The 57,175-nt window shown below is 68.9% G+C and carries 52 protein-coding genes (2 of these 52 cut by a window edge); 20 read left to right on the top strand and 32 right to left on the bottom strand.

The features are described from left to right. The 3 genes from CP976_RS25320 to CP976_RS25310 form a co-directional block, all read left to right on the top strand. Positions 1–604, top strand: the 3' portion of a protein-coding gene (locus tag CP976_RS25320; protein WP_150482433.1) for a hypothetical protein. Its footprint begins 113 nt before the window's first position; the window shows 604 of its 717 coding nt (coding positions 114–717); the start codon falls outside the window, past its left edge; it ends in the stop codon at positions 602–604. Positions 605–1,065: 461 nt separating this feature from the next. Next, a complete protein-coding gene (locus tag CP976_RS25315) occupies positions 1,066–2,787 on the top strand; it encodes a hypothetical protein (RefSeq protein WP_229876215.1) in 1,722 nt (573 codons plus the stop codon). Then, positions 2,777–4,006 (top strand): hypothetical protein, encoded by a 1,230-nt coding sequence (locus CP976_RS25310; RefSeq protein WP_150482432.1) that lies wholly within the window; start codon positions 2,777–2,779, stop codon positions 4,004–4,006. Before CP976_RS25315 ends, CP976_RS25310 begins: the two co-directional genes overlap by 11 nt. Here CP976_RS25310 and CP976_RS25305 read toward each other — a convergent pair whose 3' ends face one another. Together CP976_RS25305 and CP976_RS25300 are read right to left on the bottom strand one after the other, a co-directional pair. Further along, entirely contained in the window at positions 4,007–5,188 is a 1,182-nt protein-coding gene (locus tag CP976_RS25305; RefSeq protein WP_150482431.1) for an LCP family protein, read from the bottom strand. Between the two features lie 30 nt (positions 5,189–5,218). After that, the gene (locus CP976_RS25300) at positions 5,219–7,144 is read right to left on the bottom strand and encodes a bifunctional polysaccharide deacetylase/glycosyltransferase family 2 protein (protein ID WP_150482430.1); all 1,926 of its coding nucleotides are present in this window, start codon (positions 7,142–7,144) and stop codon (positions 5,219–5,221) included. A gap of 462 nt (positions 7,145–7,606) precedes the next feature. Between CP976_RS25300 and CP976_RS25295 the strand changes: the two genes are divergently transcribed. Further along, entirely contained in the window at positions 7,607–8,485 is an 879-nt protein-coding gene (locus CP976_RS25295; RefSeq protein ID WP_167537415.1) for a hypothetical protein, read from the top strand. A 14-nt stretch (positions 8,486–8,499) separates the two neighbouring features. On the opposite strand, the gene CP976_RS25290 is transcribed toward CP976_RS25295, so the two are convergent. Next, a complete protein-coding gene (locus CP976_RS25290; RefSeq protein ID WP_229876213.1) occupies positions 8,500–9,048 on the bottom strand; it encodes a hypothetical protein in 549 nt (182 codons plus the stop codon). 1,590 nt (positions 9,049–10,638) lie between these two features. On the opposite strand from CP976_RS25290, the gene CP976_RS25285 reads away from it, so the two are divergent. Further along, entirely contained in the window at positions 10,639–11,199 is a 561-nt protein-coding gene (locus CP976_RS25285; RefSeq protein ID WP_229876211.1) for a hypothetical protein, read from the top strand. A gap of 829 nt (positions 11,200–12,028) precedes the next feature. On the opposite strand, the gene CP976_RS25280 is transcribed toward CP976_RS25285, so the two are convergent. The 3 genes from CP976_RS25280 to CP976_RS25270 form a co-directional block, all read right to left on the bottom strand. Next, positions 12,029–13,267, bottom strand: coding sequence for a mucin-2 (locus CP976_RS25280; protein WP_150482427.1), 1,239 nt, complete (start codon positions 13,265–13,267; stop codon positions 12,029–12,031). 101 nt (positions 13,268–13,368) lie between these two features. After that, on the bottom strand, positions 13,369–14,175 hold the full coding sequence (locus CP976_RS25275; protein ID WP_229876209.1) for a hypothetical protein: 807 nt from the start codon (positions 14,173–14,175) through the stop codon (positions 13,369–13,371). A 69-nt stretch (positions 14,176–14,244) separates the two neighbouring features. After that, a complete protein-coding gene (locus CP976_RS25270; RefSeq protein ID WP_150482425.1) occupies positions 14,245–14,826 on the bottom strand; it encodes a hypothetical protein in 582 nt (193 codons plus the stop codon). Between the two features lie 699 nt (positions 14,827–15,525). On the opposite strand from CP976_RS25270, the gene CP976_RS25265 reads away from it, so the two are divergent. Both CP976_RS25265 and CP976_RS25260 read left to right on the top strand, forming a co-directional pair. Continuing rightward, a complete protein-coding gene (locus tag CP976_RS25265; RefSeq protein ID WP_229876208.1) occupies positions 15,526–16,173 on the top strand; it encodes a hypothetical protein in 648 nt (215 codons plus the stop codon). Beyond that, positions 16,161–17,204, top strand: coding sequence for a hypothetical protein (locus tag CP976_RS25260; RefSeq protein ID WP_229876207.1), 1,044 nt, complete (start codon positions 16,161–16,163; stop codon positions 17,202–17,204). The genes CP976_RS25265 and CP976_RS25260 overlap by 13 nt, the downstream gene beginning before the upstream one ends. A gap of 464 nt (positions 17,205–17,668) precedes the next feature. Here the strand turns inward: CP976_RS25260 and CP976_RS25250 are convergent, their stop codons facing one another. The 4 genes from CP976_RS25250 to CP976_RS25240 form a co-directional block, all read right to left on the bottom strand. Beyond that, entirely contained in the window at positions 17,669–18,247 is a 579-nt protein-coding gene (locus tag CP976_RS25250; protein WP_150482423.1) for a hypothetical protein, read from the bottom strand. 44 nt (positions 18,248–18,291) lie between these two features. After that, entirely contained in the window at positions 18,292–18,771 is a 480-nt protein-coding gene (locus CP976_RS43850; RefSeq protein ID WP_229876205.1) for a hypothetical protein, read from the bottom strand. A 121-nt stretch (positions 18,772–18,892) separates the two neighbouring features. Continuing rightward, positions 18,893–19,171: a hypothetical protein gene (locus CP976_RS43845; RefSeq protein WP_229876202.1), complete on the bottom strand. Its 279-nt coding sequence runs from the start codon at positions 19,169–19,171 to the stop codon at positions 18,893–18,895. A gap of 220 nt (positions 19,172–19,391) precedes the next feature. Then, a complete protein-coding gene (locus tag CP976_RS25240; RefSeq protein WP_167537414.1) occupies positions 19,392–19,967 on the bottom strand; it encodes a hypothetical protein in 576 nt (191 codons plus the stop codon). A gap of 267 nt (positions 19,968–20,234) precedes the next feature. On the opposite strand from CP976_RS25240, the gene CP976_RS25235 reads away from it, so the two are divergent. The 4 genes from CP976_RS25235 to CP976_RS25220 all read left to right on the top strand — a co-directional run bounded on the left by CP976_RS25235 (position 20,235) and on the right by CP976_RS25220 (position 24,958). Further along, the gene (locus CP976_RS25235) at positions 20,235–21,626 is read left to right on the top strand and encodes a PE-PGRS family protein (RefSeq protein WP_150482422.1); all 1,392 of its coding nucleotides are present in this window, start codon (positions 20,235–20,237) and stop codon (positions 21,624–21,626) included. A gap of 57 nt (positions 21,627–21,683) precedes the next feature. After that, positions 21,684–22,286 (top strand): hypothetical protein, encoded by a 603-nt coding sequence (locus tag CP976_RS25230; protein WP_150482421.1) that lies wholly within the window; start codon positions 21,684–21,686, stop codon positions 22,284–22,286. Positions 22,287–22,663: 377 nt separating this feature from the next. Then, the gene (locus CP976_RS25225; protein ID WP_150482420.1) at positions 22,664–23,341 is read left to right on the top strand and encodes a hypothetical protein; all 678 of its coding nucleotides are present in this window, start codon (positions 22,664–22,666) and stop codon (positions 23,339–23,341) included. A 180-nt stretch (positions 23,342–23,521) separates the two neighbouring features. Next, positions 23,522–24,958: a PE-PGRS family protein gene (locus CP976_RS25220; protein WP_150482419.1), complete on the top strand. Its 1,437-nt coding sequence runs from the start codon at positions 23,522–23,524 to the stop codon at positions 24,956–24,958. A 97-nt stretch (positions 24,959–25,055) separates the two neighbouring features. Here CP976_RS25220 and CP976_RS25215 read toward each other — a convergent pair whose 3' ends face one another. The 3 genes from CP976_RS25215 to CP976_RS25205 are packed head-to-tail and all read right to left on the bottom strand — an operon-like array spanning position 25,056 to position 26,738. Then, complete coding sequence (locus CP976_RS25215; protein WP_150482418.1) at positions 25,056–25,580, bottom strand: hypothetical protein; 525 nt, start codon at positions 25,578–25,580, stop codon at positions 25,056–25,058. A gap of 18 nt (positions 25,581–25,598) precedes the next feature. After that, positions 25,599–26,438, bottom strand: coding sequence for a hypothetical protein (locus tag CP976_RS25210; protein ID WP_150482417.1), 840 nt, complete (start codon positions 26,436–26,438; stop codon positions 25,599–25,601). 39 nt (positions 26,439–26,477) lie between these two features. After that, positions 26,478–26,738: a hypothetical protein gene (locus CP976_RS25205; RefSeq protein WP_150482416.1), complete on the bottom strand. Its 261-nt coding sequence runs from the start codon at positions 26,736–26,738 to the stop codon at positions 26,478–26,480. Positions 26,739–26,942: 204 nt separating this feature from the next. Between CP976_RS25205 and CP976_RS25200 the strand changes: the two genes are divergently transcribed. Together CP976_RS25200 and CP976_RS25195 are read left to right on the top strand one after the other, a co-directional pair. Continuing rightward, entirely contained in the window at positions 26,943–27,203 is a 261-nt protein-coding gene (locus CP976_RS25200) for a WXG100 family type VII secretion target (RefSeq protein WP_003992186.1), read from the top strand. Positions 27,204–27,272: 69 nt separating this feature from the next. Next, positions 27,273–27,971, top strand: a complete 699-nt coding sequence (locus CP976_RS25195; protein WP_150482415.1) for a DUF3592 domain-containing protein — start codon at positions 27,273–27,275, stop codon at positions 27,969–27,971. 66 nt (positions 27,972–28,037) lie between these two features. Here CP976_RS25195 and CP976_RS25190 read toward each other — a convergent pair whose 3' ends face one another. Beyond that, positions 28,038–32,519 carry an FtsK/SpoIIIE domain-containing protein gene (locus tag CP976_RS25190; protein ID WP_150485492.1) on the bottom strand — a complete coding sequence of 1,494 codons (4,482 nt, stop codon included), beginning with the start codon at positions 32,517–32,519 and terminating at the stop codon, positions 28,038–28,040. 97 nt (positions 32,520–32,616) lie between these two features. Then, positions 32,617–34,962 carry a serine/threonine-protein kinase gene (locus CP976_RS25185; RefSeq protein WP_150482414.1) on the bottom strand — a complete coding sequence of 782 codons (2,346 nt, stop codon included), beginning with the start codon at positions 34,960–34,962 and terminating at the stop codon, positions 32,617–32,619. A 108-nt stretch (positions 34,963–35,070) separates the two neighbouring features. Here CP976_RS25185 and CP976_RS25180 point away from each other — a divergent pair, with 108 nt between their 5' ends. Next, positions 35,071–35,736, top strand: coding sequence for a hypothetical protein (locus CP976_RS25180; protein WP_150482413.1), 666 nt, complete (start codon positions 35,071–35,073; stop codon positions 35,734–35,736). On the opposite strand, the gene CP976_RS25175 is transcribed toward CP976_RS25180, so the two are convergent. After that, on the bottom strand, positions 35,651–37,402 hold the full coding sequence (locus CP976_RS25175) for a serine/threonine-protein kinase (protein ID WP_150482412.1): 1,752 nt from the start codon (positions 37,400–37,402) through the stop codon (positions 35,651–35,653). The genes CP976_RS25180 and CP976_RS25175 overlap by 86 nt on opposite strands. 91 nt (positions 37,403–37,493) lie before the next feature. Further along, positions 37,494–38,342 carry a menaquinone biosynthetic enzyme MqnA/MqnD family protein gene (locus CP976_RS25170; RefSeq protein ID WP_150482411.1) on the bottom strand — a complete coding sequence of 283 codons (849 nt, stop codon included), beginning with the start codon at positions 38,340–38,342 and terminating at the stop codon, positions 37,494–37,496. A gap of 320 nt (positions 38,343–38,662) precedes the next feature. Between CP976_RS25170 and CP976_RS25165 the strand changes: the two genes are divergently transcribed. The 3 genes from CP976_RS25165 to CP976_RS25155 all read left to right on the top strand — a co-directional run bounded on the left by CP976_RS25165 (position 38,663) and on the right by CP976_RS25155 (position 40,176). Further along, a complete protein-coding gene (locus tag CP976_RS25165; RefSeq protein WP_003992177.1) occupies positions 38,663–38,866 on the top strand; it encodes a cold-shock protein in 204 nt (67 codons plus the stop codon). A 139-nt stretch (positions 38,867–39,005) separates the two neighbouring features. Next, the gene (locus CP976_RS25160) at positions 39,006–39,257 is read left to right on the top strand and encodes a glycine zipper domain-containing protein (RefSeq protein WP_150482410.1); all 252 of its coding nucleotides are present in this window, start codon (positions 39,006–39,008) and stop codon (positions 39,255–39,257) included. 259 nt (positions 39,258–39,516) lie between these two features. Continuing rightward, on the top strand, positions 39,517–40,176 hold the full coding sequence (locus CP976_RS25155) for a class I SAM-dependent methyltransferase (protein WP_150482409.1): 660 nt from the start codon (positions 39,517–39,519) through the stop codon (positions 40,174–40,176). 22 nt (positions 40,177–40,198) lie between these two features. On the opposite strand, the gene kstD is transcribed toward CP976_RS25155, so the two are convergent. From kstD to CP976_RS25135, 4 genes are all read right to left on the bottom strand, one after another. Continuing rightward, positions 40,199–41,989 carry a 3-oxosteroid 1-dehydrogenase gene (gene kstD / locus CP976_RS25150; RefSeq protein ID WP_150485491.1) on the bottom strand — a complete coding sequence of 597 codons (1,791 nt, stop codon included), beginning with the start codon at positions 41,987–41,989 and terminating at the stop codon, positions 40,199–40,201. A gap of 109 nt (positions 41,990–42,098) precedes the next feature. Beyond that, entirely contained in the window at positions 42,099–43,190 is a 1,092-nt protein-coding gene (locus CP976_RS25145) for a sugar ABC transporter substrate-binding protein (protein WP_167537413.1), read from the bottom strand. Positions 43,191–43,328: 138 nt separating this feature from the next. Continuing rightward, positions 43,329–45,212: an AMP-dependent synthetase/ligase gene (locus CP976_RS25140; protein WP_373304913.1), complete on the bottom strand. Its 1,884-nt coding sequence runs from the start codon at positions 45,210–45,212 to the stop codon at positions 43,329–43,331. Between the two features lie 267 nt (positions 45,213–45,479). Next, a complete protein-coding gene (locus CP976_RS25135) occupies positions 45,480–46,763 on the bottom strand; it encodes an acetyl-CoA C-acetyltransferase (RefSeq protein ID WP_150482406.1) in 1,284 nt (427 codons plus the stop codon). Between the two features lie 94 nt (positions 46,764–46,857). On the opposite strand from CP976_RS25135, the gene CP976_RS25130 reads away from it, so the two are divergent. Further along, positions 46,858–48,165 (top strand): 3-oxoacyl-ACP reductase, encoded by a 1,308-nt coding sequence (locus CP976_RS25130; RefSeq protein ID WP_150482405.1) that lies wholly within the window; start codon positions 46,858–46,860, stop codon positions 48,163–48,165. Then, on the top strand, positions 48,165–49,010 hold the full coding sequence (locus CP976_RS25125; RefSeq protein ID WP_150482404.1) for a MaoC family dehydratase: 846 nt from the start codon (positions 48,165–48,167) through the stop codon (positions 49,008–49,010). Before CP976_RS25130 ends, CP976_RS25125 begins: the two co-directional genes overlap by 1 nt. Here the strand turns inward: CP976_RS25125 and CP976_RS25120 are convergent. From CP976_RS25120 to CP976_RS25080, 9 genes are all read right to left on the bottom strand, one after another. After that, on the bottom strand, positions 48,998–49,687 hold the full coding sequence (locus tag CP976_RS25120; RefSeq protein WP_150482403.1) for a TetR/AcrR family transcriptional regulator: 690 nt from the start codon (positions 49,685–49,687) through the stop codon (positions 48,998–49,000). The two genes, CP976_RS25125 and CP976_RS25120, sit on opposite strands and share 13 nt — an antisense overlap. A gap of 77 nt (positions 49,688–49,764) precedes the next feature. Beyond that, on the bottom strand, positions 49,765–51,066 hold the full coding sequence (locus CP976_RS25115) for a dicarboxylate/amino acid:cation symporter (protein WP_150482402.1): 1,302 nt from the start codon (positions 51,064–51,066) through the stop codon (positions 49,765–49,767). Positions 51,067–51,128: 62 nt separating this feature from the next. Beyond that, positions 51,129–51,206: a putative leader peptide gene (locus CP976_RS44510; RefSeq protein WP_330219385.1), complete on the bottom strand. Its 78-nt coding sequence runs from the start codon at positions 51,204–51,206 to the stop codon at positions 51,129–51,131. Between the two features lie 164 nt (positions 51,207–51,370). Next, positions 51,371–51,676 carry a DUF4229 domain-containing protein gene (locus CP976_RS25110; protein WP_150482401.1) on the bottom strand — a complete coding sequence of 102 codons (306 nt, stop codon included), beginning with the start codon at positions 51,674–51,676 and terminating at the stop codon, positions 51,371–51,373. A 103-nt stretch (positions 51,677–51,779) separates the two neighbouring features. Next, the gene (locus CP976_RS25105; protein ID WP_150482400.1) at positions 51,780–52,304 is read right to left on the bottom strand and encodes a GNAT family N-acetyltransferase; all 525 of its coding nucleotides are present in this window, start codon (positions 52,302–52,304) and stop codon (positions 51,780–51,782) included. Between the two features lie 16 nt (positions 52,305–52,320). Continuing rightward, the gene (locus tag CP976_RS25100) at positions 52,321–52,971 is read right to left on the bottom strand and encodes a UdgX family uracil-DNA binding protein (RefSeq protein WP_150482399.1); all 651 of its coding nucleotides are present in this window, start codon (positions 52,969–52,971) and stop codon (positions 52,321–52,323) included. 93 nt (positions 52,972–53,064) lie between these two features. Beyond that, positions 53,065–54,228, bottom strand: a complete 1,164-nt coding sequence (gene mqnE / locus CP976_RS25090) for an aminofutalosine synthase MqnE (RefSeq protein ID WP_150482398.1) — start codon at positions 54,226–54,228, stop codon at positions 53,065–53,067. A 38-nt stretch (positions 54,229–54,266) separates the two neighbouring features. Beyond that, on the bottom strand, positions 54,267–54,722 hold the full coding sequence (locus CP976_RS25085; protein WP_020270479.1) for an Lrp/AsnC family transcriptional regulator: 456 nt from the start codon (positions 54,720–54,722) through the stop codon (positions 54,267–54,269). Positions 54,723–54,801: 79 nt separating this feature from the next. After that, a complete protein-coding gene (locus CP976_RS25080; protein WP_150482397.1) occupies positions 54,802–55,488 on the bottom strand; it encodes a UbiX family flavin prenyltransferase in 687 nt (228 codons plus the stop codon). Positions 55,489–55,579: 91 nt separating this feature from the next. On the opposite strand from CP976_RS25080, the gene CP976_RS25075 reads away from it, so the two are divergent. Beyond that, positions 55,580–56,182 carry a rhomboid family intramembrane serine protease gene (locus CP976_RS25075; RefSeq protein ID WP_150482396.1) on the top strand — a complete coding sequence of 201 codons (603 nt, stop codon included), beginning with the start codon at positions 55,580–55,582 and terminating at the stop codon, positions 56,180–56,182. Here CP976_RS25075 and mqnP read toward each other — a convergent pair. Both mqnP and CP976_RS25065 read right to left on the bottom strand, forming a co-directional pair. After that, positions 56,172–57,074: a menaquinone biosynthesis prenyltransferase MqnP gene (mqnP, locus tag CP976_RS25070; RefSeq protein WP_086841274.1), complete on the bottom strand. Its 903-nt coding sequence runs from the start codon at positions 57,072–57,074 to the stop codon at positions 56,172–56,174. The genes CP976_RS25075 and mqnP overlap by 11 nt on opposite strands. Beyond that, positions 57,071–57,175 carry the 3' end of a menaquinone biosynthesis decarboxylase gene (locus CP976_RS25065; protein WP_150482395.1) on the bottom strand. Its footprint extends 1,347 nt past the window's final position, so the window shows 105 of its 1,452 coding nt (coding positions 1,348–1,452); the start codon falls outside the window, past its right edge — the gene reads right to left on this strand; its stop codon occupies positions 57,071–57,073. Before CP976_RS25065 ends, mqnP begins: the two co-directional genes overlap by 4 nt.

Genomic DNA, 57,175 nt, shown 5'->3' with positions numbered 1-57,175 from the left:
GGCGAAGCAGGCGACACCGGCCGAGCGGCTCGCGAAGCTCATGATCACGAAGGCCGACGTGCCGGGGCTGGACGTGAAGGCCACCTCCAGGGACAAGGGGGACGACAAGTACGTCTTCGCCAAGTCCCCGGACGACGTCACGGTCGACAAGCCGGCCTGCGCCCAGCCCGCCTACGCGACGAACCAGCTGCCCGTCGGCGAGCCGCAGGGCGACCTGACCCACTATGTCCCGCAGGGCAACGAGTTCACGTACATCACGCTCACGACGTACGCGCCCGGCAAGGCCGAGGCCGCGTTCGCCGGACTGGCCAAGGGCGTCGAGTCATGCGGCGACGGCTTCACGGCGAAGGCCAACGGCCAGGTCACGTACGACTCCCTCACCGCCGAGGAGCCGGTGGCGAAGGCCGGTGACGAGTCACTCGCCTTCCGCGCCACGATGCCCTTCCAGGGCATCACCCACACCCTGCACGCCCAGGCCGTCCGCAAGGGCGATGTCATGGCCGTCTACGTCTCCGTGGACGGCATGGCCATGGTCCAGGACAGGCCGGGCGACGCGAAACTCCCGGCGACGGTGGTGAAGGCCCAGAACGCGAAGCTGGGCTGAACCGCCGGGTACCGGATTCGCAACCGGCGGCGATCTGTAGCACTCGCGAAGCCCCGAGTAAAGTGCGCCCCGGACAGCGATCAAACCGTCGGGGGGCACACCGGTGAGAACAGGCACGGCGAGCGAGGAACACGCAGTACGGATAAGGATATTGGGGGCATCGAGCCCCCATCGGGCCCGCGTCCTCCCCCTGCTCCTCCTCGCCCTCTGCTCGCTGAACGGCTCTCTTCGCAACCGCCACGCCGGCCCGGGCGGCGGACAGCGCTCCCGTCACCCAGGCCGCGTACTTCGCCGACCGCCTCCGCCAGGACCCGGTCTACGTCACCGACCAACTCCCCCGCGAGATCCCCCGGTCCACGGCCCCCGACTTCGGGAGGCTGGCGAAGAAGACCGGCGTCCCGACCTACGTCCTGGTCCTGCCCGGCGAGAGCAGCGTCGAGGGCCGGCAGTTGCTCGGCGCGGTGCACGACAGGCTCGGGCGGGACGGGTTGTACGTACTGGTCGACGACACCCAGGTCGCGGAGGCCACGGCCTACGGGGTGCGCGCGCCGGCCGACGCCGCCTCGACCGTCGCGCAGTACGAACTTCCCTTCGATGCGGGGCCGTTGCGCAGTTTCGAACGCTTCGTCGACGTCGTCGCCCTGGGCGGGGAGAAGGCCGCGGCCCGTGCCGAGGCGGCGCGTGAGAAGTACCCGGACGACGGACCCGCCGACCTGTACATCGGCCCGTCCGACCGCCGCAACCAGTCGTTCCTCACCGGGATCCTGCTCACCGGCGTACCCCTGCTGATCCTGCTGACGGCCGGGTACGCCGGGCGCCGCCGCCGGCGTTCCGGGGCCGAGCGGCGCATCCCCCGCTGGGTCATCCCTGGTGCGGCCGTCCTCACCGCCGCCGCCATCGCCCTCACCGCCCCCGCCGTCTTCGACCAGACCAGGTCGAGCGCGGCTCCCCCGCCCACCCCCGCCGACCTGTCCGCCCGCGTCGAACGAGTGGCGGCGGGCCTCAAGCAAGATCCCGTGTACGCCGATCCGGAGAGCCCGCGGGTGCTCGACGCCCGCCAACTGGACCGGCTGCACGACCGGATCCGGGGCTTCCGGCGCTCCGCAGGAGGCGGCCCGGTGTTCGTCTCGGTGGTGCCGCAGACCCCCGAGAGCGAGTCGGCCGGTGACTCGATGCTGTTCGCCGCGGCGGTGCACGCCAAGGTGCGCGAGGACGGGCTGTACGTGGTCGCCGACCCCGGCGACGGCACGATCGACTTCTACAACCACGGCCTGCGCCGGGACACCAACCACCTGTCCTTCAACCTGCCGGATTCCGTCACGTTCGGCGACAGCAGGGCGGACGAGGCCGACGACCACCTCCTCGGCGAGCGTCTCGACCGGCTGATGGACTTCCTCGACGAGACCCCGCGCACGGACCGGCCCGGATCGGAACCCGCACCGGCCGCCGCCCCGAGGGCCGCCGACGAGGACACCCTCCCGCCCCTCTTCGCCACCGACTTCTGGCCCGGCCTGTTCGTGGGCGCCGTCCTGGCACTCCTGCTGTCCGGGGTCGTGGCCGGGGCGATGTGGATCGTGACCGCCCTGCGACGGTGGCGCTCACCCGAACCCGAGCCGGCCGGCCTCCTGCCCGTCACCTCCCCGACCGAGCCGTCGGCGTCCTACCTCCGCCGCACCGCCCACGCGGAACTCACGGCGCTGACAGGAGAGATCACCAACTCCGAGGGGCACGCCCGCGCCTGGGACTGCCTCGACGCGGCGATGCTCCTCCTGGACGGCGACCCTGACCAGGCCCCGAGGCCGGGCACGGATCCCGCGACCCTCACCGCCGTCGTCGTACTCGCCCGGGCGGGCCGGGCCGCGCTCACCGGCGACACCAACGACCTGTGCTGCGGCGTCAACCCGCTGCACGGGCCCGCCGTCAGCCGCCACCACGTACGCGTATCGGCGGAGGCGGCGGAGGGCAACCGCAGGCGCCTGCTCCCCGTCTGCGAGCCCTGCCGCGACACGGCCATCGCCCAACCGAGCGGGATCCCGGGCAGGTTGCTGAGGCTGCCGGGCTCCGCGTCCGGAGACGGCGGCCGACCGCCCTACTACGACGCGACCGACGGCCCGCTGACCGCCGTACCCGGCGGCATCGCCCGGCTCATCGGCAAGGTGAGGGAGACCGCAGGTGTCCACTGACGTCAAGCGCGTTGTCACCGTCCTCGCGGCGCTGCTGCTCGTCGCGCTCACCACCACCCCGGCCCGTGCGGGGGACGGCGACGCCCCGAGCGCCGGGCAGCGCATCGCCGAGGCCCTGCGCACCTCGCCCGTCTACGTCGACGAGGCCTACGCCGATGCCGTACCGCCCTCGCGGCAGCGGGAGTTGGCGGAACGGATCCGCCGGACGGGCCTGCCGATCAAGGTCGTTCTCACGCCGCACACGAAAGGTGACGCCTTCGACGGCGACTCCGACGTCCTGGCCGGAGTCGTCCGTGACCGGCTCCCGGACGAGCGGGAACTGATCCTCATCACGACGGACGGCGAGTTCCCGGACTCCCTGAACGGCTACGAGTGGCCCGCCGACACCCACCAGGCCGAGGACGCCGTGGACGCCGTCGGTTTCCTGGACGAGACGCGGGACGCGGGGCTGGCCGACCTGACCGCCAAGGCGGTGGAGCTGGTGGCGGAGGGGAAGGGCACAGAGCGGTACGAAGAGGCGATGAAGGACCTGGACGACGCCGCCCCCGCACGGAAGCCGGAACCCGGGAAGCCCGGCGACTCGCGGTGGTGGCTGTGGCCCCTGGCCGCCGTACCGGCTCTGGCCCTGGCGGCGCTCGCGACCCGCGCCCTGCTCCGCTCCCGCAAGGCCGTTCCGGCCGTTCCCCAGCTGGTGTTCGCCACGGCCCGCGCGGCCGACGAGAGGGAGCTGCGGCGGCGGGCGGAAGCGGAGGTGCTGGCTCTCGGCGAGGCGACCCAGGCGGCCGGTGTCTCCACGACACCCGGTCTCCAGCACGCCCTCGACGCGTACGCGGCCGCGGGCAGGGTCCTCGACGAGGCCCGGGGCGTGCCGGACCTGGCGGGCGTCCTGGCCCTGACCCAGGAGGGCCGCGACGCCCTCGCCGGCTCACCCGGCCTGCCCCTCTGCTTCTTCAACCCGCTGCACGGCCGTGCCGCCCTCCGCACCGGCTGGCGACCGCTGGGCCGGCGGGACCGGCTGGACGTGGCGGTGTGCCAGGACTGCGCGGACGCGCTGCGGGACCGCCGCGCCCCGGAGGTGCTCACGGACAGGGCCGGGGACGGCCGTACCGTCCCCTACTTCGAGCTCCCGGCCGGGCGGAGCGTGTGGTCGGCGACGGGATACGGGTCACTGATGCAGCCACTGGACGGCTTCAACTCCCGTGGGGCCAAGACTGGTTGATCAGCCGGGGGGCCGGTCCTCGCGCAGTGCCGCGAACAGGGCGCGGGCCCGCCGGTCGTCCCACTTCACCGCGCTGCCCTGGGGCGTACGCAGGTCCGGGTCGGCCACGGGCACGTTGAGCTGTCTGCCCCCGCCCGACGCGGCCTTCCGCATGGCCTCGAACAGCGACATGAGGTCGGGCAGCTCCGTGCTCTCGTCGACGATGAGCGTGTCGAGGCCTGCGCGCAGGGTCGGGAAGGTCTTGGACGGGTCGGCGAGGGTGGACGGGGTGACGGCCTTGCGGGCGAGGGCGGCGAGGAACTTCTGCTGGTTGCGGGTGCGGCCCAGGTCCCCCTGCGCCTCCTGCTTGCGCTGCCGTACGAAGGCCAGCGCCTCGGCGCCGTCGAGGGTCTGGCAGCCGGCGGGCAGGTCGGCGCCGGAGTCCTTGTCCCGTACGGGCTTGTCCAGGCACAGGTCCACGCCGCCGACCGCGTCCACCACGCCCACGAAACCGGCGAAGCCGATCTCCGCGTAGTGGTCGATGTGCACGCCGGTGTTGCGTTCCACGGTCCGCACTAGCAGATCGGGCCCGCCCAGCGAGAACGCCGCGTTCAGTTTGTTCGGCGCGGCCCGGTAGCTCCGGCCGGTGTCGGGATCGACGTACGGCGGGAGGGTCACCCAGGAGTCGCGCGGCAGGCTGAGCATCGTCGTGCCGTTCGCCCCGGTGTGCAGCAGGATCACCGAGTCGGTACGGCGTCCCTCGGTCGAGCCGGTGTTCAGCTCCTCCCGGTCCCGCGGCGACAGTCCCTCGCGGCTGTCGGAGCCCACGACCAGGTAGTTGGTGCCCTCGCCGCGCGGCACCCGGCCGGAGAGCGTGCCGAGGTCGACCTGCTGGTTGAGCCGGGTGTCGGCCCAGACGTACGTACCGGCACCGGCGAGCAGCAGGACGGACGACAGGACGGCCGCGGTCCGCACGAACCGGCGGCCTTTTCCGGCGCGGCGCCGGGGGTTCCTGCTGCCGCCGCCCCGCCGCCCGCGCTCGTGGCCGCTGCTGTCGTAGCGGCCGGGCACGGCCGGCGAGGGCATGCCGGGCAGGGGGGCCGTGCGGGTCGACGGCGGTGGTGCCAGGAGGGACGGGGGTGGGACCCTTCTCGGGTCCCGCCCCGTCCGGTGGTCTCCAGGAGGGTCGGTCCAGTCGTTCATCGTCCCCTCCATCCCGCTGGTTCACGTGGGTCAACGCATAGGCACGCTCCTATACGGAACCGGCCCGCCGATCTGTTCAGCGGCCGTCCCGGAGCGCTTCATCCGCTGCCACCGCAGCCGGCTGCCGAGCAGCAGCGCGACGAGCGACTGGATGACGACGAGATACATCAACTGCCGGTAGACGACGATTTGGAACGGCATCGACCACAGGGCCCGGACCGGCTCGCCGTCGAGTCTCAGCGCGTAGCCGGAGCAGACGATCTGCACGCCGAGGAACGCGAACCACACGGCGGCCGACTCCCACGGGTCGCGGAACAGCACGCCGTACAGGGCGTAGACGTCGATGACGGGCGCGAGCAGCGGCAGGGCGACTTGGAAGAGCGCGAGGTAGGTCAGCCCGCGCCGCCCGAACCGCCCGGCGGGCCCCATGGCGAAGAGGGCCCCGCGATGCTTCCACATCGCCTGCAGGGTGCCGTAACACCACCGGTACCGCTGACGCCACAACTGCCCGACCGTGGTGGGCACCTCGGTCCAGGCGACGGCGGACTCCTCGTACAGCACCCGCCAGCCGGCCCGCCACAGGGCCATCGTCAGGTCGGTGTCCTCGGCGAGCGTGTCCTCGCTGACCCCGCCGACACCGATCACCGCGTCCCGGCGGAACGCCCCGATGGCACCCGGCACGGTCGGCATGCACTCCAGCACCTCGAACATGCGCCGGTCGAGGTTGAACCCGAAGACGTACTCCAGGTGCTGCCAACGGGCCAGCAGACTGCGCCGGTTGCCGACCTTGGTGTTGCCGCTGACGGCCCCCACTGCGGGATGCGCGAGCGGCTGGACGATCCGCTCGATGGCATCGGGCTCGAAGACGGTGTCGGCGTCGACCATCACGACGATGTCGTACCGCGCTTGGGCGAGCCCGGTGTTGAGGGCGGCGGCCTTGCCGGAATTGGGCTGCCGTACGACCTCCACCCGCGGATCCCCCGTGTTCTCGGCGATGTCGGCGGTCCGGTCGCTCGACCCGTCGTCGATGACGACGACTTGGAGTTCCCGATGGGTGGAGTCGAGCAGCGACCGCAGGGTCGACCCGATCCCGGCCTCCTCGTTGTACGCCGGGACGAGCACGGTCACAGGCCCCGTGGTGTCCCGCATCCAGGGCGCCCCAGTCCGGAACCGCTCCAGCCGGCGCACATGGGCTTGGGCGAACAGTGCGAGCAGCAACAGCCGCAGCACACCGAGCCCACCGGCGACACCGAGGATCCAGATCATGGCGGTGGAGAAGACCTGCCCGAGGCTCGTGACCTGGATGAGCCCCTGCCCCAGCCACCGCTCGACGAGGGACGGGGACGTGTAGGGAACGAGCCCGAGCCCATCGGAGACGGTGGTGAACCGGTCGACGGCCCGGTTCTTCAGCAGCCTGCGCGCCTCCAGATAGGCGCTCTCCGTCTGGCTGAGCTGCCGCACGATCCCCTGCGCGGGCTTCCGCGACCCCTTGTCGGCGGCGACGAGCACGTACCCGTACCCGGTGGCCCGCCGCGCCGCCTGCCACTCAGGGCCGCACAGGGTGTCGGGCGTGGTGGTCCGCGGCATGCGCAGCAGATTGGTACGCACTCCGGTGGCTCCGGCCAGTGCGCTCTGGGTCAGTTCCAGCTCGGACCGGAAGCGGGGCGCGGACGACTCGCCCAGGACGGCCCCGGTGTAGGTGTTGGATCCGATCTCGTGCCCCTCGGCACGGATACGCCGGATCAGCTCCGGGTGGCGGGCGGCCTGGGCCCCGTGCACGAAGAAGGTCGCGCGTGCCTGATTGCGGCGCAGCAGATCCAGCAGCCGAGGGGTCCAAACAGGGTCGGGCCCCCCGTCGAAGGTGAGCGCGACGGTCCGGGCGGGCATCGCCCCGGACCGGATCCCGTCCCGGTTGATCCCGATCACGGGCCCGCCCTTCGCGACGGCCTCCGGCACGGGCGAGGCACAGGGCGTCCGCTCCTTCGCGGCGTCGACCTCGTGCTGGGTCCAGCCCTCGAAGAGCAGGAGGGCGAAGACGAGGGGGAGGGTGAGGGCGAGTAACAGCCAGTGGGCGCGGGGGTCTCGGGACTGTTTGTGACGGCCTCGGGCTTTGGAACTGGCGGGGGTCAGGGTCCGTCACCGCCCCCGGGTTCGGGCCGGGCACCGACTCCCGCGGGCCGTCTTCTCCACGCGCTTCCGTAGAACTCACCGGGTGAAACGGACGTCTTCGTGCTGCGGGAGTTACGCATGGGGCGCGAGTGTAGTTTCGGAGGTCCGGCTGTAGGGGCGGAACGGTGAGCTTCACAGGGTCACAGGGTCATGGGGTCTACAGGGGGCAACGGGATGATCGCACCGACGGGCGGGCGGAGCCGTGATGGTGGAACCTTCGGCAGAACATCGACCAGGCGAGCCAAGGCGTTGCGCATCACCACGGGCGTCACGGCGGGAGTCGTTTCCCTGGCCTTGGCACTCCTGCTGACGTCGTCCCCGGAAGTCTCCGAGAGGTTCCGGGCCTTCCGGGCCGAGGACCACGCCTCGGACGCCTTCATCTTCGCCTGGGCTCTGGTCGCACTCCCTGTCGCAGGCGTGCTCCACACTCCCCTGGCACTCGCACGACGTGCCCGGATCGGCGCGGGCTGGGCGCTGATCGCAAGCTCCTGGCTGTACGTCGTACTGATGGCGGCGGTGGCGTGGCAGGTACGGGACTTCTTCCCGGCTCCGGACTCCCCGGGCAAGGCAGGGGGCATGTTCGGAGGCGCGATCCTGATGGTGATCGGCACGCCGGTCTTGGTCGTCGGCTCGGGTGGCGTCTTCCGTGAGGTACGAGAGGTACGTAGCGACAAGGGCAGCTCCCTCTCCCCACAGATCCGAGACCAACTCACCGCGGTCACGGCGCTCTGCTGCACCTTCCTCGGCGCGGTCACGGGCATGGTCTCCGGCTTCAACTTCAGCTTCCCTCACGACGGCTACCCGGCGATGTTCCTGCCGGGCGGCCTCCTCTGGGGCGCGCTGGCGGGCGCCGCCCTGGGCATGCGCGCCGGCGCCCTGATCACGAACTCGCCGGACAGCCGCCGCAGGATGACCGCCGACGCGAAGTCATTCGCCCGCACGGCAGCGTCGATGCTGGCCTGCTGCCTGTGCGTGTCCCAACTGGGCTGGCTGCTGCCGGTGTGGGCGGTTGCCCTGATCGGCCTTCCGGCTCCGCTCGTGCTGTTCGTGGTGGCGGAGCGATACGAACGGCTGGGGCGGTGGGTGGAGTTCAGGCAGATCGAGGTCCCGAAGGAAGCGATGTACTGAGCGCGTGCCCCCACTCAGGCCGGGACGTACTCCCTGTCCCACCGGCTCTGCCGCACGCCACCCCAAGTACCCATCAGGACCGCGAGGCCGAAGAGGACCGCGAGCAGCCCGGTGTCCGAGCTGCGCTCCACGTCGGTGGTGGGACTGGCGACGCCTGCGGGGTCGTACCGGACACGCAGCTTGTCACCGACCTCCACCCAGTCCCGGCACCCGTCACCCTCCGAGAGCGAGGGAGAGATCTCACGACCGCCGACCCTCCGCAGGTCACAGTAGTTGGTCTTGACGTCGTCCTTGCGCACGACCACGGCGTCGGCCCACTCGCCCCGCTCCGCCAGGGCAACCAGATCACCTGCCCCGGTCCCGAAGATGCCCAGCGCCACTCCCGCGACGACGGGAACGACGAGCTGCCAGGCGACCTTCCGCTGCTTGCGCGGAACCCTCCGCAACAGCAGGACCGGCACCAGGACCGATGCAAGTGGCAGCACGATCCAGGAGAGGAGCAGGGCCACCGAGCGCAGCGGCGCCCACAACGGCACGACGGGGCTGAGCCAGGCGAGCCCCAAGGAGCCACCAGCACAAGCAAGGTTGAAGACCGACCACCGGACGACGTCGGCTCGCCACCCAACCCCCGACCCACCCCGCCCGGCTCGAACCGCGCCCTCAGCCAAGGCTTATGCCACTTGCTCGGTTCACGGCCTGGGCCTCCTTGACGGTCACGTCCTGCTCGAACGTGGACAATCCGCCGGGGAAACCCGGCTGCTGCAGCGCCCCGTCCGGGTCGGCCGAATCGGTCCACTAGGTGGTCGGCGTGCCAAGGGATGATCCCATGAGCGGCAGGCACCGAAGGAAACCGCCTATGAGACAAATACGCCCAGGCAGCATTTGTGAAGACCCCTTCACGCACCGTGCGACAGAGCATCACAGAGGCCAACTACCAGGCTGCAGCACCCGCGTCGCCGCGTCCGCCGCCGATGCTTCGAGGTACACGTCGTCCGCGCCCTCGCGTGGATGCTGAGCCTCTGCACCCACTCCCCCGAGGCCGACACCGCCTCGACACCCGGCCACCCTGCGGATCACCCCACCGCCCCCTCCCCACTTCACTGAAGTACTCACCGGCAACGTCTCCCACCTCGCACCCCCCTACGTCCTGGACTCCACTGAGAACCGCCGCCGACGCGAACGCCGCCGAGCCGCCCACCTGGCCACCTCCGGCATCGACACGCGCCCGAAGCACATTCACGGCATACGAGTCCCGGCGGCCACATGATGACCCGCCCGGCCCCCCGAAGGTGCGCCCGCTGTCAGCTCAACACGGACGAACCAGGTCTGGTTCACCAGGTCCACGCCCCCACAGGCCCTGGCTTCAACGTGTACGCCTGCCCGGACTGTGCCACCCACTGCCCGCTCCCGGCAGACCCCCTCAAATCCCGAACCTGACCATCGCCGCTCCCGCCTCACCCTGCGCGTCTACAAGATCGACGCAGAGGGCACGGTGGCCGACAACCGGGGCGAGGACGAGATCCTGGCCTACGAACACACCGACCCGGTCCCTGTCATGTCGGACTATCCTCAGCGCACTTGCCCGAGGTGCAAGACACCGCACTAGCGAATCGAGCCACCTGCGCGCCACGGCCCCGAACGTCGCGCACTGCGACATCTCGGGCCACCCGCTGTTTGGGCACGATCAGGACACAACCAGCCGCCCGAGAGCCCCATACGCTCCGAATTGCCCCTGTTCTCGAGCAGGTTCGCTCTGGTGAAACCGGGAACCTCACCGATACCGTGAGTGCTCTTGACTGAACTTCTGTCTCACGGGGAGTCACTGTGAAGCGCCGCCCAGCAGAAGGTCAGCGTTCAGGAGATCCAGTTCGTCAACAGGTGATGGCCGAATGGGAGACAGAAGGCGTGGAAGGCACACCTCACCTCGACGACATAATGCGGTTGCCTCTTCGCTGCGGTACGAGCGACTTCCGGGCAATCGGGGTACGAGCGGCAAGAAGCCCGCGAGCGGTGCTGACCGACGATGGGCGGGACCGCGGGTTCAGCGATCGGCGATCGCAAGCGCCCACTATGAGGACGCTACGGGTTCGTGCTCCCTGGGACTGCTCTCCATGCGGACATTCAGTATGCGTTGAGGAATACGTTTCCAAACAATGAAGGGTGCAGTCAAGATTATGCAATACGAAGAAAAGACACCAAAAACATGGTCCGGGATATGCATCACCGCCTATCTGGCCGGCATAGGTTACATGGCACTAGACACGATTCCCGATGAGATCGGTCTCTGGCTCGGCCTGTGCGCATTGTTCCTCTTGGTTCTACTGCCCTGCCTGGCTGTTCCGGTCTCCAAGTTCATCTACAACCGGATTCAGATAGGTACGCAGACGCTCCGAGTTGGTCGAGAGTGCATTGCACTCGCCGACATCGACCCCAATTCCATACGGGAGGCCTCCCAAGCGGTGCTTCCCACGGCAGCCCATCGGTACACCGAATCAATAAACGGGATTAACGCATCCGGACAAGGACAACACGGGAATGGACCAAGAAATCCCCGGCTTGTGGGTGGCGGTTGGGGTGTCCCCATGGGCATGGACAGTGTCGTGATCCACACTCGGAATGGCGAGCAGCTCCGCTTCGCCACACGTGATCGCGTGGCCTTCCTCACCGCACTACTCCAGGCAGTGACCGCCCATACCGAAACGCGTAGTCCGTAAGTATTGATCAGAAACTCAAAGAAGAGGGGCCGTCCACGACGAGGTGCACCGTCCGGTTGAAGTGGCCCTCGAGCCGGTCGAGGAACCGGGCACATGACGTCGGCATCGAAGGTCTCGGTGAAGACCGTGAAGTGCATACGGTCCTTGATGCTGATAGCGGACATCGCGTTGGCCGAGAACCGGTTACCGCGTGCGGTGGACGACCACGGTGCGCCCCTTCTCGTCCCAGGTACGACCCGACCTGATTGGAACGTATGCCGGGTTGGCCAGCGAAAGGCACCGAGCCAACCTCGGCCTTCTTCTGCGCGCGAATAGCAGGCTATGTCTCCTCCCTCCGGACGCGGACCGCTTCCGTGTCCTGCTCGACCACCCGCCTATCCGCGGCACGTGTCCACAGTTGCCCAGCCTGGCCCACGCGCAGGAGCGGTGATCTAGTACGGCCTGCCGGATCCTGCCGCTCGGCCTCATCGAGAACCTCTGTTCGCCGACCCGGCGCCCGCGTAGCTGGGCGCCAGCGCCTCCCGCCCGCCCGCCCGCCCGCCCGCCAGTCACTCGCCCACCACTTGTCGACGGCCTTGAGAGAGACCTGGAGGACTGTCCGCCGCAACATCCTCGCGAGGCCAGCCCGCCACCAAGGCCGCCACCGCCCGTACCCGAAAGGCCTCCTACGCAGGCGGCAATTGCCGTGCGTTCCCCGGCAGTGCACTCACCCGGGGATCAAGCCCCGCCTCCGTCACTCAACAGCTCACATTATGGGGGGCCAGTAAGCGCCGCAGCTGAAAAACGATATTTGCGGCTGCCTCCTGCCCTACAGCTCTCGAGGGAAAAATCAGTCAAAGGGATTGAGGGCACTGCCCAACTCCTTCGCCCCCTCGACGAGCTTCCCCGCCCCCTCGCCGATTTTCTTCCCTGCCCAGGCTCCTGCGTCCGCGACTTTCCCAGGGAACGCTTTGACCTTTTCCCAGTTATCGACGATGGACGCAACGCCGTAGACCGCGCCTGTGACAACTGCCGCACCAAACGTCACGGGGTTGGGCGCGACCATGGCGGCAGTGAGCGAGGCGTTGAAGGCCACACCCGACACCTTCGCAACGTATCCCGCCTTGTCTCGCTTGAACGCATCGACAGGGTTTCCCTCCTGATAGACGTCAACGGCCCCGATGCCCGTGGCCAGAACGCTGCCGCCGATGCCTGTCGCACGCCAGAATCCGGCGGTACGCAGTGCGCCCCCCGCTCCGGAGGCGAACGCCCCCAGTCGGCTCGCCCCGGCGACCCGCGAGGCCGCGCCCATGTTCTTGCCGACCTTGAGAAGGTTCGCTTCCCAGGCGTGCAGGCGCCCGCCGTGTAGTTGGGCGAGTGTGTCAGATCCGGTGAGGATCTTGAGGACGACGGGGGGCGTGCTCCGGCCGATCTGCGCACCGAGCAACCTTATTTGGGCCGGGAGGAGTTTGGATCCCTGGCCCTTGAGGATCTGGGCGAGTGTCGTCCCTGGCGCCTTCATCAAGTCGCCATGCCTGAAACGCTTGTACAGCTTCCACGTTCCCAGGGCTGCCATCGAGAAAGCGCCCGGAACGGTCGAAACGAGGGCCGTCAGGTCGATGTAGTCGCTGACGACCTCGCCTAGGTTCTCATTGCCGCTGATCTTGCCTACAGCGTCACCCGGGATACGCTGCAGCCAATCCTGGTACGTCTCGCCCGGCTTGCGTTGCAGCCAGGCGGCATCAAACTTGTCACCATTCGCGATGGCGGCGTTCGCGATGAGCATGGCGTCAGGCGGGAGTTCCCCAGCCTTGAGATCCTCCGGCCGGAATCCCGCGTACAGCGCCGCTGCCCGGGGGTCCCCGTTCTCGGCCCGCAGAATGGCCGCCCGCCGGCGTAGGTCGACTGCCGTGTCGTCGGTCCATGACCTCAGCGGTTTGATGGGACCCAGCTTGTCCCCTACCCCAAGTCGAGAAGCCCGGGTGAAGGCCTCGTCCAGCTTGTCCCGCAGATTGCCTCTGCCATCGAGTAGCTTGGCCAAGTGCTCCATGTCCTCTGGATTGGCCATGCGCTTGGAACTGTCGCTCATTCTTCCCCGTCAGGTGCTGCGCTATGTGGTTGGGCCGGTGCCGCTAAGCGAAAGACTCGAACGCCAAGGACTGCTTCAGAAACGCCGAGGCGTGCGCCGGACTAGGACATGGCCTGGGAATGCTGCGCGGAGGCGAGCTGCGCCCCGTCCGGAAGTAGATCCGTGATCATCTGCCATAGTTCTTTGGCCGAGGTACGCCGAACCCGCAGTTCACTGCTCGCGTCCACCTGACGCTCGATGATCGGCTCGGCAGGCAACTCCCGCAGCCAGTACCCCTCGATTCCGCAGTCCCACACTACGAGGGCCCGTACTGCCAGCCCGCTGCCCTTCGTTTCAGCCCCCCGCCAGGCCATGGTGATACGCCACATGCAGTTCAGCTGGGCCAGCACCTCGGCCAGCCGCGCCGGGGCGTCCACTGCTCGGGCCACAGCCTCCGGCTCTTCGAACTGCCCCGCCTCCATACGCTCGACCACACGATCGAACGTGCTCATCGTCGACGTAATCACTTCACCGGAGTCCCCCTCTTCGGTGAAGTCCCGGTGCAGATCGACCATCCGGGCCAGCGCCCACACCAGCGTTTCGGGCTCTGCGGGGACGTACTCCGACTCGGCGTCACCAGGCCAGTTCTCGTGCGTGTAAATGAAATCGTCCCCGATGACGGCTCCACTCTGGGTGACACCCTGCGGTCCGGTCATCTCGACTCGGGCGATGAGCCGGGGCTCCATGAGCGTCGCAACGAGCGGATAGAGATCAGCCGAGATCTTGTCCTCAGCGTCGAGCATCCCTGCCTCCCGCAACTCGGCCCGTACCTGCAACAGCTCGTCGGGGATCTGCTCTTCTTCCACAAGAAATCCCAGCACGCTGACATGGGAATCGGTCAGCCGAAATCGGCGCCGGGCCGCATCCATGGAAGGCATTCTGTTGTGTCCCCCTGAAGTCAGAGATAATTGAAGAATCAGAGATCGTTTGACGGGTGATCATAGAAAGCTGAACCGGTTGAGGAAACGTCCCGGCAGCGACACGAGCGCACCGCGCGTCGTGAGGTTCCGCGTGTAGACGCCTTCAAGGACGAGAGCGAGACTGATGTCGAGGGCATCCGCCTCGCCCAGGCATGTCCCAGAAAGCGTGCGTGGGTTACTCCAGCTCGAACGCCTCATGTGCACGGCGGCACCTGAGCGCACGAGTTCGTGGCTGCGCTTGCCGCCCCGCTCGGCGTAGGTGTACTCACGCCCCTTGACCAAGATCCGCAGAGCACGCCCCCTGCGGCCGGGCCACCACACGTTCCTGGAGAGCTCCGCTGGATCCCAGTCGACCCGCAGCTCCCCACTCGCCAGCAGGGGGCGACGGAGATAGCGCAGCCCGAGATATGTGGTGAGCGGCAAGTTCTGTCCGCTCGCGGCCACCTCGCAATATTCCGACGGGTAGTCGCTGTACTCCGTAGGGAAGGCCAGCTCGATACGCCCGAGCCCTTCCACGTGCCCCACCCACGAGTAGGTATCGCCATGAGGGCCCTTGCCGGATGACGCAGCACGCTGCAGCTCGAACGACACCCCGCTCATACGCTTGACGCCTTCCCCTCATCCATCAGTCCGGTCACTTCCATGCCCATCAGATCTATACGGCCACAGACAGGCGCGACATCAGGCACTTGAGAACAGCGTCTCACCCAGCCCAGCAAGCCGCACAGCGCAACTGGCTTGCCACGTCAAGGCACGCAAAGCAAAGGCAATCGAACCACATGGCAGGCTGGCCGGGGGAGCGCACAGCACACACCGTTACATGCGGGCAAACAGCAAACAGGCCAATTGCCCTATCCACCTCAAAGCATCATACGAGCTGACATCTGGGGCATCGGCGGTGCGAGAGGCCCTCCAGAAGCAGCTGCTGGCCGCCGCGTCGATGGGTTCCCTCCGAGGGGCCCAGGCTCGACGACCGACGACCGGGGCGAGATCGAGATTCTGGCCGACGACCACACCGACCCGGCCCCTGCTATGTCGGCGTTTCCTCCGTGCTCTTGCTTGAGGTGCAAGACACCGCACTAGCGAATCGAGACACCTGAGCACCATGACCCCGGACATCGCACACAGCGCCCTCCGGGGGCACCCCCTGTTTGGGCACGATCAGGACACAACCAGCCTCCCGCGATCCCCATACACCCGGATTGCCCCTGTATTCGCGGAAGTTCGCCCTGGTGGACCGGGAACCTCACCGATACCGTCGGTGGTCTTGACTGAACTTCTGTCTCACGGGGAGTCACTGTGAAGCGCCGCCCATTGCCCGTTGCTGCCGCACTGGTGGCGACGGCAGCACTGCTGTTGACGGCCTGCGGTAGCGGGGACGACAAGTCCAGCGACAAGATCGCCGGCGCCGACTCTGCAGAGTCCACATCGCCAACTCCGCCTAGCACATCCGATGGCGACGCGAAGCGTCCGAGAATGGATCTTCCCAAGGACGTCAAGGAAACGTTCGAGGGCTGGACCACCGGAAACGCCGCCAAGGACGAAATCCTGGCGGACGCAGGACTAGCGCAGTCAGCGGTGACCTATGCGGTCACGCAGGGCGATCCAGAGTCCCCCGCCCTGCGCTTCTATCAGGCGGACAGCGCCCTCGCAGGTAGCCGGGACTGGGTCAAGGGAATCGTGGACTCCGGGTTCACCTACCACGGGGCGGTCCGCTACTACGCACCCGATATCAGCGTGTTCGACAAGAAGTCCGCAGGCGTCTCGTACTGCGCAGATGAAAGTAAGGCGTTCAACAAGAATCGCAAGACCAACAAGATCGACAAGACACCCGCATCCGACGACTCCTTCGTGCTGTACAGCACACGTCTGGAGAAGAACAGCAGCGGCGTGTGGCAGACGACGAAGCTTGAGTCGGAACGGGGAAACAAGACGTGCCTGCGATAAGAGGTCAGCGTCGATGGATCGTTGCCTCGACGATTGCCGGCGTTCTCGCTCTCACACCGGCCACTGCGTTCGCATGGGGCACGCCGGGCAAGTCCAACGGCCAAAAGGCCGCCCCTAGCGGCGGTACGGACGGAACCAGCCTCGTCTCCAAAATCACCTTCAGCGGTTCGTCTGCCAGCGAGTCAGGTGGCGGCACTGGCAGCCTGCAACCAGTGGGCGATTGGTCACCGCCCGCCTGTTGGTACGAACCCCGAAGTGCTGAGGAATTCGCGAAATATGTCGAGGGACAGTACAACGAGACCGTCAACACGCCCGGTCAGCACAGCTACGCCAAGGCGTCGGTCGGCAAGTTCCGCGACACTTACAAGGACGGCAAGTACAAGAACTACAACCTCGACAAGAAAGACGAGGGCAATTGGTGGGTGGCCATCCGCGACGAGGACCGCTGGATGGAGCCAGAGGCCCAGGCGTGCGACCGGAAGCCCTTCTGGGCCGAAACAGGCGATGCCCCACCCGTCGAGAACGCGGTAACCCCGCGCGTTCTTGCTGAACTCGCCTACAACCGCATCGAGTTGCCGACCACCGAAGTATCTCTCGCGCCCGAGACCGCCACCAAGGTCAATCTCCCCACCTGGGCCTGGCTCGACAGGGCCAAGTTCAAGGAAGTCTCTGTCACGGCTCAGCTCAATGCCGGAGGCCTGAACATCCAGGCCACCACCACCGCCAAGCCGGTCTCCCTCAGGCTGGAACCCGGCACCGAGGACGCAGAGACCTACCCGGCCTCGGGCGAGTGCACCATCAACGCCGGCTCGATCGGCGAGCCCTACGCCAAGGGCAAGTCCGACCGGACCCCGCCGTGCGGCCTCAAGTACCTCCGCTCCTCCGGCGACAGTACTTTCAAGCTCCAGGCCACCATCACCTGGGAGATCGCCTGGACCGGCACCGGCGGCGCCGGCGGCGACCTTCCGAACGGCACCTTCGGCAACGACCAGGACGTCACCGTCCAAGAGATTCAGTCCGTCAATCGCTGAATTCCGCGCCTTGGCCGCTGCTGACAAGCCCTCACGCGCATGCGCGTGGGGGCAGCCGCCACAAAGGCCGCCGAGATCTCAGTGAGAGCAACGTGCACAGCCGGTTACTGAGCGGCGGCAATGACCCGGCCTCTGGAGAGCCAGAGCCTCCGAACCCGCAGCTGTGCGCGATGACCGCGCTCTCGTCGCCTCGCAAATCGCTCGGCCGCCTCAAGCAGCGATCGAGGGGCGTCAGCCCCACCGACACCACGCTTTGAAGGCCTGTAGGCCCGCCCCTCGCGCAGTTCGCGGTCGGCCTCGGCCAGTTCCAAGGGCACCTCCTTTCCTTCGATGCCGTGACCGAGGACGGCCAGGTGGCTCTCGGCAAGCCGGAACCGACCCCGCGTGCTGTCATACGAGGGCATTGGGGGTCGCTTTCGTCAGCGGAAACGCTTGGCGGTGATGGCTCAGGGAGTACATGGGGGTCACTGAAATACGTCCAGCCACTGCAGCGACCTGGCGAAAAAGGCACGGACGGCCCCTGCTCTGGTGAGATTGCGGGTGTTGACGCCGCACATCACGGCAGCCAGGGCGAGGTCGGTGGCGTCAGCCTGGCCAAGGACGGTGAAAGTGGCCTTCTTCCGTGCACCGCTGCCGTGGCGAAGGATCCGGACCTCAACACCGTTCCGGATCAGGGCCCGGTCGCGGTGCCGTGCGCTGGTCGCGAGGTAGCGATACTCCCGCCCGGTCACCTGCATTCGCAGTGCCCGACCGGCTCTGGTCTGTGCCCATCGGTTGCGCTTGAGCCGAACTCCGGCCCCGCCGACACTGAGCTCCGCTATGTAAAGCGAGGGCTTTCGTCCGTAGGCCCAGCCCATGAAGGAGGTGACGGGCACGGTGTCGCCCCTGACCTCTGTGACATGACGGTCGCCGTGCCGGCTCGACGGGTAGACCACCTCGATCCTGCCGAACTCCCCTGCTGTGCCCCAATACCCGAACTTCCAGGTCAACCGATGACCTGAACGGTCCTCCCAGTGGTCGAGCGTGTACGTGTGCTGCTGCATGGTTCCTCCTCGCGCCGCCCGGCGCGGATGTGCCACAGTCGGCATCAGTCGAACGGGGTGAGGGCGCTACCGAGCTTCTTGGCACCGTCGGAAATGACCTCGCCAGCCTTCTCGGCCTTGTCACCGACCCAGTCCGCGGCCTCCTTCGCACCCTCGACGATTTTGTCCCCGTTGTCCCATAGCAGGGTTCCGGCATAAGCAACTCCGGTGCCGACGGCGAGACCGACGGTGACCGGGGTGGGGGCGACCATAGCGAGGGTGAGCGAGGCGTTGAACGCCGTACCGGTCCAGTTGGAGAGGCACTTGGCTTTGTCCTCCTTCCACGCCTTGCCGTGATCCATGGTCGCCAGGTTGGCCACACCCCAGGCCGTAGTAGCGACAGAACCGACAATGCCTGCGCCGCGCATCCACCCGGCGGCCTTCGCCGCATTGGCGAGACCGCCGCGTTGCGCGACACGGAGCAGGTTAGCCTCGGAGGAAGTGGGCATGTAGAAGGCACCGTTGCGCATGTACCCGGCGAGCATCGCCGCCTCATCGGAGCCTCATCGGAGCCGGCGAGCACACCGGTCGGCACCCGGGTCGGCCAACTCCCGGCCCTGGGAATCCTGGACAGCTTGTCCCAGTGGCCGTTGATCAGGCGGGAAGTCAGGGTGCCCGGGGCATTGAGCACCTTGGACGTTTGAAGTACTTGGTGAGCGACCAGCTGCCCGCCAGCGCTGTGGTTGACGAGGTGAAGAACGCCGACAGGTTGGCGGCCCCGTCGATGTATGTCGCGACGGTCTTGCCTAGCGTCTCGTTGCCCGTGAGCTGGGTGACAGCGTCGCCCTGCACCCTGACGAGCCAGTCGTCGAGGGTCTCGCCGTCCTTCTTCTTGAGCCAGTCATCGTCGAGATCGCTGTCGGACGCGGTTGCATTGGCGACCAACAGGATGTCTGGTGGCAGATCCTTGTTCTTGAGCTGCTCAGGAGTGAATCCGGCGAACAGTAGTCCGGCCAGCGGATCGCCATCCTCGAGGCGGGCTGCTGGCCTGTCACGAAGCTCCTTCAGTGATCAAAGACGGCTCCTTCCCGAGAAGGAAGCAGCACAGGCACGCGAGCAGCCTACCGAGGCTACGGTTGTTGGACCTCGGAGCCGGGCCCCGGCTCTACCTCTGACGGGCTCGCATCAGTGCGTCCACCAGCGCCTCGCGGTGGTGAGTGGCGATCAGCAGCGACTCACCCTGCGCGGTCTGGACCACGATCTGATCCATGCCCATCGGCACGGCCCATCCCCCACCCATGATCCGGGGCGGCCCGGTCGCACGACTCCTCCGTCGCAACTCCGCGAGTTCCTCACGCGACCGCGAAGTCAAGGACGCGACGAACTCCGCATCCGTTGGCTGCTCACGAGCTTCCCGAAGTGAGTCGACCGTCAACGACTCCACCAGGATCCTCTCCCGCCCCACGGTCAGCCACCCGTCTCGAATATGAATTCGATTATAGATGCGTTTGGAAATCGGCACACCATTGAATACGAGCGCGAGGATCGTCGAAAAACCTAGAATGACGAACCAAACCGTGCTGTCCTCGGGAAGCAGGATGCTGGCCTGATAGGCGACCCAGATGGCAAGTACCACCGCGGTAGCGATCATCCAGCGCCTCGGCAGCTTCTCCTCGTACACCACCGCCTGACCGTACGGCGCTGTCGATGCGCCGGCTCCAGAACCGTCCGTGCCGCCCACGACCGCTCCATTCGACTTAGGAGGTCTTCGTCCGGGTCAGGTTACCCACCGCCCCTCAACAGCGAGCTGGCAGGACTCCGTTAGGCAGGTTTGCCGGTTGTGTCCGGTAGGGGTGCCTCATCAACTCGCTGACCTGGGTGAACCGGCCTCGCGCGGTCTTCTCACGGTATGACACCGGCGGACCGGCCCTGGTGGAACGGGAGGGCCACGCATAACCTCAGATGCGATCGACGGAGGCCCAGTCGGCTATCGCAAGGCGGGGAGAAAATGTCGCTTCGGTTGGCGAATCCCGAGGACCTGGAGCACTTGGCGAAACTCCTGGAAGGACGCGGTGGCGTAGAGGACCGCCTGGACGAGGCCTTCACGCGAGCCGCCCGACTCGGGGTGAGCGGGCATCTGTCGCCCCTGAAGCCGATGAGGTCGTGGACTCAGAGCGAGGCCCAGGATCTGCGTAAGCGCGCCGTCATCCTGCGTCTGGAGAACGGCGACCCGATCGCCGGGCTGCTGTGGGCGGGGTTCACGCCAAAGGACCTGGAGCAGTACAAGGGCGAAGGGATCAAGGCGGAGACGCTGCTGCTGGCCAATTCGGTGGCAGCGAGTGACGATCCGAATGCGAAGGAATTGTCGCGACAGCCGGGAGAGAAGCTCGGTGACTGGGTCGCACGGCTAGAGGCGCATGCGCTCTCGAAGGTCCCTGGTCTGGAGCCGCACGAAGAAACCCTCACCGAGATGATCAAGTTCGGCGCTGACGTGTTCAACGTTGCTGCCGCAACGCAGGTTGTGGCGGCGAGCGGCTTCTCGGGAACCAAGGTGCTGCTGGGCAATGCGGTGAAGACCGGCAAGCTGGGGCCGATGAAGGCTGCTCTCGAGGCGCGGTGGACCGCGGCCGGAAGCAACCCCATCCTGCGCTGGGCGGGCAGGATGCTCAAGGGGTACAACCCTCCGATACGGTCGTTGACCGCCCCCGGCAGCTGGCTTCCCGGGCAGCTTGGCAGCATGGCCTCCCGGAGTCAGACGTACCAAAGGGTCGCCAACGTGCCCTTCAGCTCCGGTTGGCTGGGCGACCGTTGGGGGGACGGGTGGGACAAGCTGCGAGCACGCGGCTTCATGAATTCCAAACTGCTGGGATTCACACCCAACCAGGCCATCAACTTCTTCGCCGGCTCGGACGACATGGCGCGCATGTACGGCGGGCTGACCCACTCCGGGCAGCAGGTCACCCGCGCGGGACAGGCCAGCCTCTGGACGGTCGGGAAAACCGGTGGGTTCGGCGCGGCAGCTAAGACCGCGGGGCTGTGGCGAGGGGCGGGCATCGTCGGGTCGGCGGGCGCGACGGCATTCTCCGTGGCCAACATCGCCACCATGGACCACGCGAAGGAGTGGGAGAAGAGCAAGGCCGGCTACCTGGCCAATTACGCGGAGGTTGGGTTCAATGCCTCTTTGACCGCGGCGATGATCGCACCCAATCCGGTCACGATCGGTCTCGCTGTAGGGACCGGCATCGTCTACGGGGGGCTGAAGGTCGTCGAGCACTGGGACGACATCACGGAAGGCGCCGGCAAGGCGGCAGACTGGGTGGGCGACAAGGCAAGCGACATCGGGAACGACATCGCTGACGGCGCCAAGGAGCTGGGCAGCGCGCTCAACCCGTTCGACTAGCAACAACGAGATCCAGAGCCCCGGAAGAACCCAAGCACGGAATGAGCAGTTGTCGTCATGGAAACGAGTAGTGAGTCTTTTGAATTCGAGCTGACGCCGTACAGCGTCAGCACCAAGAAGGAGCTGCCCAAGGCCGGAGTCAAGGGAGACGTGGGGCACTTCGGATCCGTCACCGTGGAGCGCTGCCCGCTCTACCGGCCGCTCGAAAAGGGAATGGACACCGCCAGCCTGAGCGGCCCCGCCTTCCCGGAGACGAACTTCCGCGGGAAGCGCAGGTCAGGAAAGCCTTCGCTGTTCAAGGCCGAGCTCACCCTTGGAGGCCGACACGCGGAGCTGCGCTTCAACGCCCGGGCCCTACGAAAGGAGGACCGGGCGCTGCGCATCGCGTACGAAGGTCGCGAGTACGTCTACTCCTCCGAGGAGTGGGGGAGTGTGAAGGTCCTGGAGAGAGAGGGCGTCCGGGTCTCGATTGAGCCCGGTCGGCACGTTCCGCCGACCACGACCTGCCGCGCGGGCACGGCCACTGGCCCGGTTGATGCCATGGATCTGGCGATCGCCATCGTGCTGGAGGAGGTGGACACTGAAGTCCTCACCCTGGGTGGCGCCGTGTTGTCGTCCCCATTCGCCCTGATGCAAAGATTCTCGGACACGGCGGAGTAACGAACTCTGCCAGTCCGCCTTTGCTAAAACTCAGCTCCACCTCCGAAAGCACCCGCCCCTTTCAAGGCGGTGACAAAGTCGCGTCGCCCTTTCTCGAGCTCTCGCTTAAGCTTCTGCAGTCGCTCCTGGTCTGGGTTGTCTACCTTTTGGCTTGGTGGGCCAAGCACGAGGCGGGCCAGAAGCAGCAGACGGTCAAGTCGGAGGGGGGACCAGCTCCGAGCTGCCCGAGGACGTCATACGGATGAAGCGGACAAGCGCGTAGCGCGCTGGAGTGCACAGCTCGACCTCGGCCTCCGGATGCCCGACCGTCCGCGACCGGACCTCACCAGCCGGGGTTATGGTCGGAACCCATCCTCAAAGTAATCCGGAGAGGCACCGTGTTCGGCAAGAGCAGGCACGTCGACGAACCTCCTATTCACGTCGTCCCCTGGACGGACGCCTGGGAGTTCGCCATCACCGACGAGGAACGGCCCGCCACAGCGCAGCGCAAGCGTGCCGTGCTCGGTGTCCGTGCCTTCCGGGTTCCGCAGGGCTCAGGTGCCCAACGCGTCAACGCACCCTGTGCCTTCTTTCCGCCGCAGTCCTCGGCTGCGGACGATCGGCGTCTCTACGAGGACGCGGAAGGCGGCAGGCTGCTCTGCTCCCTCGACGAGCCGCAGGACGTCGACGGCCGGCGCCACTACGCGGTGCGTGACGTGCGGGGGCAGGTCATCGGGACGATTCAGCGCATCGCTCCGCTGAAGCACGCCTTGAAGCCGACCTGGCGCATCGCTCAACCAGGGCACCCCGAGATCGTGACCAGCGCAGAGTGGGCGAAGGGCGGCCCTAAGGAGATGGTCCAGCGCGGCGCGGGCAAGATGCTGCTGGGCGTCGTCCAAGCCGTCGCCGACATGGGGGCCGAGGGCGGTGACCAGCCGGCCAAGTCGCGAGTCCTCGAGTGGAAAGCCGGTGACGAACTCGTCCTGACCTCCGAGGGCGACCGCAGGTTCCTGGTCCGGGCCGCGTGGCTGGACCGGCGCCTCGTGTTCGCATATGCGCTCATGCGTACCGGCTGAGCACAGCCGCAGAACGTGCCGAGTCAGGATCAAAGCTTCCCTGAAGAATGCGTTTGCATACGGTAAAGAGTTGGTGATCCAAGGGCCTCACGCCAAGCCTCGTTCATATGCTGAGCAGCGACTCCACAGCCTTGACCGGCTGGTTCCGGGACACACGCTCTGGGGAAATGAAACGTGGGCATGAGGACTGTCAATCCGGACGACCTGGATCAACTCGCGAAGCTGCTCGACGGGCGCGGTGGGGTCCAGGACGGACTGGATGAGGCATTCACCAGAGCCTCCAGGCTGGGCGTCACGAGCAAGTTGACCTCGCTCAAGCCTCTGCGCGGCTGGGCCAAGGACACGGCACCGGATTTGCGCAAGCGGGCCGTCTTCGCCCGGTTGGAAAGCGGTGACCCTCAAGCCGGACTCATGTGGGCCGGGTTCAGCCCCAAGGAGATCGAGAAGTACAAGAACGAAGGCTTCGGCCCCGACGCTCTCCTCCTGGCCAACTCCGTCGCGGCCAGCGACGATCCGAACGCCTACAACTTCAAGCGACAGCCCGACGAGTCGCTGGCGGACTGGATTCAGCGGCTGGAGGCTCACGCCATAGCCCAGATCCCCGGGCTCCAGCCGCATGAAGAGACGATCGCTTCCATGATCGGCCTGTACGGCGACTGGGGCTCCGTGACCGCCGCCACGGCCGTCGTCACCCTTCAGGGCACGTCACTGACCAAGGTGCTGCTGGGCAACTCGCTGAAGACGGGTGCCCTTCGGACCTGGAAGACGCGGCTCGGCGTGGTCCTGCGCGGCTCCGAGAGCGGGCTCATACGGTCCGCGGGCAACGGCCTGATCAAGTGGACGCCGAAGCTGCGTTCTCTGAGCGCGCCGGGCAGTTGGCTGCCCGGTCAGCTCGGCTCACTCTTCGGCCGTAGCACCACCTATCAGAGCCTCTCCCGCATCCCACTCACCAGCGGCATTCGCGGAGACCTGATCGGCCAGGGCTACAACTGGGTGCGTGCGACGCCCTTGATGAACACGCTTCGCGCCAACGGAGTCATCGACTTCCTGGTCGGCTCCGACCAGGCGGCCAGGATGTACGGCGGTTTCACGCACTCCGGCCAAGCTGTCGCCCGCGCGGGCAACGCGAGCCTGGTCAAGGTGTTCACCAAGGCCGCGAACGGCCAGCGGTTCGCCAACTCCGTGGCGGAGGCCACGAATGCCGCACGAGGCGCGGGGGCCCTGCGCACCGGCCTCGGCGCCGCGGCCAAGACCGCCGGGTTCCTCCGCGGCGCCGGCATAGTGGGCGGTGTCCTGTCGACCGGCTTCAGTGCCGCCAACGTCATTTCGCAGGGCAATCCCGTCGACGCCTTCAAGAAGAAGGGCGCCGCATACGTCGCCGACGTTGCCGAGGTCGGCTTCAACGCCTCTCTCACAGCGGCCATGGTCGCCCCCAACCCGGTCACGATCGGCCTCGCGGTGGGGACGGGCCTCATCTACGGCGGCGCGAAGGTCGTCCAGCACTGGGACGACATCAAGGAGGGCGCGGGCAAGGCGGCCGGCTGGGTCGGTGACAAGGCGAAAGACCTGGGGAAGAGCATCGCCAAGTCCAAGGCGAATCCGATGAACTGGTTCTGACTCCGCTCAAGGGCTAAGGGCTAAGCCCGCAGCCCTCGCCGCCGAAGCCGCCCGTACAGTACAAACCTTCCGTCGTGGCGAGCAGCCCTGCGGACGTTCAGACCAGGTATGGCGCAACGCCGTTGGCGTGACTGCTCAGCCGTGGTTTCAGCCAGCCCTCCGGATCGACCACCAGAGTTACGCTCTGCCCTTCCTGGAGGTCGTCGTCGCAGCCGTCGGGGTCGTCCACCTCGTAGGCGTCGGACTTGGCGGTATCAGTTGCGACGACCGTGCAGGCCCGGCCGTCCCCGTGCTTCTTCCAGTACGTGCTGACGTCGCCGATCACTGCGCCGTGCCGCACGCCACGGTGGTTGAGGACGTAGTCGCCCATGGCCGGCCCCACAAAAAGCATGAAGGCAAACCCGAAAACTGCCACGCACGCACCCGGTCCGGCACCGCACATGGCCCAGGCAACGGTCAGCACGAGCATGGCCAGGAACGCGCCCACCAACACCAGTGCGCCCTGGTGCTGAGCCAGCCACGCACACCCGGTCAGCGCCAGGGGCATAAAGATGAGGAGCCCCAACGTGCCGGGCCAACGCCGCAGTTCCTGTCGCCTCGCACGCGGATACGCCTCGGTCATGACCCCGAGACTTCGGTCTCACTCACCCGCGATCAGCAGTTCTTCCTTGTCCGGCAACAGATCCGTCAGTTTCTCCCAAACCTCGGCGGAGTCGGACTTCACCAGAACGAGCGCGCTGTCCGGGCCGACCTGGCCCGGCATGATGGGTTCTTCGGGCTGCTCGCGGATCCAGTAGCCGAGGGGACCGCAGTCCCAGACGGCCAAGGCGCGGACCATGGTGGAGCGCTGGCCCTCGTGTTCGCCGTCCCAGGCGGTGGTGATGCGCCAGGTGGCGTTCAGGGAGACGACCGAGTCCAGGAGTTGACCCAGGACCGGGTCCTTGAGCTTGGTGTCCGCCTCGATGAGTGCCTTGCGAACGAGGTCGCGGGTCGCCTCCTCGTCGGCACCAGGTTCTTCCAGTGCGACGAACGCGGCGTCCAGAGCACCCATGGTCGTCTCGATTCGCACCTCGGGAGCGCCTTCCACCGGCTTTTCCCCGCGATGCAGGTTGACCTTGCGGGCCAGTTCCCACACGAGGGTGTTCGGCTCGATGGAGACGTACTCGGACTCCTCCTCGCCCGGCCAGCCGTCGTGTGAGATCACGGCCTCCTGGCCCACGACCACACCGTGGTTGACCACGCCGTGCTCGCCTGTGATCTCCACCTGGATCATGACCATCGGGTCGGCCAGGGCGCTGAGCGGCTCTCGGAGAACCGGAGCCAGTTCCCCCTCCTCGCCGACCAGGCCGATGCGCTGGAGCTCGACCAGCGACTCCCACAGTTCCTCAGGCGGCGTCTCACCGTCCAAGAGGTGTGCGAACACAGCGATGTGGCGGTCGGCCAGCCTGAAACGGGCCCGGGAGCTGTCGTACGAGGGCACTGGTACGGGTTCCTCTCGCCGTAGCAGGGGCAGCGCCCGCTACTTCTTCTCGTCCTTCAGGTCCTTGGCGTCCTGCGTGCACTTGTGCGCTTCGTCGCGCAGCGCCTTGGCGACCGTGCCGCACGTCGTCTGCCAGCTCTTGAGCCGCCCGCGCACGTCGTCCGCCTTGGGGCCCGACCAGGTCTTCATCCCGATGGTGCTGTGCTTCTTGGCGGCATCGACAAGTGAGTCGATGTGATCGGCGAGCGACCTCAGCTGACCGGCCCGCTGGTTGAGTTCCTGAATGTCAGGATTTGCCATAGCAGCCTCCCCCGCTGTCCCAGGAGCCTCAGCATACTGGCGCGACGTGTAGGCCTTCGTCGGGCTCCCCGCCCAGGCCAACACCACTCGTTCACACGAAACTCCCATCACCCAAGGCGCTGGACTGCAACTACGTCTGGTGCGGTAGCGTCCCTTGTTGCAAACGGATAGTCCGTTTACCTACGTGACACGGGGAGGAACGCCATGGATCGCGGTGCAGATCTCACTCAGCTTCGGGAGCTGTCCAAGCTCTTCGGCAAGAAGGCCACCGACCTCCAGGGCCTCATCAAGGCTCTGGAGACGGCCACCAGCCAGAGCTCGGGTTACTGGAAGGGCCCCAAGGCCGACCGCTTCCGGAACGACTGGCACGACGTGAAGCCGACGTTCGACAAGTGGGTCGACACGCTGAACGAGGCCAGCAAGTCGGCCAACACCAGCGCCGACAACATCGAGCGCGCCACCTGAGCCGACGCGGCCACGCCGATGCCGCAGCCTGCCGGGGCATTCCTTCGAGGTCATCGAACCTCGTACGGGGTGCCCCCGGCGGCGTTTTCAGCAGGACACACGGGCTTCGACAAGAAGGCCGTGCTTTTCCATGGCCAGTTCACGATGAATAAGAAGAAGCAGCAGCAGCGCCGCCCTGCGGACAACTATCAGCTACCCCCTAAGGCAGAACGCGCACGGCAGGCCGCCGCCAGCGTGGCCGAATTCAAGCCACGCCCACAGCTTCCGGGGTTGCGTGTTGTCTGGGCTTGCATCGGCTTGGGGGCGCTGTGTGCCGGGATGGTTCTTGTCCTCTGGCTTCCGTCGCGCTCCTTGGTTGAGGATCTGCGCTCCCGTGGCGTCACCGTGGCCGCCACGGTCACTGACGTCGACACCAAGCCCAGGTACGTCAAGGTCCGTTTCATTCAGGGCTCTGAGAGAGGAACGGCGGTCGAGCTCTCCGAGATCGCCGGGATGCTTCCCGACGCACATGCCGGTGAGTCGATGCTGGTGACCTACGACCCCACGAACCCATCGCGCATTCTCGCCCACGATTGGGTAATGAATCCTCCCGCTAACCTGCCGACATACGGCACAGCGGCCCTCGCTGCCTTCTTCCTCTTGGGAGCAGTCGCCGTGACGCTCCGCCGCCGTTGGATCCTCCGAACCTGGCCTCCGGATTTCGCGGCTCCCGATCCAACGCGGCCGCAAGAGCCCGGCTCCGAATCCCTCCCTCTCTCCAAGCCGTAACCGCCAGAAAAAACTGCGGGCCCCGCCTGAAAAGGCAGGGCCCGCAGTCTCGTGATTGGCCCTCGGTCAGCCGTTCATCACGGCTTGAACCGGCACGAACGCCCCGCCAGTCACGAACAACCCACTGCCGGCTGCCCCGCCCCCACTGTTCGCAGGCAGCCGGATGCCGAACAGTTCGCCGTCCGACGTGCTTTGCGGTGTCAGCAGCATGCCGTTGCGGGACTTGCGAGCCTCGACTGCGAAGCCCCGGTACTGGCTGGACAGTGAGTCCGTCGTGCCGGCGGCGAGCAGGCCCACGCCGCCATCGGCCCCCTTGCGGATGACGCCTTCCAGGGGCTCGTCCAGCGGCGCGTCGTAGAGAAGTTCGGCGTCGTCGACCACGACGACGTACGGACGTCCGCCGAGCTGTTCCTGAAGCTCTTCCAGGTCGCCCTCCGAGCTTTCCGCGTTGAGCATGCCGAGGACTCCCTCTCGGCCCTCGAGATCCCGCAGCGGGGACCGGCGAGGTGTCACGACCACCAGAGGAGTGCCTGCTCGCAGAAGAGACTCGGCGGCGCACAGCAGTGCAGTCGAACGTCCGGACTTCGGCGGGCCCGCAATCACAAAACCGGGTCCGTTCTCCTCCAAGTCGATGCCGATGGGGTGGAGTTCGTCGCCTCCAACGGCGACCAAGGCCCACAACGGCGACGGCGGCACGAAGTCCGGGTCCAGGGCCATCGCCTCCGACGCTGTGATGCGCGCCGGCAGAGCGTCGACGCGCAGGGGGCGGCGGCCCACCGGGACACGGCCGTAACGCGTTCGCGCCTCCTCCGCGATCTCGCGGAGCGCGCGGACCTGGGCCTGGCCGGCCGGGTCCGGCGCCAGCAGTCCGATCTGCGTCTCGTCCACGCCCGTGTCCGTGATACGCAGGGCGCGCCCGGGCGGCATGTTCTTCGGGACCTCGCGGGCCTGGAGACCGGCCGTTGAATAGTCGTTCGGGTCGGCGAAGCGCATGACGAGTCGGTCGGAGAAGGCCGAGGAGACGTGACCGCTCAGACCACTGCGGTCGGCCGTCATGACGACCTTCAGGCCCGCTGCGGATCCCTCACGGAAGAGTCTCTGGGCCGCTTCCAGCAACTGGCCGTAGTTGTAATTCTCGAAGGTCGACGCGAAACCTTCCCAACTGTCCAGGAGCAGCACCATCCAGGGCAGGCGCTCCTCCGGGGAGGCTCCCGCGCGCTGTTCCGCCGCGCTCGACGCGCCCTCCATGGCCAGTAGTTGCTGACGGCGGGCAACCTCCGCCTGGAGGCGCTGGATCAGCCTTCGGACCCGGTCCGGCTCATCGCGTGTCACGACGGCACCGACGTGCGGCAGACGCACCAAGGGCAGCAGGGCATTGGAGCCGCAGTCGATGGCATAGACGTGCACATCGTGCGGGGATGTGTTCCGGGCCAGCGAGCCGGCGAGCGTGCGCAGTGCCGTCGAGCGGCCGGAGCGAGCGCCACCGAGCAGCAGGGTGTGCTCACCGTGCACCAAGTCCAAGGACACCGGCATGCGGGTCTGCTTCGCCGGCAGGTCGACCAGGCCGTACGGAATGGGAGCCACGTCGTCGCCAGGGGTGGTGGCCGGTGCGCCACCGTACGTGGACAGTTCGTCCAGCGTGACGGACTCCGCCAGCGGCGGAAGCCACGGGCTGCGCTGTTCGCCGAAGCCCATCCGTTCCGCACCGTCGCGCACCGCGTCCACAAGAACGGCCAGGTCGGTGACCATCGTGCCGTCGTCCTCGGCCTCTTCCCGCTTGGGCAGAGGCCGAGCGTAGGCGTTCCAGGGCAAGGGCACGAGCGTGGCCTTCGGCCCCGTCTGCCCCGTGGCCGGGCGACGGCCACCGATACGGGCCGACTGGACACCGACCAGGGACTGGGCGCCGGAACGGACGTACATACGACCTGGCGTCGACTTCGAGATCGCGCCCGAGTCCGGTGCGTCGATGACGTCCATCGACTCGGCGGCGTCCGTCACCCGCAGAGCGATGCGGAGGTTGGTGTTGGCCCGGATGTCGGCGCTCACCACACCCGCGGGACGCTGCGTCGCGAGAATCAGGTGCACGCCGAGGGAGCGGCCTCGGCGTGCGATGTCGACCAGTCCCGCGATGAAGTCGGGCAATTCAGCGACCAGGGACGCGAACTCGTCGATGACCAGGACGAGCCGGGGCATCGGCTCCAGTTCGGGACGGAGCTTACGGGTGTCGTTGTAGTCCTCGATGTCCTTGGCGGCGGCGTCGAAGAGGATCCGCTCCCGGCGATGCAGCTCGGCGGCGAGCGAGGCGAGGGCCCGCTCGGTCAAGTGGGCGTCGAGGTCGCTGACCATGCCGACGGTGTGCGGCAGGCGAGCGCAGTCCATGAAGGCGCTGCCGCCCTTGTAGTCGATGAGGACGTAGTTCAGGGCGTCGGGGCGATTCGCCACCGCCAGCGAGGCGATGATCGTCTGCAGGAGCTCCGACTTACCGGCACCCGTCGTACCGGCGACCAGGGCATGCGGCCCGTCGCGGCGGATGTCCAGGACGAAGACCCCGTCGGCGGCGATACCGATGGGTGCGGACGTCGTCGAACCACCCGCCTGCCAGATGCGCTCCACGTCGACGCCCGCCGGGTTGGGCATGTTCAGCAGGTTCAGCAGTCGGGCCGAGGTGGGCAGGGCGGAATCCGCGTCGTCACGACTGACATCGCGGATGGGGGCGAGGGACCGGGCCAGGAGTTCACACCACTCGTAAGGCACCTGGTCGGCGAGGACGTCACCGACAGCCTCCAGGCCGTAACCGCGCACCCGGACGTGGTGGGCCGCGTCGGGCGACCACGCCACTACGGCTTTGCACTCCTCGGGAAGCAACCGCTCGTCCTCGTCGATGCAGAGGGCGAAGATCCCGTACTGCGGGCCCTCGGTCAGCAGTTGGGGGACGCCGGGTACGCGGCGCAGCAACCGCGCCCCGTCGAGAATCAGAAGCACGTTGGCGTCCGGATACAGCTGGCCTGTCATGCTGTGCTGCTCGCGGGCCGCCTTGCGTCGGGCCAGCTCGTTCAGCAGCTCGTTGACTCGGCGGCTGATGCCCTCCGAGTCGAAGCCGACCAGAGCGACACAGTCCTGTCCCTCATCGGGGTTGGTGTGGGGCAGCCAGTGCGCCCAGTGCCACTCGGCACCGGCGGCGGGGGTCGCGGCCAGCGACACCAGTGACAGATCTCGGGGGCTGTGCAGCACGGCGGCCTGCACGCTCAGCCAGCGCGCCGTGGCAAGGGCGCGGGCGCGGTCCCCCGCGATGCCGACCACGCCGAGCCGCGCAAAGGGCAGGGTGACGGGAACATCCGGAAGGGTCGGCGGCTCCGGGGGCTCCTCGTCGTGCGACGTGCCACCGCGTGCGAAAACGAGTTCCACGTCGGAAGGCAGGCCGCCGACCCCGATACGCAGTTGCATCGCGTCCGGGTCGGTGAGGCGGCGCTCCCACAGACGGCGACGGGGGCCGGTCGCGTAGAGGAGGATCTCGGCCGGGTCGGGGTTGTCCTCGCGCCGGGCGCGCTGTTCTTCCTTGCTGAGGGTGACGAGTTCGGCCTCATAGGCCGCGAGGTCCTTCTTGTACTGCTTGAGGGACGTCTTGTGCTTCTTCTTGCCCTCGCGGTTCTCACTGATCCACTGGCCCAGCATCATGAGCGGGCTCATCAGACAGAACAGCAACATGTAGATCTGCTTGGTGAAGAAGTACATGGCCAGCCCGAACAGCATGGGCATGAAAGCCATGATGAACTGGAAACGCGCGCGGTCCCCCTTGGTGGGGGGTACCGGCACGGCCAGTCTCCGCCGAGGCCGCAGCGGCGACAGCCGAGGAGGGCGGTTGTAGGCGAGACCGCCCTCGCTCATCGGAGCCAGGTGCGCGTCCGGCTCGGCCACCCTGTCGAGCACGAGCAGCGAGTCGCCGACCCGTACGACACCGCCGAGCGGCCAAGGAGTCCCCGATGTCATCGGGTCGTCGTTCAGCCGGATGTCGGCGCCGGCCTCCGGCGTGAGCATGACGTTGCCCTGGAGATCGATCGTCAGCCGGAGGGCGATCGGCGGCAGTGAGGCATCCGGCAACGGCAGCGAACACGTGGGTGCCGATCCCGCGGTGGCCGCGCCGACACCCAGCCGGACCACCCGCCCGGAACCGGGACCGCCGGCCACCCGCAACTCGTACTGTCCGACTGGCTCGCCCTTGCGCAGCAGCGGGCCTATCGAGCCGTCGACTGAGACGCGCATGCCGTCCCGCAGGACGCCGGCCGCCGGTGCCGCCGGCTCGCACAGCACACCATCGGCCCACAGCGCCGGCGCTCCGGTCACCGCTGTCCCGTAGCCGGGCAGCGAAGCCAGTGAGGTGCCGGGCATGGCGACGACGTTTCCCGTCCCACCGCCATGCGGGGCGCCGATTTGTCCGACGGCCTGCGCCAGCACCTCCGCGACATCACCTGCCGTGGCGGTGTCGTCGGCTGTGATGACGACGTCCTCCGGCTCACCGCCTTCGCGTACGACCGTGACCAGCATCCGCATGGTGGTCATCCTCCCCGTCGGCCCCTGTGGCCACGTTCGTTAACTTCAGCTAACGGAGACTATGGCAGTCCCCGAACTCGTCCCCCAGCGCCCCGGCTCAGACTGCCGGCATCGCGTATATCTCCGGCCCGTTCGTCACCAACAGCCGGTTTCCGGCGTGGGCTATCTGCCACGGAGCGCCGGAGTCCTTGTCGTCGGTCCATGTCCAACGCACTTTGCCGCTCTTGGCGGCAAGGGCGATGACACCCCCCGACAGGGGCCCGGAGGCGCAGTACAGCGTCGTGCCGACCCTCACGAAGCTCTCCGGCCCGCCACGATCCTGGTCCTCACACAGCCAGAGCCGCTTGGCGCTCTTGACGTCGACGGCCCATATGCCGCGGTCGTAGTCGCTGACATAAAGCACTCCGTCGATGACGGCGGGGTTGTTGAAGCCGCGACGTCCCTTGGGTGAGAGCGTCCACCGTGTGCTGCCTGTCTCCGCGTCGACCGCCGTGAGCTTCTCGCCGGGAAGAAAGACGAGGCCGTTCGCGACCGTCGGCTGCCAGGCCCAGTCGTCGCCGATCTTCTGAGTCCACAGCTGGTCACCGGTTGCGGTGTCGCGCACGGTGAGGTTGTAGTTGGAGTCCGTGTAGACGAGGTACTTGCCGGCGACCGTGCCCTGGACGTCGTAGTCCTTCGTGCCCCAGTCGCGGTGCTGCAGCCACACCTTTCTGCCGGTGCTGTGACTGACCGCGGCGACCGCAGTGCGGTACTCGGTGGCGCTCGCGGCTCGGGAGTAGTCGGTCACCGTGACGTAAACGTTCTTGTCGTCGATGGCGATGGTGCCCTCGATACCGAGCTGCTTGCCGAGGCGGCTGCGCCACACCTCCCCGCCGGTCTTCACGTCACGCGCGACGAGGACTCCCTCGGCGCCGCCATCGGTCAGGAACACCTTGCCGTCACGGAACAGGAGCTGGGAGCCAGGAGCACAGACGTCAGGCTTTGACCAACGGGCCTTCCCGGTCTTCACGTCGTACGCCACCAGAGGATCGCCGCTGACCAGGAGCAGGCCGTCATGGATGAGGAGCGGTACGTCCGTGGTGGTGCTGTCCTCCGCCGCCTGCTCGTGCCACAGAGGCTGGGGGGCGACTCCGGCCGGCGGGGTGGTGAAGTTCTCCTCGACGGGCTGCGCGGAACCGCCGACGCCACTCCTGCCGGTCGCCGTGCCGGAGGGGTCACCGTCCTGGCCGAGCCACCAAGCGGCGGCCCCGCCCGCCACAGCCACGGCGGTGGCACCGCCGAGCGCGAGACCGAGGACGCGGCGGCGGGAGGGAGCGGCGGTGGCGAGGGCTGGCGTGGTCGTCCCGTGTCCCGGGGTCTGCGCGTCACCCGGCGGTGTGGCGTAGCCGGGCATCGGGGTGCCGTAGGCAGCCGCAGGGGTGCCGGCATGCCCCGAGGCCGCCGGGTACCCGTACCCCGGCGTCGGTGTGCTCGACGACGCCGCCGTCCCACCCGCCATCGCCGGTGCGGGCCCGAAGGACGCAGCGATCGGAGTCTGAGGTTGCTGCGGTGCCTCCAAGTCCAGGATTCCGGCCGCATGCGTGGCAATCGTCGATGCCACCGCCGACGGCAGCCAGTCGCTGAGGACACCCTCGACGCCCTGGGGTGCGAGTGCCGTCACGATCTCCGAGGGCTCCGGGCGATGCGCCGGGTCCTTCGCGAGACATGCGCGCACGAGCCCCAGCAGTTGCTGCGGTACGCCCTCCAGATCGGGCTCGCCATGCACGACCTGATAGAGCAACGAGGCGTGCGAGACGGCTCCGTGACCGAACGTGCCCCTGCCGGTCGCCGCAAACGCGAGCACGGCACCCAGCGAGAAGACATCACCCGCCGCACCGACATCCTTACCGAGCGCCTGCTCCGGTGACATGTAGCCGGGTGAGCCGACCACGACTCCCGTCTGTGTCATACGGTTTCCGTCCACCGCGCGCGCGATTCCGAAGTCGATGACGCGCGGGCCGTCTGCCGCCAGCAGGACGTTCGACGGCTTCAGGTCCCGGTGGATCAACCCCGCCGCGTGAACCTCTTGGAGGGCGGCGGCGAGGCCTGCGGCCAGTGCCCGCACGGTCCGCTCCGGCAACGCACCGTGCGCGGCGACCACGTCCGTCAGATCCGGACCGAGCACGTACGACGTCGCCAGCCACGGCAGCGGCGCATCTGGGTCGGCGTCCACGACAGGTGCGGTGAAGCGGCCGGAGACTGCCTTGGCTATCGCGACCTCGTGCCGGAAGCGGTCACGGAAGTCGCCATCCGCTGCCAGGTCCGGACGTACGACCTTCACGGCGACGGTACGGCCACCGGGTGAACGGGCCAGGTAGACGCGGCCCATGCCGCCGGCGCCGAGTCTTCGCAGGAGACGGTAAGTGCCCAACTCCGTCGGATCGTCCGGCTGCAGCGTCTCCATTTGTGGGCCTTCCCCGTGTCACGCGTTGTGGTGTGCTGATCGCGTCTGATGGTGTTCGCTATCGCAGACACAGTAGTGACCGCTTGAGCAAGGCGAGAGTCAGGGGCCATGAGGGGTAGTTCGGCGAAGCCGAAGCGGAAAAAGGCGGCCGGGGCCGCGCTGCGGTACGAGCACCGGCCCGGTCGGCCCGCCGCCGAGCGGCCGAAGACACCGGACTGGGGATGTGCCGTGGGTTGCGCGGTGATCCCCGGTGTCTTCGTCCTGCTGACGCCGCTGTACTTCTTCGACATGTACTGGGGCCATGACCTCTGGGGCGGCCTCGCTCCCGCGTGGCCCGGCGGGGCGTACGCCTTCGCCGCGAGTGTCGGTGTCCTGGTACCGCTGGTCTTCCTCGCCTGGGTCTGGCCCCTGACCCGCATGAACTGGAAGAAGAGCAAGCCGCGTTCGCTGGCCTGGGCGGTCGCCTCCCTGCCCGGGCTGGCGGCGGGGTACCTCGTCGCCGGGGTGATCATGACGACCACACGGCCCAAGCGGCGCCGCGACTGGGACTACGGCTGCTATCGCGAGGGCGGGCCCTGCTGGGTGCATGTGCACTACCCGTACCTGTGGGTCGTCGGTCTCGTCGCCACCCTCGCCGCGGCCGCGCTGCTGATCACCTTGTTCTTCAAGTACGGCGGCCGGTCTTCCGCTACCGCACCCTCGACATCCGAGCCTGAGGACGCCCCGAGTCCTCGCTCTCCGACCGGTACTGGAGGTCGTCGCCCACCGGCGTGAGGCGCACGGTCGTGGGGGCCGGGTTGCAGCCGCTGTGGTTGGTCTTCGCGCCGACCGACGTCGCGACGAGCTCCTTCTTCGTCACCTGCTTCAGGGTCAGTACGTCGACGCAGACGCCGCCGATCTGGTCGGTCTGGCGCAGACGGCCCAACTCCTGGCCGACGGCGACCCGTTCGACGGTGATCCGGAACGTGCCGAGGGGCAGCCTGCCGTCGAGGGCGATGCCCTGGCCCTCCCAGGTGCCGAGGTAGGCGGCGGGCACCACACCGGAAGGGGCGGTGCTCGCGGTCGCCGCGGGTGGGGAGCCGGGGCCCGCGCCGGAGTCGCTCGTGTCGTCGTCGGAGGTCCGGTCCGGCAGCAGGTCGAAGACGAACACCGAGCCGATCGTCACGGCCGCCATCGCCCCCGCGACCGCCAGCGCCACGGTGCAGCTCAGCCGCCGCACCCGCCCGCCGTCCTCCGGCGCGGACGTGGCCGCCACGGAGACGGAGACCTTGCCGGGGCGGCGGCCGGCGGGCGCGGTGGTGTTCCGCGGGTCGCCGTCCCGGGGTGGGGGTACGGCGGCGGAGGGGCCCGTGAGCGCGGGCATCACCGGCGGTGGACCGAACACGCCGGCGCTCGCGGCCCCGGCCGTCCCCGTAGCCGATGGCCCCACTGCCCGCGCCGGAGTCGATGGCCCCACTGCCTGCGCCGGACCCTCCGCCTCGACCGCGGCCACGGACGGGCTGCTGAACCCGACCGGCCCCGACAGCCCCACGCCCTCCGAACCCGTCGCCTCCAGGTTCAGCAACTGCACGGCGCTCCGGCTGACCTGCTCCACCAGCGCCCCCGGCAGCCACCCGCCCGCCACCAGCCGGGCCGCGCCGTCGGGGGCCAGTTGCCGGGCCACCTCGGCGGGGGCGGGCCGTGCGCCCGGGTCCTTCGTCAGGCAGGCCGCCGTGAGCTCGCGCAACTGCCCGTCCAGGCCACCGAGTTCCGGCTCCTCGTGGACGACCTTGTAGAGCAGGGACGCCGAGGAGTCGCCGGGGAAGGGCGGTTCGCCGGTCGCCGCGTACGCCAGGACCGCGCCGAGCGAGAAGACGTCCGCGGCGCCTGTGACGCCCTTGCCGAGGATCTGCTCGGGCGACATGTAGCCGGGCGAGCCGATCGACACGCCGGTGGACGTCAAAGACGCCGTACCGTCCGTGGCCCGGGCGATCCCGAAGTCGATCAGCAACGGCCCGTCGAGCGTGAGCAGTACGTTCGACGGCTTCACGTCCCGGTGGACCAGGCCCAGCTCGTGCACCGCCGCCAGCGCCTCCGCCAGCCCCGCCCCGAGCACCCGTACGGTGTGGGCCGGCAGCGCGCCGCCCTCGGCGACCGCGGCCGACAGCGAGGGGCCCGCCGCGTACGCCGTCGCCACCCAGGGCACCCGCGCGTCCGGGTCGGCGTCCAGGACGGGTGCCGTCCAGGCGCCGCCGACCCGTCGGGCGGCGTCGACCTCGCGGCGGAAGCGGGCCCGGAACTCCTCGTCCAGGGCGAAGTGCGGATGGACGATCTTCACGGCGACCGTACGGCCGCCGGCGCTGCGCCCCAGGTAGACCCGGCCCATGCCGCCGGAGCCCAGCCGGCCGAGCAGCCGGTAGGGCCCCACGACGGTGGGTTCGTCGACTTCGAGCGGCCGCACGGCGTCACCCCTCCCCCGTAGGCGCGCGCAGGCCTCGCCGGCCCCCGTACGCGCGCTCCCCCAGCAGAGTAGTGCGGGAGCACCGGCCCGCTCATGGCTGGAGCAGGTCCACCTTCACGTCCGCGGGGAAGCCGGTCGTCGGGCCGACGCGCCGGGCGAACTCGGCGACCGCCTCCAGCTGCGGGCCGCCGAAGCGGAAGTCGAGCGTCGTGAAGTACTGGGCGAGGGTCTTCTCGTCGAAGTCCTCCCAGCGGGCGGCCTGCTCGGCGACCTTGTCGACCTCTTCCAGGGAGAGGTTGCGGGAGGCGAGGAAGGCCTCGTGCACCTTGCGCGTGAGGACCGGCTCGCGCTCCAGGTAGTCGCGGCGTGCCGCCCAGACCGCGAAGACGAACGGCAGCCCGGTCCACTCCTTCCACAGCAGGCCCAGGTCGTGCACGTCCAGGCCGAAGCGCGGGCCGTCGAGCATGTTCGCGCGCAGCGCCGCGTCGCCGATGAGGACGGCCGCCTCGGCCTCCCGCATCATCAGGCTGAGGTCGGGCGGGCACGTGTAGTAGTCGGGCCGTACCCCGTAGCGCTCGGCGAGGAGCAGCTGGGCGAGGCGGACGGAGGTGCGGGAGGTCGAGCCGAGGGCCACGCGGGCGCCGTCCAGCCGGTCCAGCGGGACCTGCGAGACGATCACGCAGGACATGACCGGGCCGTCGCAGCCGACGGCGATGTCGGGGAAGGCGACCAGTCGGTCGGCGTGCTTGAGGAACTCGACCAGGGTGATCGGGGCGATGTCGAGCTCGCCCTGCACCAGCTTCTCGCTGAGCTTCTCCGGGGTGTCCTTTGTGAGCTCGAAGTCGAGGAGCGTGCCCGTTCTGGCGAGCCCCCAGTACAGGGGCAGGCAGTTCAGGAACTGGATGTGGCCGACGCGCGGCCGGGTGCGAGGATTGTCCACATCGTGAGGCTAGCCCTCTTGGCGTACGGGCCCGCGCCCGGCCCCGCGGTGGGCCCGTGACCGGCGGCCGGCGCGCTCTCCGCCAGTCGGCGGAGCGATGTTCAAACATTCGGGTGACGTGATCTTGACCCCTATTGCATTCCGGGGACTGCGTGCTAGGCTCATCGCAAGTTGCAGTTTGGTTTCCCTTGCAGTACAGAGCCTGCGGAGCATGTGACCGCGGGCTCTCGTCATTCTCAGACGTATGCAGTTGTGCAGAATTCATCTTCACACTTGCTGGTTCTGGAGCAGGGCAACCCTTTTGGGCCCAAGGAGGGCTTATGGCTACCGGAACCGTGAAGTGGTTCAACGCCGAAAAGGGCTTTGGTTTCATCGCCCAGGAGGGCGGCGGCCCCGACGTCTTCGTCCACTACTCCGCGATCAACGCGAGCGGCTTCCGCTCTCTCGAGGAGAACCAGCAGGTGTCTTTCGACGTCACGCAGGGCCCGAAGGGCCCGCAGGCTGAGAACGTCACGCCGGTCTGATCAGTAGTACCCAAGGAGCCCCGCGCCGTCAGGCGACGGGGCTCCTGCCTTTCTCCCCACACGTGCCTCCCTATGCCCTTCCTTACGCCCCGGTGAATTCCCGGCGAATTCCGCCCGTGGGGCGTGGGAGGATGCCCGGATGGAGAGAGACCCGGAGCACGACGGGGAGACCGGCGGCACCCCCAGCCCTGCGGACAAGCGCCTGGCATCGGGCCTGTCCCTCGGCCTGTCCATCGGCACGGCGGTAGGACTCGTCCTCGGCCTGACCGTCTTCGACAACATCGGCCTGGGCCTGGCCCTGGGCCTCGGCCTGGGAACGGCGATCGGCGCGGGGGCCGGGCTCGGGGGACGGCGGGCGGGCGAGGACCGCGGGGACGGGCCTACGCAGTAGGGCTGGGGCGATGGGCCTGCGCGGCAGGACCGCAGCCGACAGGCCCCCACAGCAGGACCGCAGCCGACAGGCCCCCACAGCAGGACCGCAGCCGACAGGCCCCCACAGCAGGACCGCGGCCGACAGGCCCCCACAGCAGGACCGCGGCCGACAGGCCCGCACAGCAGGACCGCGGCCGACAGGCCCGCACAGCAGGACCGGGGCGGCGGGCACTCGTGGTGCGGCCGGCGGTGTCAGTCCCTCGCCATATGGTCGGGCCATGACCGAAGCCGACTTCCTGACCGAGACCCGTGTCTTCTACGACGCCGTGGCGGAGGACTACGCCGTCCACTTCAGTGACCCGCCCGTGGCCATGCCGTTGGACCTTGGACTGCTGTACGGGTTCACGGAGCTCGTGGGCGAGGGGGGCGAGGTCGCCGACCTCGGGTGCGGGCCCGGGCGGGTGACCGGGTACCTGGCGTCACGAGGGCTGTCCGTGTTCGGGCTGGACCTGTCGGAGTCGATGCTCGCGATCGCCCGGCGCGAGAATCCCGGTCTGCGGTTCGAGCAGGGCTCGATGCTGGAGCTGGACCTGCCCGACGGCTCGCTCGACGGGGTCGTCTCCTGGTACTCGACCATCCACACCCCGCTCGACCGGCTGCCGGACGTCTTCGCCGAGTTCGGCCGCGTCCTGCGGCCCGGAGGGCATCTGCTGCTCGGCTTCCAGGCCGGTGACGAACCCCGTCGCTACGAAGAAGCCTTCGGGCACCAGGTGGCGCTGGACTTCCGGCGGCGGCAGCCGGAGCGGATCGCCGCCCTGCTGGAAGCCGCCGGTTTCGTCCTGCGCTCCCGTACCGTCCGCGAGCCCGACGAGGCACTCGGGGAGCCGGTCCGCCAGGCGTGCCTCGTGGCCCGCAAGCCGCCGGAGCCGATTTCCTAGCCGCCCCCCTGCAACACCCCCCCTACAACACCCCCGCGGCATCCCTCGCCGCGATGTACCCGAAGGTCATCGCCGGCCCGATGGTCGAGCCCGCGCCCGCGTAACTGCGGCCCATCACCGCCGCGCTGGCGTTGCCCGCCGCGTACAGGCCTCGGACCACCGAGCCGTCGGGGCGCAGTACGCGGGCCCGGGCGTCCGTTCGCATGCCGCCCTTCGTGCCGAGGTCGCCGGGGACGATGCGGAACGCGTGGAACGGGGGGAGCCGGAGGGGTGCCAGGCAGGGGTTCGGGAGGACCGACGGGTCCGTGTAGTAGTGGTCGTAGGCGCTGTCGCCGCGGTGGAAGTCGGGGTCCTCGCCCCGCCGCGCCTGGGAGTTGAAGCGGTCGACCGTCGTCCGCAGGGCGGCCGGCGGGACGCCGATCGACGTGGCCAGGGCGTCCAGGGTCCAGGCCTTGTGCGCGGCGCCCGAGTCGTACCAGTCGTCGGGGAAGGGCAGGGCCGGCAGGACGTCCTTGAAGAGGTACCGGTTGCGGTAGTTCTGGTCGACGATCAGCCAGGACGGGATGGCCGGGTCCGTGTCGTGGACGTCGTACATGGTGTGGACGACGTCGCTGTAGGGCGCGGCCTCGTTGACGAAGCGCCTGCCGGACCCGTTCACCAGCAGGCCGCCGGGGAGGGTGCGTTCGGCGAGGCAGAAGTACGGCTGACCGGGGACCGGGATCGCCGGGCCCCACCAGGCGTCGTCCATCAGGTCGAGCGCCGCGCCGAGCCGCTCCCCCGCCCGGATCCCGTCGCCGGTGTTCTCCTTGGCGCCGACCGTCCAGTCCGTGCCGATGGGCTGTCGCTGGTAGCGGTCGCGCATCGCCGCGTTGTGCTCGAAGCCGCCGGAGCCGACGATCACGGCCCGGCGGGCGCGGATCAGGCCGGGGGCGCCGTCGCGGGCGACCACGGCTCCGGTGACCGTGCCGTTCTCGACGTGCAGATCCGTCAGGGGCGTGTTCAGCCACACCGGAACGCCGGCCGACCGCAGTCCCGCGCGCAGGCCCGCCGCCAGCGACTGGCCCATGGTCAGCGGCTTCTCACCCCGCAGGGCCGCCGCCGTGCCCCGCGCCAGGCACTGTGCCGCCACGGCCGCCCCCTTGGCGTTCACCGCGGCCAGAGCCAGCCACTTGTAGTCCGCGCTGAAGACCACCATGCCGGCGGGGACGTCCATGTACGGCGGGTTCAGACGGGCCAGTTCGGCACCGAGGATCCTGCCGTCGAGCTGGTCGGGCTCGATGGAGCGGCCGTTCGCCAGGCCGCCGGGCAGTTCGGGGTAGTAGTCGCTGTAGCCCTCCATCCAGCGGAAGCGCAGGGGGCTGTGGGCCATGACGTAGGAGATCGCCGCCGGGCCGTGGGTGAGGAAGGCCCGCTGCCGGTCGGCGGGGACCTCCGGGCCGACGACGGCGGCGAGGTAGGCGGCGGCCTTGGCCGGGGTGTCGGGGACGCCGGCGGCGAGGATCACCGGGTTGTTCGGGATCCAGATCCCGGCGCCGGAGCGGGCGGTCGAGCCGCCGAAGGTCGGGGCCTTCTCCACGACGACGCAGCTCAGCCCCTGCCCGGCGGCGGTCAGCGCGGCGGTCATCCCGGCCGCGCCGGAGCCGATGACGACGACGTCGTACGTGCCGAGCGGGGGTAAGTCGGCGGCGTGGGCGCCCTGGTGCACTCCGGCGGCGACCGCGAGGCCGGCACCCGCGGCGCCGGCCAGCACGCGTCTTCGGGAAGGGGGACCAGGACGGCCGGCACGGGAAGCAGCGGGTGGTGCGGAGTTCATGTCAGTGGTCATGACGTCTCCAGCGCGACGGGACACCTCAAGGGGTGGGGAATGTCGCGCGGGCACCTCGCGAAGTCAAGAGCCAGGCTCTGATACCGCGTTGGAGCTTCTAGTCGAGGCCGATCGCCGCGCAGTCCGCCTTGTACTTCGCTGTGCAGATGTCCTTGACCGTGTAGACCCCGTCCGTGATCACCGTCTCCTTGATGTTGTCCTTGGTGAGGGCGACCACCGGCACCAGCATCGCCGGGATGTCCTTCGCCGTGGGGCTGTCGACGGTCTCCCGGGTCAGCGCGGCGAACTCGATCGTGCGGCCCTGGACCTTGGCCACCGCGATCTTCGCGGCGTTCGTCGCCTCCAGCAGGAAGGACTTGTACACGGTCATGTACTGCTCCCCCGACACGATGCGCTGCACCGCGTCCAGGTTGGCGTCCTGTCCGGTCACCGGCGGGATCCTGGAGGCGCCCGCCTCCTCCAGTGCCTCGATGACGGCGCCCGCCATGCCGTCGTTGGCGGAGTAGACGGCGGCGATGTTGTTCAGTCCGACGGTCTGGATCGCCTTCTTCATGTTCGCCTTGGCGATCGAGGGCTTCCACTCCTTGGTGTCGTACTGCTGGACGATGTCGACCGCGCCCTGGAGCTCGCTGAGCGCGCCGGTCTTGAACCGTGCCGTGTTGGGGTCGGCGGGGTCGCCGTTCATCATGACGACCTTGCTCTTCTCGGCCTTCTCACCGAGCTCCCCGACGATGGCGCGGCCCTGCACCTGTCCGACGAGTTCGTTGTCGTGGGAGACGTACGCGTCGATCGGGCCCTCGGCGAGCCGGTCGTAGGCGATGACCGGGATGCCGGCGTCCTTGGCCTTCTTCACGTCCGAGGCGATCGTCTTGGAGTTCAGCGCGTCCACCAGGATGACGTCGACCTTGTCGTCGATCATCTGCTGGAACTGCTCACTCTGTCTGGACACACTCGCCTCGGCGTTGGCGTACTTGACCTTGCCCTGGTCATCGGTGAGGGAGGCGACCTCCTCCTTGATCAGGGGGTAGTCGAACTTCTCGAAGCGTGCCGTGTCCCGGTCGGGCAGCAACAGGCCCACCGTGATGTCGTTGCCCTTCTTCACGTCCGTGGAGTCGTCACTCCCGCCGCCGCAGGCGGTGAGGGACAGGGCCGACACGGTGACCGCCAGGGCTATGGAGAGGGGACGCACAGCGGGCCGACGGGTGGTACGCGCTTTCACTGGTGGTGCCTTCCGATGGGGGGAGCATCGCGACGAAGTGGCTAGAAAGCCAACGTGCAGACGCCTTGTGGCGTCAAGAACCCCGTGTGAAGAGATCGCAAAGGTGCCTCACCGCGTGTACAGACCCTCCACTTCCGCCGCGAAGGAGCGCATCACCGCCTCGCGGCGGAGCTTCATCGACGGGGTGAGGTGGCCCGCCTCCTCGGTGAAGTCCTCGGGGAGGATCGCGAAGCGGCGGATGGACTCCGGGCGGGAGACCATCTTGTTGGCCTCGTCGACGGCACGCTGGATGACGGAGCGGAGTTCCTCGTCGTCGACGAGGAGTTTGGGCGGCACGGGGTGTTTGCCGTTCATCTGGCGCCAGTGGCTGATGCCGTCCGGGTCGAGAGTGATCAGGGCCGAGACGAAGGGACGGCCGTCGCCCAGGACCATGCACTGGGAGATCAGGGGGTGGGAGCGCAGCCAGTTCTCCAGGGGTGCCGGGGCGACGCTCTTGCCGCCCGCGGTGATCAGCAGTTCCTTCTTGCGGCCGGTGATCGTCAGATAGCCCTCGTCGTCCAGTTCGCCGATGTCGCCGGTGGCGAGCCAGCCGCCGGGGGCGGCGGGTACGACGCCGCCGGCCTGGGGGTCCCAGTAGCCGCGCAGGACGTGGTCGCCGGCGAGGAGGATCTCGCCGTCGGCGGCGATGCGGACCCGGGTGCCGGGCAGGGGCCAGCCGACCGTGCCCAGGCGGGGTTTCAGGGGCGGGGTGACGGTCGACGCGCCCGTGGTCTCCGTCAGGCCGTAGCCCTCGAAGATCTCGATGCCCGCTCCGGCGTAGAACGCGGCGAGGCGGCGGCCCAGGGGCGAGCCGCCGCAGATGGCGTAGCGGACCCTGCCGCCCATGGCGTTGCGGATACGGCGGTAGACCAGGGGGTCGTAGAAGACCCGGGCGGTCCTGAGGGCGCGGGAGGGGCCTGGGCCGGTGCCCGTCTGCTGGGCCTCCATCGCCTCGCCGTAGCGCTGCGCCACCGCCGCCGCGCGGTCGAACGACGTCACCCGGCCGGCCGCCTCGGCCTTGGCGCGGGCCGAGTTGAAGACCTTCTCCAGCATGTACGGGATGGCGAGCAGACAGGTCGGCCGGAAGCTCGCCAGATCCGGGAGCAGGTTCTCCGCCTTGATGCTCGGCGCGTGGCCCAGCCGTACGCGGGCGCGGACGCAGGCGATCGCCACCATGCGCCCGAAGACGTGGGACATGGGCAGGAACAGCAGGACCGATGCCTCTTCGCTGGTCCTGGCCCGGAAGACGGGGTAGAGGAGCTCGATCGCGTTGTCGACCTCGGCGAAGAAGTTGCCGTGGGTGAGCGCGCAGCCCTTGGGGCGGCCCGTGGTGCCCGAGGTGTAGACGAGGGTGGCGAGGGTGTCGGGGCCGAGCATGCCGCGCCGCACCTCCACCTCCTGGTCGGAGAGGTGGGCGCCGGCTTCGGCCAGCCGGTCCACGTGGCCCTTCTCCACGACCCACATGTGCTTCAGGTCGGGCAGGCGTTCGCGCTCCGGGCCGAGTGCGGCGGCCTGCCCCGCGAACTCGGTGACCAGAGCGACAGCGCCGGAGTCCTGGAGGATCCAGCGGGCCTGGAAGACGGAGGAGGTGGGATAGACGGGGACGGTGACCAGACCGGCCGCCCAGGCCGCGAAGTCCAGGACCGTCCACTCGTAGATGGTGCGGGCCATCACGGCGATCCGGTCGCCGGGCATCAGCCCTTCGGCTATCAGCCCTTTCGCGACGGCCAGCACCTGGTCGGCGAACTGCGCCGCCGTGACGTCGCTCCAGCGCCCGTCGGCGTCCTTGCGGCTGAGCGCCACGCCGTCCGGGTTCGCGCTCGCGTTGTCGAACGGCAGGTCGGCGAGCGACCCATGGGTCCACGGCGGCGCCAGCGGCGGTACGGACGCCTCTCGCACCGCCCCGTCGAGCCGCCGTGTCTCGGGCTCGACCAGGACCGGTCCGCCGTACATGTCACCGTAGGCGGAGGAGGGATGGACAGTGGACACGGGCGGCTCCTGGGGCGCGCAGCGAAGGAACTGCTTGCTGCGATACGTACGTGCCTCGCACGCCGAGGCGCTCAACCGGTTGAATCCCCAGAAAGGGGTTACTGCCGGTAGGAACGGGATCGTACGGGCCTCACGTGGCGGGTTTGTGCGGGTTCGGGGATGGTCCGGAGCCAGGCCTGTGCATTCTCGGGGGTTACGTGAGGGTGCTTCAGGTTCGGTGCACCGTCACCCTCAGGCCCGCTCCAGGATCGCCGTCACCCCCTGCCCGCCCGCCGCGCAGATGGAGATCAACCCGCGGGCGGGCGCGTCGCGTTCGGCGAGCAGCTTGGCCAGGGTCGCCACGATCCGGGCGCCGGTGGCCGCGAAGGGATGGCCGGTGGCGAGGGACGAGCCGGCGACGTTCAGCCGGGCGCGGTCCACCGTGCCCAGGCCCCGCTTCTCCCAGGCCGCGAGCGTCGCCAGCACCTGGGAGGCGAAGGCCTCGTGGATCTCCACCAGGTCGAAGTCGGCCAGGTGGAGTCCGGCCCGCTCCAGCATGCGCGGGACCGCGTACGCGGGGGCCATGAGCAGCCCGTCCTCGCCGCCGGCGACGTCTCCGCCGACGAAGTCGACGGCCGCCGTCTCGTACGCGGTGAGATACGCCAGCGGCTCCAGGCCGCGTCGGCGGGCCCACTCCTCGCTCGCCAGCAGCACGGTCGCCGCCCCGTCCGTCAGCGGGGTCGAGTTGCCGGCCGTCATGGTCGGGTCGGGGTGGTCGAGGCCGAACACCGGCTTCAGCGAGGCGAGTTTCTCCGCGGTCGAGCCGGGGCGCAGGTTCTGGTCACGGGCCAGGCCGCGGAAGGGGATCACCAGGTCCTGGAAGAAGCCTCGTTCGTACGCCGCCGCCAGTCGCTGGTGACTGGCCGCCGCCAGTTCGTCCTGCGCCGCGCGGCCGATGCCCCAGGCGCGGGCGGTGACGGCGGCGTGTTCGCCCATGGACAGGCCGGTGCGCGGCTCGGCGTTGCGCGGGATGTCGGGGACGAGGTGGCCCGGGCGCACCTTCGCCAGGGCCTTCACGCGCCCGCCCAGCGACTTCGCCCGGCGGGCCTGAAGCAGGATGCGGCGCAGGGAGTCGTTGACGCCCAGGGGCGCGTCGCTCGCCGTGTCGGCGCCGCCCGCGACCGCCGACTCGGTCTGGCCGAGGGCGATCTTGTTGGCGGCGGCGATGACGGCCTGGAGTCCGGTGCCGCAGGCCTGCTGGATGTCGTAGGCGGGGGTGGCCGGGTGCAGCTTCGAGCCGAGGACCGTCTCGCGGGCCAGGTTGAAGTCGCGGCTGTGCTTGAGGACCGCGCCGGCGACGAACTCGCCGACCGCGCCCGGCCCCTGGAGGCCGTGCCGCTCGACCAGGCCGTCGAGGGCGGCGGTGAGCATCTGCTGGTTGGAGGCGGTGGCGTACGGGCCGTCGGAGCGGGCGAACGGGATGCGCGCTCCGCCGACGACCGCCACGCGCCGCACCGACATCTTCTGGGGGCTCATCTCGACCCGCTCCTCGTCTGTGACGTAGCCTTACCTACGGTAACCTTACTCCAGAGTAAGCAAGTGTGAGCAGTCATCCGAGCTGGGAGTCGCCATGGCCGACCGCTATCTGAGCTTCACCGCCACCGGGCCCGGCCGCTTCCTCACCCGTCGGCTCGGCCTGCCCCAGCCGGCGGCGCTGACCCGCTGGTCCCCCGAGCGGCCCGCTCTCGACGGCGGCCTCCGCCACCTCACCGCCGGCAGGTCCGGCCTCGACCTCGCCCCGGTCCTCGCCCGTACGGGGATCGGCCCGGCCGGGTCCGGCCGGGCGGCGGCCGTCGTGCTGGACGCGAGCGGGGTGCGGGACGTCGAGGGGCTCGCCGAGGTGCACGCGGCCCTGCACCCCGTCGTACGGTCGGTCACCGCGAGCGGAAGGGTGGTCCTGCTCGGCGCGCCGCTCGACCCCGCCGACCATCACCAGGCCGCCGCCCAGCAGGCCCTGGAGGGCTTCACGCGCTCCCTGGGCAAGGAGATCGGCCGGGGCAGGACCGTGAACCTGGTCCGGCTCACGGACGCACCGGCCGCGGAATCCACCCTCCGCTTCCTGCTGTCGCCCAAGTCGGCGTATGTGAGCGGCCAGGTGATCGAGGTCGGGGCGGGAGAGGAAGCCGCCACGCCCGTCGACCGGGACCGCCCCCTGGCCGGCCGCACCGCCCTGGTCACCGGTGCCGCGCGCGGCATCGGCGAGGCCGTCGCCGAGACGCTCGCCCGGGACGGGGCCCGGGTCGTCGTCCTCGACGTGCCGCAGGCCGGGCAGGACGCCCGGCGCGTCGCCGACCGGCTCGGCGGCACCGCGCTGCTCCTCGACATCACGGCCGCCGACGCGGGCGCGCGGATCGCCGAGGCCCTGCCGGACGGCCTGGACCTGCTGATCCACAACGCGGGCATCACGCGCGACCGGCGACTGGTGAACATGCCCGCCGAGCGCTGGATGCCGGTGCTGGAGGTGAACCTGGCGAGCGTGCTGCGCACGACGGACGCGCTGCTGAAGGCGGGGACGCTGAACCGGGGCGGCCGGATCGTGGCGACCGCCTCGATCGCGGGCATCGCCGGCAACGCGGGCCAGACCAACTACGGGGCGAGCAAGGCGGGCATCGTCGGCCTGGTCCGCTCCCTCGCGCCGCGCGCGCTCGCCGAGCACGGGGTGACGGTCAACGCGGTCGCGCCGGGCTTCATCGAGACGAAGATGACGGCCGCCGTCCCGCTGTTCATCCGCGAGGCGGGCCGCCGCATGAACTCCCTCGCGCAGGGCGGTCTGCCGGCCGATGTCGCCGAGACCACCGCCTGGCTCGCGCACCCGGCCTCGGGCGCGGTCAACGGGCAGGTCGTACGCGTATGCGGCCAGAGCCTGCTGGGGGCGTGATGGCCGACGCCGCTCTCGTCCTCACCGGATCCCCCTCCCTCGCCCCGCTCCTCGCGCGCGGTGCCCTGCTGTCCCCCTTCAAACGCCCGGCCCCCGACGCGCAGTTCCCGCGCACCCGGCTCGTCCTGCCCGCCCTGCGCGTCGACCTCGCGCGGCTGGCGGCGTACGAGCGGGTCTGCGGGTTCCCGACCGGGGACGACGCGCTGCCGCCGACGTATCCGCACGTGCTGGGTTTCCCCCTGGCCATGCGGCTGATGAGCGGCCGGGACTTTCCGCTGCCGCTGCTGGGACTCGTCCACACGTCGATCACGATCACCCGGCACCGGGCGATGCCGGCCACCGGGGCGTACGAACTCACGGTGCACGTCGAAGGGTTGGCGCCCCACCGGCGCGGCACCGAGGCGACCGTCGTCACCGAGGTGCGGGAGGGCGGGGACGTCGTATGGGAGTCGAGGAGCACGTACCTCGCCCGGCACCGCACGCGACGGCCCGCCGGGGCTCCCCGGGAGGAGGTGCGCAAGCCGCTGCCGGCCGTGGCCGAGTGGCGGCTCGCCGAGGACGTCGGACGGCGGTACGCGGCGGCGTCCGGCGACCGCAACCCGATCCACCTCCACCCGCTCACCGCCCGCCTGTTCGGCTTCCCCCGGGCCATCGCCCACGGCATGTGGACCGTCGCCCGCTGCCTCGCCGCACACGGCACGCCGGACTCCTGCCACGTACGCGCGCGGTTCCGGGCACCGGTCCTGCTGCCCGGGACGGTGACGTACGCGGCGCAGGACGGCCGGTTCGAACTGCGGGGCCGGGAGGACCGCCTCCACCTGACGGGGGACCTCTACTCCACCTGAGCGCCCGCCTGCTCCTCCGCCTGAGTCCCTGCCCGCTCCTCCGGCGGTGACCAGGGCCGCCCCGCCATGAGGTCGCCCAGCCCCGCCCAGGCGAAGTTCATCATCGTGGCCGCGGCCTGGCGGGACGTGACGCCCGGGGTGGCGTTGGCCCAGGCGGCGAGCGACTCGGCGGCGCCGACCAGGGCCTCGGCGAGGCCGGCGACCTCGCGTTCCGGGAGGTCGGGGTCGCGGTGTGCCTCACGTGCGGCGGCGAGGATCAGCTGTGTCACGAACGCAACGATCTCCTCGCGCATCGCGGCGACTTCGGAGGCGAAGGGCTCGCCGTGCGTACGGGCCTGGAGGTGCAGGACCGCCCAGGCGTCCGGGGTGCGCGCGGTGTGCGCGAAGAACGCGCCGAGCCCTTCCCAGAGTTGCCGGTCGGCGGGCACATCGGGCCGGACACCGGCCCGCACGGCCTCGACGAGTGCCTTGGCCTCGCGGCGGATGCAGGCGGTGAAGAGGTCTTCCTTGGAGTTCAGGTACAGGTAGACCAACGGCTTGGACACGCCCGCGAGTTCGGCTATCTCGTCCATCGACGCGGCCATGTACCCCCGTTGTCCGAAGATCTGCACGGCGGCGTCCAGCATCTGCTGTTCACGGACCGCACGCGGCATCCGCTTGGTCTTCACGGCACCCATACCGCTTAGCGTACGGTCCCCCCGGCCGGCCCCCGGCCGGGAAACCGGAGGAGGGCCGACCGGGGGGCATCGGCGCGTCAGGCCGCGGCGGGGACCTGCTCGGGCCGGGCCTCACGCCGCTCGTCCAGGGAGGAGCCGTCGGCCGTGGCGTAGGCCTCGCGGTCGAGCAGGTTCTCGCGGGCGGAGACCAGGACCGGGATGAGGGCCTGACCGGCGACGTTGGTCGCGGTGCGGATCATGTCGAGGATCGGGTCGATCGCGAGGAGCAGGCCCACGCCCTCCATCGGCAGGCCGAGGGTGGAGAGGGTGAGGGTCAGCATGACCGTCGCGCCGGTGAGACCGGCGGTGGCGGCGGAGCCGACCACCGAGACGAACGCGATCAGCAGGTAGTCGCCGACACCGAGCTGGATGTCGAAGATCTGGGCGACGAAGATCGCGGCGATGGCCGGGTAGATCGCGGCGCAGCCGTCCATCTTGGTCGTCGCGCCGAACGGCACCGCGAACGACGCGTACTCCTTCGGCACGCCGAGCCGCTCGGTGACCTTCTGGGTGAGCGGCATCGTGCCCACGGACGAGCGGGAGACGAAGGCGAGCTGGATCGCGGGCCAGGCGCCCTTGAAGAACTGGACCGGGTTGACCTTGGCGACGGTCGCGAGCAGCGTCGGGTAGACGCCGAACAGCACGATCAGGCAGCCGACGTAGATGTCGGCGGTGAACGTCGCGTACTTGCCGATCAGGTCCCAGCCGTAGGTGGCGATGGCGTTGCCGATGAGGCCGACGGTGCCGAGCGGGGCGAGCCGGATGACCCACCACAGCGCCTTCTGGAGCAGTTCGAGGACGGACTCGCTGAGGGCGAGGATCGGCTGGGCCCTCTCACCGAGCTGGAGGGCGGCGATACCGGCGACGGCGGCCATGAAGACGATCTGCAACACGTTCAGCTCGGTGAACGGCGTGATGACGTCGGTCGGCACGATACCGGTCAGGAAGTCGATCCAGGAGCCGGTGTCCTCAGGCTTCGCACCGTCCTTGGGGGTGAGACCGGTGCCGGCGCCCGGGTTGGTGAGCAGGCCGATGACCAGGCCGATGCTCACCGCGATCAGCGACGTGGCCATGAACCACAGGAGGGTGCGCGAGGCCAGGCGGGCCGCGTTGTTGACCTTCCGCAGGTTGGTGATCGAGACCAGGATCGCGAAGAAGACGAGCGGGGCGACGGCGAGCTTCAGCAGGCCGATGAACGTGTCACCGACCTTCTCCAGGGTGGTGACCAGCCAGGACAGGTCCTGGCTGCGGGCGAGCCAGCCGAGCAGCACACCCAGGACGAGACCGGCGATGATCTGGGCCCAGAAGGGCACCTTGAAGGATTTCGTGTGTGAGGACACGGAATGGCTCCGTTGAGGGACGCGTAGGGACTGACGTGGGAGACGACGGGGGTTGCGTTACGTCAGGGACGACAGGTAGCGGACGCGCACCGACAGAGATCCACGTGCAGGCGCGCCACGAGCGGAACGCTCAGGGGCATGGGGGGCGCGACTGCTGACTTCATGACACCGACCTTAACACCTGAACTTTGAGGACCTCAAAGCCTGGCTTTGACAGGCTGAAACGCGAACCCACCCACACATGACAAAGCGCCCCGTTTCCGAGCAAGTACGGAAACGGGGCGCTGTACGCCTGTACGGGACTTTACGAGGCCTGGGTCTGGCCCTGCGCCCGGGAGGTGTCGTCGGCGTCGTCCTCCTGGCTGCGGTTGGCCTCCATGCTGGCCTTCATCCGGTCCACCCGCTGCACGATCTGCACGGACGCCCGGTCCCGCTCCTTGCGCAGCACGACGAAACTGATCGGCGCGGAGAACAGCAGGGCGAGCATGACGATCCACAGGCCGTTGCTGGCGCCGAGGCCGCGCGGGGCGAGGCCGGAGTAGACGAGGCCCCAGACGACCACGAGGCAGCCTGCGAAGATCCCGAGGCGCATCAGCGTGTAGCGGAGCATCTCAATCCACTCTTCCGGTTCGAACGGCCAGAACGCACCCAAAGGGGCACCGTCCAGTGAAGCACGCCGGGGCGCCGATCTTGCAGGGGGGTGCGAAGCGGGCTCATGCGAGCGGCAGCAGCATGATGACGTCGTCCCGGTCGTCGCCGGGCGCCACGCGGATCGCGCCGGGGACGCGGCCGACCTCCTTGTAGCCGCAGGACTCGTAGAAGCGCTCCAGGCCGACACCGCCCCGGCAGGTGAGGCGGATCGTCTCGATGCCGTCGAGGCCACGGGCCGCGTCGGCAGCCGCGGCCAGCAGGTCACGCCCGTAGCCCTTGCCCTGATGACGCGGGTGCACCATCACCGTGTACAGCCACAGCCAGTGCGTCATCAGGTGGTGCGTGTTGAAGGTGAGGAACGCGGTCGCCGCGACCCGCCCCTCCTCGTCGTGCCCGACGAGCAGCCTGACCCGCCCTTCCGCCATCAGCGCGAAGTGCTGCACCAGCGAGGGACGGATGTCCTCCCGTGTCACCGGCGGTACGAAGCCGACGGCCCCGCCGGCGTTGGAGACGTCGGCCCACAGGTCGAGGATGCCGTCGCGCAGGTCGGGTGTGACGGCGGGATCCAAGGTGAAGGTAAGGGGCATGGATGGATTGTAGCTATTACGCCAGTACCTGCGCCGCCACCTTCAGGTCCGACAGCAGCCCCCGGTACGCCGCCTCCCGGTCGTCCGCCCGCAGCACCGACGACGGGTGCACCGTAGGCACCAGCCGCTCCGGCCGGCCGTGGATCTCCTCCTCCAGCACCGTGCCGCGCACCTGCGTGACCCGGAAGGAGGACCCGAGCAGCGCCTTCCCGGCGGTGGCGCCCAGGACGACGATCAGCTCCGGTTCCACGACCGCGAGCTCCGCGGCCAGCCAGGGCCCGCACGCGGTCATCTCCCGCAGGGTGGGCGCCTTGTGGATGCGGCGCTTGCGCGGCTCGGCCTGGGTGAACTTGAAGTGCTTGACCGCGTTGGTGACGTAGGCCTCGGAGGGGTCTATCCCCGCCTCCTCCAGCGCACGGTCCAGGAGCCGCCCGGCGGGCCCGACGAACGGCTTCCCCTGCCGGTCCTCCTGATCCCCGGGCTGCTCCCCCACGAGCATGACGCGAGCGTCCTTGTTCCCGTCCCCGAACACGGTCTGGGTGGCATCCCGGTGCAAGGGACACCCCCGGCACTCGGCAGCGGCCCGCCGCAGAGCGGTCAACCCACCGCGACCGGGAACGAACGGTTCAGCGGTATAGGCGTCCTCAGGCGCCTTGGTGGCAACCATGCCCTCCGGGTACCCCACCTAGGGGCGCGGGACCCTGTCGATATGCGGCTCCGCCGCGGGGCGCGACCAGCCCCCACACACCCGCGCCCGCGATCAGACCCGCATCGGCTGCGGCGCTTCACGCAGCTCCGGGTCGGGCCCGTCATACTCCCGAATGATCTCGTACCGCGTATTCCGCTCCACCGGCCGGAACCCGGCATCGCGAATGAGATCCAGCAAGTCCTCACGGGTCAACTTGTTCGGCGTACCGAAGTTGTCCGCGTCATGCGTGATCTTGTACTCGACGACCGACCCGTCCATGTCATCGGCGCCGTGCTGAAGCGCGAGCTGCGCGGTCTGCACACCATGCATGACCCAGAACACCTTGACGTGCGGAACGTTGTCGAACAACAACCTCGACACCGCGAAGGTCTTCAGGGCCTCGGCACCGGTGGCCATCTGGGTCCTCGCCTGAAGGCGATTCCGCACCTTGCCGTCCTGCACGTCGACGAAGTCGTGCTGGTACCGCAGCGGAATGAAGACCTGGAAACCCCCGGTCTCGTCCTGCAGCTCACGCAGCCGCAGCACGTGATCCACCCGGTGCCGCGGCTCCTCGATGTGGCCGTACAGCATCGTGGCGGGGGTCTTCAGACCCTTCTCGTGCGCGAGCCGGTGGATCCGGGACCAGTCCTCCCAGTGGGTCCGGTGGTCCACGATGTGCTGCCGGACCTCCCAGTCGAAGATCTCCGCACCACCGCCGGTCAGCGACTCCAGCCCCGCGTCGATCAGCTCGTCCAGGATCTCGGACGCGCTCATCCCGGAGATGGTCTCGAAGTGGTGGATCTCCGTCGCCGTGAAGGCCTTCAGCGAGACGTGCGGCAGCGCGGCCTTCAACTCCCGCAGCGAGCGCGGGTAGTAGCGCCACGGCAGGTTCGGGTGCAGCCCGTTGACGATGTGCAGCTCGGTGAGGTTCTCGCCCTCCATCGCCTTCGCGAGCTTGACGGCCTCCTCGATGCGCATCGTGTACGCGTCCTTCTCCCCCGGCTTGCGCTGGAAGGAGCAGTACGCGCAGGAGGCCGTGCACACGTTGGTCATGTTGAGGTGACGGTTGACGTTGAAGTGCACGACGTCGCCGTTCTTGCGCGTGCGCACCTCGTGTGCGAGGCCGCCGAGCCAGGCCAGGTCGTCCGACTCGTAGAGCGCGATGCCGTCCTCACGGGTCAGCCGCTCACCGGAGCGGACCTTCTCCTCCAGCTCGCGCTTGAGCCCGACGTCCATGTGCACACCTTTCTCCGACAGCCCGACCAACCGTACGCCTACACCTCTTCGGGCAGCTCCCCGACCCGGTTCTCCCACTTGGTGGACAGAACGATGGTCGTACGCGTCCGGGACACGCCCTTCGTGCCACTGAGCCGCCGGATGATCTTCTCCAGGCCGTCCACGTTCTCCGCCCGTACCTTGAGCATGTACGAGTCGTCGCCCGCGATGAACCAGCAGTCCTCGATCTCCGAGAGGTCCCGCAGCCGCTGGGCCACGTCCTCGTGGTCGGTGGCGTCGGAGAGCGAGATACCGATGAGTGCGGTGACGCCGAGGCCGAGCGAGGCGGCGTCGACGGTGGCCCGGTAGCCGGTGATGACACCGGCCGCCTCCAGCCGGTTGATGCGGTCGGTGACGCTCGGTCCCGACAGTCCGACGAGGCGTCCCAGCTCCGCGTAGGAGGCCCGGCCGTTCTCCCTCAGGGCCTGGATGAGCTGCCTGTCCACCGCGTCCATTGCGATCGAAGCCTTCCGCTGAAGTTGTCTGAAAAGTCTGTGGTTGTGATGACGTGCAGGTGCCGTGCAGGGGTGTGGCTCAGCCGGCGCGGTGTGATCCGCCGCCGAGCTCACCTTGCCAACGGCGGTAGAGCCCGTGCGGCACGCTCGCCGAGTCGAGTACGCGTCCGGCGACGAAGTCCACCAGGTCCTGGATGTGCGTCGCGCCCGCGTAGAAGGCGGGTGAGGCGGGTACGACGGTCGCGCCCGCGTCGTCGAGGGTGACCAGGTGCCGCAGGGTCTGGCCGTTCAGCGGGGTCTCGCGCACGGCCACGATCAGCTTGCGTCCCTCCTTCAGGGTCACGCTCGCCGCCCGCTGCAACAGGTCCTTCGACAGCCCGAGCGCGACCCCGGCCACGCTCGCGGTCGAGGCGGGCACGATCAGCATGCCCTTGGTGGGGTACGACCCCGAGGAGGGCCCGGCGGCCAGGTCGCCGGCGCTCCAGTGCCGTACGGCGTCGATGTCGACGGAGAAGGTGTCCGGCTTGCCGTCGGCGCCCCGGGACAGCCATTCCCGCAGGTCGTCCTGCCAGTGGGCGTCCCGGAAGGAGATCCCGGTCTCGTCGAGCAGGGTGAGCCGGGAGGCCCGGGACACCACGAGGTCGACGCTCTCACCGGCGGCGAGGAGCGCCCGCAGCACGGCAGCGGCATACGGGGTGCCGGAGGCACCGGACACCCCTACGATCCAAGGCGTACGCGGTGTCTCGCCTGGCTTGACTGGGTTCACAACACCGAGCCTATCCGGCGTCGCAGGGTGGGAACCGGCCAAGGGGGGCCGGGCGTTCCCCGGAGGGGACGAGCGAACACTGGGGGTCGCGATGTCGGGTGTGGGAGCCGGATGGTCACGCGGCGACCGTGCGATGGCCGCGGGCAAGCTGATGCTGGCCTGGGTGGCGCTGCTGTGGCTGCTGGAAGTGGTGGACGTGGCGAGCGGCCACGCGCTGGACGGCCTCGGCGTCACGCCGCGCACGCCGTCCGAGCTGGTCGACGTCGTCCCGTCGGCGTTCATCCACTTCGGCTTCGCCCATCTGGCCGCGAACACAGTGCCGCTGCTGGTCCTCGGCTTCCTCGCCGCGCTGGCGGGCCTGCGGCGTTTCCTGCTGGTCTGCGCGCTGATCGTGCTCGTCGACGGCCTGGGTGTCTGGCTCATAGCCCCGGCGCACACCAACACGGCGGGCGCGTCCGGCCTGATCTTCGGCCTCTTCGGCTTCCTCCTGGTCAGCGGCTTCGTCGAGCGCCGCCCCTGGGGAGTCCTGGCCGGCATCCTGATCGCCGCGATCTGGGGCGGCTCCATCCTGGCGGGCCTCGCCCCCACCCAGACGGGCGTCAGCTGGCAGGGCCACCTGCTGGGCCTGCTGGCGGGCGTGGCGGCGGCGTTCGTGTTCCGCCGCCGGGCCACGCCGCCCGCGCTCACACCGTGAGGCCACGCACCAGCAGGTCCAGCAGCGCACACACGAACAGGGCAATGCCGATGAAGCCGTTGACGCTGAAGAACGCCCTGTTGACCCGGGACAGGTCGTGGGGGCGGACGATGGTGTGCTCGTAGAGGAACGCGGCGGCGACGATCAGGAGGCCCAGCCAGAAGAAGGCGCCGGCGTCGGTGGCCAGGGCGTACCAGACGAACAGGGCCGTCGTGAGGGTGTGGCAGACCCGGGCGCCCCAGATCGCCGCCGGGATGCCGAAGCGGGCCGGGACGGACATGACGCCGATCTCGCGGTCCGTCTCGACGTCCTGGCAGGCGTAGATCAGGTCGAAGCCGCCGATCCAGATGCCGACGGCGAGACCGAGGATCACCGCGTCCCAGGACCAGGAACCCGTGACCGCCAGCCAGCCGCCGACCGGGCCCATCGCCTGGGCCAGGCCCAGGATGGCCTGCGGGAAGTTCGTGAACCGCTTGCCGTACGGGTAGACCACCATCGGGATCACCGCGATGGGCGCCAGCGCCAGGCACAGCGGGTTGAGCAGGGCCGCCGCGCCGAGGAAGACGACGAGGGCGATCAGGGCCCCCGTCCACGCGTGCCGGACCGACATCGCGCCGGTCACCAGTTCGCGGTGCGCCGTGCGCGGGTTCCGCGCGTCGATCTCGCGGTCGATGATCCGGTTGACCGCCATCGCGAACGTGCGCAGGCCGACCATGCAGACGGTGACCAGCAGCAGCCGGCCCCAGTGGACGTTCTTGTCCCACTGGTACATGGCGGTCAGCGTGGCGATGTAGGCGAAGGGCAGCGCGAAGACCGAGTGCTCGATCATCACCAGCCGGAGGAACGCCTTGGTGCGTCCCGGCTGGGGGATCGCGGCGGATGCGGAGGTCACAGGCCGTACTCCTTCCAGCGGCGGTCCACCTTCGCCGCGGTCTCCGGATCGGACTCCACCATGTCGGGCCAGCCGCCGTCGCGCGTGTAGCCCTCCTCGGG

It is taken from the genome of Streptomyces coeruleorubidus, assembly GCF_008705135.1.
GTDB classification, from domain to species: Bacteria; Actinomycetota; Actinomycetes; order Streptomycetales; family Streptomycetaceae; genus Streptomyces; species Streptomyces coeruleofuscus.
Note: the sequence above shows the minus strand (reverse complement) of the source record. Positions and strands in the feature narration are given on the sequence as shown.

What these genes read in the sequence shown, in the direction of transcription:
- CP976_RS25120 (WP_150482403.1), bottom strand. Translation starts at nt 49,687, where the DNA reads ATGGGTGCCGTGAAGACCAAGCGGATGCCGCGTGCGGTCCGTGAACAG.
- CP976_RS25105 (WP_150482400.1), bottom strand. Translation starts at nt 52,304, where the DNA reads ATGCCCCTTACCTTCACCTTGGATCCCGCCGTCACACCCGACCTGCGC.
- CP976_RS25285 (WP_229876211.1), top strand. Translation starts at nt 10,639, where the DNA reads ATGAAGGGTGCAGTCAAGATTATGCAATACGAAGAAAAGACACCAAAA.
- CP976_RS25280 (WP_150482427.1), bottom strand. Translation starts at nt 13,267, where the DNA reads ATGAGCGACAGTTCCAAGCGCATGGCCAATCCAGAGGACATGGAGCAC.
- CP976_RS25275 (WP_229876209.1), bottom strand. Translation starts at nt 14,175, where the DNA reads ATGGATGCGGCCCGGCGCCGATTTCGGCTGACCGATTCCCATGTCAGC.
- CP976_RS25250 (WP_150482423.1), bottom strand. Translation starts at nt 18,247, where the DNA reads ATGCAGCAGCACACGTACACGCTCGACCACTGGGAGGACCGTTCAGGT.
- CP976_RS25190 (WP_150485492.1), bottom strand. Translation starts at nt 32,519, where the DNA reads ATGCGGATGCTGGTCACGGTCGTACGCGAAGGCGGTGAGCCGGAGGAC.
- CP976_RS25160 (WP_150482410.1), top strand. Translation starts at nt 39,006, where the DNA reads ATGGAGAGAGACCCGGAGCACGACGGGGAGACCGGCGGCACCCCCAGC.
- CP976_RS25100 (WP_150482399.1), bottom strand. Translation starts at nt 52,971, where the DNA reads ATGGTTGCCACCAAGGCGCCTGAGGACGCCTATACCGCTGAACCGTTC.
- CP976_RS25220 (WP_150482419.1), top strand. Translation starts at nt 23,522, where the DNA reads ATGAGGACTGTCAATCCGGACGACCTGGATCAACTCGCGAAGCTGCTC.
- kstD (WP_150485491.1), bottom strand. Translation starts at nt 41,989, where the DNA reads ATGAACTCCGCACCACCCGCTGCTTCCCGTGCCGGCCGTCCTGGTCCC.
- CP976_RS25180 (WP_150482413.1), top strand. Translation starts at nt 35,071, where the DNA reads ATGAGGGGTAGTTCGGCGAAGCCGAAGCGGAAAAAGGCGGCCGGGGCC.
- CP976_RS25230 (WP_150482421.1), top strand. Translation starts at nt 21,684, where the DNA reads ATGGAAACGAGTAGTGAGTCTTTTGAATTCGAGCTGACGCCGTACAGC.
- CP976_RS25185 (WP_150482414.1), bottom strand. Translation starts at nt 34,962, where the DNA reads ATGGAGACGCTGCAGCCGGACGATCCGACGGAGTTGGGCACTTACCGT.
- CP976_RS25205 (WP_150482416.1), bottom strand. Translation starts at nt 26,738, where the DNA reads ATGGCAAATCCTGACATTCAGGAACTCAACCAGCGGGCCGGTCAGCTG.
- CP976_RS25305 (WP_150482431.1), bottom strand. Translation starts at nt 5,188, where the DNA reads ATGAACGACTGGACCGACCCTCCTGGAGACCACCGGACGGGGCGGGAC.
- CP976_RS25130 (WP_150482405.1), top strand. Translation starts at nt 46,858, where the DNA reads ATGGCCGACCGCTATCTGAGCTTCACCGCCACCGGGCCCGGCCGCTTC.
- CP976_RS25125 (WP_150482404.1), top strand. Translation starts at nt 48,165, where the DNA reads ATGGCCGACGCCGCTCTCGTCCTCACCGGATCCCCCTCCCTCGCCCCG.
- CP976_RS25140 (WP_373304913.1), bottom strand. Translation starts at nt 45,212, where the DNA reads ATGTACGGCGGACCGGTCCTGGTCGAGCCCGAGACACGGCGGCTCGAC.
- CP976_RS25270 (WP_150482425.1), bottom strand. Translation starts at nt 14,826, where the DNA reads ATGAGCGGGGTGTCGTTCGAGCTGCAGCGTGCTGCGTCATCCGGCAAG.
- CP976_RS44510 (WP_330219385.1), bottom strand. Translation starts at nt 51,206, where the DNA reads ATGCCCCTGAGCGTTCCGCTCGTGGCGCGCCTGCACGTGGATCTCTGT.
- CP976_RS25235 (WP_150482422.1), top strand. Translation starts at nt 20,235, where the DNA reads ATGTCGCTTCGGTTGGCGAATCCCGAGGACCTGGAGCACTTGGCGAAA.
- CP976_RS25200 (WP_003992186.1), top strand. Translation starts at nt 26,943, where the DNA reads ATGGATCGCGGTGCAGATCTCACTCAGCTTCGGGAGCTGTCCAAGCTC.
- CP976_RS25165 (WP_003992177.1), top strand. Translation starts at nt 38,663, where the DNA reads ATGGCTACCGGAACCGTGAAGTGGTTCAACGCCGAAAAGGGCTTTGGT.
- mqnE (WP_150482398.1), bottom strand. Translation starts at nt 54,228, where the DNA reads ATGGACGTCGGGCTCAAGCGCGAGCTGGAGGAGAAGGTCCGCTCCGGT.
- CP976_RS25085 (WP_020270479.1), bottom strand. Translation starts at nt 54,722, where the DNA reads ATGGACGCGGTGGACAGGCAGCTCATCCAGGCCCTGAGGGAGAACGGC.
- CP976_RS25110 (WP_150482401.1), bottom strand. Translation starts at nt 51,676, where the DNA reads ATGCTCCGCTACACGCTGATGCGCCTCGGGATCTTCGCAGGCTGCCTC.
- CP976_RS25075 (WP_150482396.1), top strand. Translation starts at nt 55,580, where the DNA reads ATGTCGGGTGTGGGAGCCGGATGGTCACGCGGCGACCGTGCGATGGCC.
- CP976_RS25135 (WP_150482406.1), bottom strand. Translation starts at nt 46,763, where the DNA reads ATGAGCCCCCAGAAGATGTCGGTGCGGCGCGTGGCGGTCGTCGGCGGA.
- CP976_RS25155 (WP_150482409.1), top strand. Translation starts at nt 39,517, where the DNA reads ATGACCGAAGCCGACTTCCTGACCGAGACCCGTGTCTTCTACGACGCC.
- CP976_RS43850 (WP_229876205.1), bottom strand. Translation starts at nt 18,771, where the DNA reads ATGCTCGCCGGGTACATGCGCAACGGTGCCTTCTACATGCCCACTTCC.
- CP976_RS25215 (WP_150482418.1), bottom strand. Translation starts at nt 25,580, where the DNA reads ATGACCGAGGCGTATCCGCGTGCGAGGCGACAGGAACTGCGGCGTTGG.